The organism is Bacillus sp. SN1 (genome assembly GCF_002796895.1).
Lineage (GTDB): Bacteria > Bacillota > Bacilli > Bacillales > Bacillaceae > Bacillus > Bacillus inaquosorum.
This window is the reverse complement of sequence record NZ_PHIE01000005.1, coordinates 1-57,671: the sequence shown is the minus strand read 5'-3', so window position 1 is coordinate 57,671 and position 57,671 is coordinate 1. Positions and strand designations below refer to the sequence as shown.

The 57,671-nt window shown below is 44.1% G+C and carries 53 protein-coding genes, 2 tRNA genes, 1 rRNA gene and 2 riboswitches (1 of these 58 running past the window's edge); of the genes, 12 read left to right on the top strand and 44 right to left on the bottom strand.

From position 1 onward, the window contains the following. The 22 genes from purD to mneS form a co-directional block, all read right to left on the bottom strand. Positions 1 to 1,193, bottom strand: the 5' portion of a protein-coding gene (purD, locus tag CVV77_RS16850) for a phosphoribosylamine--glycine ligase (protein ID WP_100275977.1). It extends 76 nt beyond the left edge of the window; only the first 1,193 of its 1,269 coding nucleotides appear in the window; it begins with the start codon at positions 1,191 to 1,193; its stop codon lies beyond the left edge, outside the window. A 15-nt stretch (positions 1,194 to 1,208) separates the two neighbouring features. Then, a complete protein-coding gene (gene purH / locus CVV77_RS16845; protein WP_100275976.1) occupies positions 1,209 to 2,747 on the bottom strand; it encodes a bifunctional phosphoribosylaminoimidazolecarboxamide formyltransferase/IMP cyclohydrolase in 1,539 nt (512 codons plus the stop codon). Next, a complete protein-coding gene (gene purN / locus CVV77_RS16840; protein WP_088111415.1) occupies positions 2,744 to 3,331 on the bottom strand; it encodes a phosphoribosylglycinamide formyltransferase in 588 nt (195 codons plus the stop codon). Before purN ends, purH begins: the two co-directional genes overlap by 4 nt. Continuing rightward, positions 3,328 to 4,368, bottom strand: a complete 1,041-nt coding sequence (gene purM / locus CVV77_RS16835; protein ID WP_088111416.1) for a phosphoribosylformylglycinamidine cyclo-ligase — start codon at positions 4,366 to 4,368, stop codon at positions 3,328 to 3,330. The genes purN and purM overlap by 4 nt, the downstream gene beginning before the upstream one ends. A gap of 100 nt (positions 4,369 to 4,468) precedes the next feature. Beyond that, positions 4,469 to 5,899: an amidophosphoribosyltransferase gene (gene purF, locus CVV77_RS16830; RefSeq protein WP_060398068.1), complete on the bottom strand. Its 1,431-nt coding sequence runs from the start codon at positions 5,897 to 5,899 to the stop codon at positions 4,469 to 4,471. Then, positions 5,875 to 8,103, bottom strand: a complete 2,229-nt coding sequence (gene purL / locus CVV77_RS16825) for a phosphoribosylformylglycinamidine synthase subunit PurL (RefSeq protein ID WP_100275975.1) — start codon at positions 8,101 to 8,103, stop codon at positions 5,875 to 5,877. Before purL ends, purF begins: the two co-directional genes overlap by 25 nt. Further along, positions 8,087 to 8,770 (bottom strand): phosphoribosylformylglycinamidine synthase subunit PurQ, encoded by a 684-nt coding sequence (purQ, locus tag CVV77_RS16820; protein WP_004397716.1) that lies wholly within the window; start codon positions 8,768 to 8,770, stop codon positions 8,087 to 8,089. Before purQ ends, purL begins: the two co-directional genes overlap by 17 nt. Then, complete coding sequence (gene purS, locus CVV77_RS16815; RefSeq protein WP_003155758.1) at positions 8,767 to 9,021, bottom strand: phosphoribosylformylglycinamidine synthase subunit PurS; 255 nt, start codon at positions 9,019 to 9,021, stop codon at positions 8,767 to 8,769. Before purS ends, purQ begins: the two co-directional genes overlap by 4 nt. Beyond that, complete coding sequence (gene purC, locus CVV77_RS16810; RefSeq protein WP_004397718.1) at positions 9,014 to 9,739, bottom strand: phosphoribosylaminoimidazolesuccinocarboxamide synthase; 726 nt, start codon at positions 9,737 to 9,739, stop codon at positions 9,014 to 9,016. Before purC ends, purS begins: the two co-directional genes overlap by 8 nt. Before the next feature lie 74 nt (positions 9,740 to 9,813). Then, positions 9,814 to 11,109, bottom strand: a complete 1,296-nt coding sequence (gene purB, locus CVV77_RS16805) for an adenylosuccinate lyase (RefSeq protein WP_019257664.1) — start codon at positions 11,107 to 11,109, stop codon at positions 9,814 to 9,816. Beyond that, positions 11,106 to 12,248, bottom strand: coding sequence for a 5-(carboxyamino)imidazole ribonucleotide synthase (purK, locus tag CVV77_RS16800; RefSeq protein ID WP_100275974.1), 1,143 nt, complete (start codon positions 12,246 to 12,248; stop codon positions 11,106 to 11,108). Before purK ends, purB begins: the two co-directional genes overlap by 4 nt. After that, complete coding sequence (gene purE, locus CVV77_RS16795) at positions 12,241 to 12,729, bottom strand: 5-(carboxyamino)imidazole ribonucleotide mutase (protein ID WP_100275973.1); 489 nt, start codon at positions 12,727 to 12,729, stop codon at positions 12,241 to 12,243. The genes purK and purE overlap by 8 nt, the downstream gene beginning before the upstream one ends. Positions 12,730 to 12,869: 140 nt before the next feature. Further along, positions 12,870 to 12,971: riboswitch (purine riboswitch) on the bottom strand. Between the two features lie 79 nt (positions 12,972 to 13,050). Next, positions 13,051 to 13,248, bottom strand: coding sequence for an NETI motif-containing protein (locus CVV77_RS16790; protein ID WP_003219403.1), 198 nt, complete (start codon positions 13,246 to 13,248; stop codon positions 13,051 to 13,053). Then, positions 13,248 to 13,802, bottom strand: a complete 555-nt coding sequence (locus CVV77_RS16785) for a DUF2179 domain-containing protein (protein ID WP_004397724.1) — start codon at positions 13,800 to 13,802, stop codon at positions 13,248 to 13,250. Before CVV77_RS16785 ends, CVV77_RS16790 begins: the two co-directional genes overlap by 1 nt. A gap of 214 nt (positions 13,803 to 14,016) precedes the next feature. Next, a complete protein-coding gene (locus tag CVV77_RS16780) occupies positions 14,017 to 14,184 on the bottom strand; it encodes a Fur-regulated basic protein FbpA (protein WP_004397726.1) in 168 nt (55 codons plus the stop codon). Between the two features lie 159 nt (positions 14,185 to 14,343). Beyond that, a complete protein-coding gene (locus CVV77_RS16775) occupies positions 14,344 to 15,147 on the bottom strand; it encodes a hypothetical protein (RefSeq protein ID WP_100275972.1) in 804 nt (267 codons plus the stop codon). Between the two features lie 209 nt (positions 15,148 to 15,356). After that, positions 15,357 to 16,679 (bottom strand): hypoxanthine/guanine permease PbuG, encoded by a 1,323-nt coding sequence (gene pbuG / locus CVV77_RS16770; RefSeq protein WP_004397730.1) that lies wholly within the window; start codon positions 16,677 to 16,679, stop codon positions 15,357 to 15,359. A gap of 135 nt (positions 16,680 to 16,814) precedes the next feature. Next, positions 16,815 to 16,916, bottom strand: a riboswitch (purine riboswitch). Positions 16,917 to 17,058: 142 nt separating this feature from the next. After that, on the bottom strand, positions 17,059 to 18,600 hold the full coding sequence (guaA, locus tag CVV77_RS16765) for a glutamine-hydrolyzing GMP synthase (RefSeq protein WP_003219388.1): 1,542 nt from the start codon (positions 18,598 to 18,600) through the stop codon (positions 17,059 to 17,061). A 160-nt stretch (positions 18,601 to 18,760) separates the two neighbouring features. After that, positions 18,761 to 20,974: a transglutaminase TgpA family protein gene (locus tag CVV77_RS16760; RefSeq protein WP_100275971.1), complete on the bottom strand. Its 2,214-nt coding sequence runs from the start codon at positions 20,972 to 20,974 to the stop codon at positions 18,761 to 18,763. 21 nt (positions 20,975 to 20,995) lie between these two features. After that, on the bottom strand, positions 20,996 to 22,192 hold the full coding sequence (locus CVV77_RS16755; protein ID WP_100275970.1) for a DUF58 domain-containing protein: 1,197 nt from the start codon (positions 22,190 to 22,192) through the stop codon (positions 20,996 to 20,998). Further along, complete coding sequence (locus CVV77_RS16750) at positions 22,192 to 23,154, bottom strand: AAA family ATPase (protein WP_019257658.1); 963 nt, start codon at positions 23,152 to 23,154, stop codon at positions 22,192 to 22,194. The genes CVV77_RS16755 and CVV77_RS16750 overlap by 1 nt, the downstream gene beginning before the upstream one ends. A gap of 150 nt (positions 23,155 to 23,304) precedes the next feature. Beyond that, positions 23,305 to 24,177, bottom strand: a complete 873-nt coding sequence (mneS, locus tag CVV77_RS16745) for a manganese transporter MneS (RefSeq protein WP_100275969.1) — start codon at positions 24,175 to 24,177, stop codon at positions 23,305 to 23,307. Positions 24,178 to 24,589: 412 nt separating this feature from the next. Between mneS and gabP the strand changes: the two genes are divergently transcribed. From gabP to CVV77_RS16715, 6 genes are all read left to right on the top strand, one after another. Further along, positions 24,590 to 25,999 carry a GABA permease gene (gene gabP / locus CVV77_RS16740; RefSeq protein WP_088111429.1) on the top strand — a complete coding sequence of 470 codons (1,410 nt, stop codon included), beginning with the start codon at positions 24,590 to 24,592 and terminating at the stop codon, positions 25,997 to 25,999. Positions 26,000 to 26,148: 149 nt separating this feature from the next. Continuing rightward, positions 26,149 to 27,690, top strand: a complete 1,542-nt coding sequence (gene cotA, locus CVV77_RS16735; protein ID WP_100275968.1) for an outer spore coat copper-dependent laccase CotA — start codon at positions 26,149 to 26,151, stop codon at positions 27,688 to 27,690. 99 nt (positions 27,691 to 27,789) lie between these two features. Next, on the top strand, positions 27,790 to 28,779 hold the full coding sequence (locus CVV77_RS16730) for a DUF4003 family protein (protein WP_100275967.1): 990 nt from the start codon (positions 27,790 to 27,792) through the stop codon (positions 28,777 to 28,779). Positions 28,780 to 28,792: 13 nt separating this feature from the next. Beyond that, complete coding sequence (locus tag CVV77_RS16725; protein ID WP_100275966.1) at positions 28,793 to 29,608, top strand: alpha/beta fold hydrolase; 816 nt, start codon at positions 28,793 to 28,795, stop codon at positions 29,606 to 29,608. A gap of 82 nt (positions 29,609 to 29,690) precedes the next feature. Then, complete coding sequence (locus CVV77_RS16720) at positions 29,691 to 29,900, top strand: cold-shock protein (protein WP_003234008.1); 210 nt, start codon at positions 29,691 to 29,693, stop codon at positions 29,898 to 29,900. Positions 29,901 to 30,088: 188 nt separating this feature from the next. Next, on the top strand, positions 30,089 to 30,247 hold the full coding sequence (locus tag CVV77_RS16715) for a hypothetical protein (protein WP_088111432.1): 159 nt from the start codon (positions 30,089 to 30,091) through the stop codon (positions 30,245 to 30,247). Between the two features lie 32 nt (positions 30,248 to 30,279). On the opposite strand, the gene CVV77_RS16710 is transcribed toward CVV77_RS16715, so the two are convergent. Next, entirely contained in the window at positions 30,280 to 31,326 is a 1,047-nt protein-coding gene (locus CVV77_RS16710) for a PD40 domain-containing protein (protein ID WP_100275965.1), read from the bottom strand. A gap of 65 nt (positions 31,327 to 31,391) precedes the next feature. Further along, positions 31,392 to 31,763, bottom strand: coding sequence for a cell wall metabolism protein WalM (gene walM / locus CVV77_RS16705; protein WP_004397746.1), 372 nt, complete (start codon positions 31,761 to 31,763; stop codon positions 31,392 to 31,394). 437 nt (positions 31,764 to 32,200) lie between these two features. Here walM and bdhA point away from each other — a divergent pair, with 437 nt between their 5' ends. Further along, positions 32,201 to 33,241: a (R,R)-butanediol dehydrogenase gene (gene bdhA, locus CVV77_RS16700; protein ID WP_004397748.1), complete on the top strand. Its 1,041-nt coding sequence runs from the start codon at positions 32,201 to 32,203 to the stop codon at positions 33,239 to 33,241. Between the two features lie 47 nt (positions 33,242 to 33,288). On the opposite strand, the gene iolT is transcribed toward bdhA, so the two are convergent. After that, positions 33,289 to 34,710, bottom strand: coding sequence for a myo-inositol transporter IolT (iolT, locus tag CVV77_RS16695; RefSeq protein WP_019257651.1), 1,422 nt, complete (start codon positions 34,708 to 34,710; stop codon positions 33,289 to 33,291). Positions 34,711 to 35,319: 609 nt separating this feature from the next. Here iolT and CVV77_RS16690 point away from each other — a divergent pair. Continuing rightward, the gene (locus CVV77_RS16690) at positions 35,320 to 36,315 is read left to right on the top strand and encodes a potassium channel family protein (protein ID WP_100276111.1); all 996 of its coding nucleotides are present in this window, start codon (positions 35,320 to 35,322) and stop codon (positions 36,313 to 36,315) included. Positions 36,316 to 36,375: 60 nt separating this feature from the next. Here CVV77_RS16690 and CVV77_RS16685 read toward each other — a convergent pair whose 3' ends face one another. The 3 genes from CVV77_RS16685 to gutB all read right to left on the bottom strand — a co-directional run bounded on the left by CVV77_RS16685 (position 36,376) and on the right by gutB (position 39,959). Continuing rightward, complete coding sequence (locus CVV77_RS16685; RefSeq protein WP_100275964.1) at positions 36,376 to 37,338, bottom strand: carbohydrate kinase family protein; 963 nt, start codon at positions 37,336 to 37,338, stop codon at positions 36,376 to 36,378. Between the two features lie 94 nt (positions 37,339 to 37,432). Next, positions 37,433 to 38,824 (bottom strand): MFS transporter, encoded by a 1,392-nt coding sequence (locus tag CVV77_RS16680; RefSeq protein WP_100275963.1) that lies wholly within the window; start codon positions 38,822 to 38,824, stop codon positions 37,433 to 37,435. A gap of 73 nt (positions 38,825 to 38,897) precedes the next feature. Continuing rightward, positions 38,898 to 39,959, bottom strand: a complete 1,062-nt coding sequence (gene gutB / locus CVV77_RS16675; protein WP_100275962.1) for a sorbitol dehydrogenase — start codon at positions 39,957 to 39,959, stop codon at positions 38,898 to 38,900. A gap of 203 nt (positions 39,960 to 40,162) precedes the next feature. Between gutB and CVV77_RS16670 the strand changes: the two genes are divergently transcribed. Then, on the top strand, positions 40,163 to 42,664 hold the full coding sequence (locus CVV77_RS16670; protein WP_100275961.1) for a tetratricopeptide repeat protein: 2,502 nt from the start codon (positions 40,163 to 40,165) through the stop codon (positions 42,662 to 42,664). A gap of 327 nt (positions 42,665 to 42,991) precedes the next feature. Here the strand turns inward: CVV77_RS16670 and CVV77_RS16665 are convergent, their stop codons facing one another. The 4 genes from CVV77_RS16665 to groES all read right to left on the bottom strand — a co-directional run bounded on the left by CVV77_RS16665 (position 42,992) and on the right by groES (position 47,891). Next, positions 42,992 to 44,050 (bottom strand): DNA sulfur modification protein DndB, encoded by a 1,059-nt coding sequence (locus tag CVV77_RS16665; RefSeq protein ID WP_100275960.1) that lies wholly within the window; start codon positions 44,048 to 44,050, stop codon positions 42,992 to 42,994. 1 nt (position 44,051) lies between these two features. Beyond that, positions 44,052 to 45,122 (bottom strand): DNA sulfur modification protein DndB, encoded by a 1,071-nt coding sequence (locus tag CVV77_RS16660; RefSeq protein WP_157796815.1) that lies wholly within the window; start codon positions 45,120 to 45,122, stop codon positions 44,052 to 44,054. An 803-nt stretch (positions 45,123 to 45,925) separates the two neighbouring features. Beyond that, complete coding sequence (gene groL / locus CVV77_RS16655) at positions 45,926 to 47,560, bottom strand: chaperonin GroEL (protein ID WP_004397771.1); 1,635 nt, start codon at positions 47,558 to 47,560, stop codon at positions 45,926 to 45,928. A gap of 46 nt (positions 47,561 to 47,606) precedes the next feature. Next, positions 47,607 to 47,891: a co-chaperone GroES gene (gene groES / locus CVV77_RS16650; protein ID WP_003155970.1), complete on the bottom strand. Its 285-nt coding sequence runs from the start codon at positions 47,889 to 47,891 to the stop codon at positions 47,607 to 47,609. 238 nt (positions 47,892 to 48,129) lie between these two features. Between groES and CVV77_RS16645 the strand changes: the two genes are divergently transcribed. Both CVV77_RS16645 and CVV77_RS16640 read left to right on the top strand, forming a co-directional pair. Then, on the top strand, positions 48,130 to 48,864 hold the full coding sequence (locus CVV77_RS16645; protein ID WP_019257642.1) for a CPBP family intramembrane glutamic endopeptidase: 735 nt from the start codon (positions 48,130 to 48,132) through the stop codon (positions 48,862 to 48,864). Then, the gene (locus CVV77_RS16640; protein WP_003225680.1) at positions 48,861 to 49,052 is read left to right on the top strand and encodes a YdiK family protein; all 192 of its coding nucleotides are present in this window, start codon (positions 48,861 to 48,863) and stop codon (positions 49,050 to 49,052) included. Before CVV77_RS16645 ends, CVV77_RS16640 begins: the two co-directional genes overlap by 4 nt. A 36-nt stretch (positions 49,053 to 49,088) precedes the next feature. On the opposite strand, the gene tatC is transcribed toward CVV77_RS16640, so the two are convergent. Genes tatC through moaC form a run of 4 tightly spaced genes read right to left on the bottom strand, consistent with a single transcriptional unit; the run spans position 49,089 to position 51,211 of the window. After that, on the bottom strand, positions 49,089 to 49,853 hold the full coding sequence (tatC, locus tag CVV77_RS16635) for a twin-arginine translocase subunit TatC (RefSeq protein ID WP_015252680.1): 765 nt from the start codon (positions 49,851 to 49,853) through the stop codon (positions 49,089 to 49,091). A 6-nt stretch (positions 49,854 to 49,859) separates the two neighbouring features. Further along, positions 49,860 to 50,033 (bottom strand): sec-independent protein translocase protein TatAY, encoded by a 174-nt coding sequence (gene tatAY, locus CVV77_RS16630; protein ID WP_003225684.1) that lies wholly within the window; start codon positions 50,031 to 50,033, stop codon positions 49,860 to 49,862. Between the two features lie 21 nt (positions 50,034 to 50,054). Beyond that, a complete protein-coding gene (locus tag CVV77_RS16625; protein WP_003225686.1) occupies positions 50,055 to 50,702 on the bottom strand; it encodes a redox-sensing transcriptional repressor Rex in 648 nt (215 codons plus the stop codon). After that, positions 50,699 to 51,211: a cyclic pyranopterin monophosphate synthase MoaC gene (moaC, locus tag CVV77_RS16620; RefSeq protein ID WP_042977932.1), complete on the bottom strand. Its 513-nt coding sequence runs from the start codon at positions 51,209 to 51,211 to the stop codon at positions 50,699 to 50,701. The genes CVV77_RS16625 and moaC overlap by 4 nt, the downstream gene beginning before the upstream one ends. A 125-nt stretch (positions 51,212 to 51,336) precedes the next feature. Between moaC and CVV77_RS16615 the strand changes: the two genes are divergently transcribed. Further along, the gene (locus CVV77_RS16615; RefSeq protein WP_084994829.1) at positions 51,337 to 53,265 is read left to right on the top strand and encodes an ABC-F family ATP-binding cassette domain-containing protein; all 1,929 of its coding nucleotides are present in this window, start codon (positions 51,337 to 51,339) and stop codon (positions 53,263 to 53,265) included. Positions 53,266 to 53,490: 225 nt separating this feature from the next. Here CVV77_RS16615 and tsaD read toward each other — a convergent pair whose 3' ends face one another. The 8 genes from tsaD to rrf all read right to left on the bottom strand — a co-directional run bounded on the left by tsaD (position 53,491) and on the right by rrf (position 57,660). Beyond that, the gene (gene tsaD, locus CVV77_RS16610; RefSeq protein WP_100275958.1) at positions 53,491 to 54,531 is read right to left on the bottom strand and encodes a tRNA (adenosine(37)-N6)-threonylcarbamoyltransferase complex transferase subunit TsaD; all 1,041 of its coding nucleotides are present in this window, start codon (positions 54,529 to 54,531) and stop codon (positions 53,491 to 53,493) included. Further along, positions 54,524 to 54,979, bottom strand: a complete 456-nt coding sequence (gene rimI / locus CVV77_RS16605) for a ribosomal protein S18-alanine N-acetyltransferase (RefSeq protein ID WP_060398049.1) — start codon at positions 54,977 to 54,979, stop codon at positions 54,524 to 54,526. The genes tsaD and rimI overlap by 8 nt, the downstream gene beginning before the upstream one ends. 9 nt (positions 54,980 to 54,988) lie before the next feature. Further along, entirely contained in the window at positions 54,989 to 55,678 is a 690-nt protein-coding gene (tsaB, locus tag CVV77_RS16600; RefSeq protein ID WP_100275957.1) for a tRNA (adenosine(37)-N6)-threonylcarbamoyltransferase complex dimerization subunit type 1 TsaB, read from the bottom strand. Further along, positions 55,659 to 56,135: a tRNA (adenosine(37)-N6)-threonylcarbamoyltransferase complex ATPase subunit type 1 TsaE gene (tsaE, locus tag CVV77_RS16595; RefSeq protein WP_019257637.1), complete on the bottom strand. Its 477-nt coding sequence runs from the start codon at positions 56,133 to 56,135 to the stop codon at positions 55,659 to 55,661. Before tsaE ends, tsaB begins: the two co-directional genes overlap by 20 nt. A 14-nt stretch (positions 56,136 to 56,149) precedes the next feature. Next, entirely contained in the window at positions 56,150 to 57,127 is a 978-nt protein-coding gene (gene thiL, locus CVV77_RS16590; protein WP_100275956.1) for a thiamine-phosphate kinase, read from the bottom strand. Between the two features lie 179 nt (positions 57,128 to 57,306). Continuing rightward, positions 57,307 to 57,383: transfer RNA gene (locus tag CVV77_RS16585), tRNA-Asp, on the bottom strand. A gap of 62 nt (positions 57,384 to 57,445) precedes the next feature. Continuing rightward, positions 57,446 to 57,522, bottom strand: a tRNA-Met gene (locus tag CVV77_RS16580). A gap of 22 nt (positions 57,523 to 57,544) precedes the next feature. Beyond that, positions 57,545 to 57,660, bottom strand: a 5S ribosomal RNA gene (rrf, locus tag CVV77_RS16575). Between the last annotated feature and the right edge of the window lie 11 nt (positions 57,661 to 57,671).

Sequence of the window (57,671 nt, the reverse complement as noted above, 5' to 3'; positions counted from 1 at the left end):
ACGGCTTTGTACACTCGGTCTCTCGCCGCTTCAAACGTGTCATCAAAAGCAGTCACATTGGCGACGCGGCCGCCGTTTGTGACGAACTCTCCACCTTCTGCTTTCGTTCCGGCATGGAAGACCACAACCTGCTCAGTTTCCGCTGCAAGGCTGCCGATCGGCGTGCCTTTTGCGTAGCTTTCCGGGTACCCTTCTGAAGCAAGCACAACACTCACTGCCGCAGTATCCTTCCATTTCAAGTCAACTTCCTTATTTTCTAAAAGATCAAGAAGCACTTGTACCAGATCAGATTCCATGCGCGGAAGTACGACCTGTGTTTCCGGATCGCCAAAGCGGGCATTAAATTCGATGACCTTCGAGCCGGTTTCAGTGAGCATCAATCCCGCGTACAAAACGCCAGTGAAGGAACGGCCTTCTTGTACCATTGCTTTTGCAGCGGGCTTGACGATTGTTTCTACGGCATGGCGGACGGTTTCTTCCGAAATTTGCGGAACTGGAGAGTAAGCGCCCATTCCGCCCGTATTCGGGCCTTTGTCTCCGTCAAACGCTCGTTTGTGATCCTGGGCAATCACCATTGGATACACCTTTTCTCCTTTGACGAATGCCATAAGAGAAAACTCTTCGCCGGAAAGAAATTCTTCAATGACAACAGAGGCGCTCGCATCACCGAACTTTTCATCCTCAAGAAAATCATGCAGACATGCAATCGCTTCTTCCTCTGTCATTGCAACGGTTACGCCTTTTCCAGCCGCAAGTCCATCCGCTTTTATGACAATCGGAGCGCCTTTTTCCTGCACATATGCCTTTGCCTCTTCAAAGGATGTAAACGTCTCGTATTCTGCGGTCGGAATATCGTATTTCTTCATTAAATCCTTAGCGAACTGTTTGCTTCCTTCGATGATCGCAGCGGCTTTTGACGGGCCGAATACACGCAAACTGGCTTTTTCGAATTCATCAACCAGACCTTCAATTAAAGGAACCTCAGGGCCGACAATGGTCAGGCCGACCTGATTTTCTTTTGCAAACGAGACAAGCCCGGCGTGGTCGCTCTCCTCAATGTTTACAAGTTGTGCGGAAGCTGCCATGCCGTCATTTCCCGGAGCGGCAAATACCGTATCAACGAGGCTGCTTTGCGCCACCTTCCATGCCAGCGTATGCTCTCTTCCGCCTTTACCGATAATGAATACATTCACGTCGTTTTCATCCCCTTAATGTTTGAAGTGTCTAATGCCGGTGAATACCATGGCAATGCCGTACTCATCCGCTTTTTTGATGGAATCCTCATCACGGATCGATCCGCCTGGCTGAATGATAGCCGTAACGCCTGCTTTTGCCGCTTCTTCGACAGTATCCGGCATTGGGAAATATGCATCCGAACCGAGCGCACTGCCTTTCGCTTTTTCTCCTGCTTGTTCAATGGCAATTTTCGCTGATCCGACGCGGTTCATTTGACCTGCTCCCACGCCGACTGTCATGTTGTCATTCGCGAGAACGATCGCATTGGATTTCACATGCTTCACGACTTTCCAAGCAAGCTTCAAGTCTTCCCACTCTTGCTCGTTCGGCTCTCTTTTTGTCGGGATGCTGATCTCTGCATCATCAAAGCCGTGCATATCTAAATCTTGAATCAGCAGCCCGCCTTGAACAGATGTCAGTTGTTTTTCTTTTTGAACGGCAGCTGTCACATCAAGCGTCAGCAGACGAAGGTTTTTCTTCGCAGTCAGGATGTCAAGCGCTTCTTGGCTGAATGAAGGCGCAATGATGATTTCTAAGAAAATGTTGTGAAGCGCCTCTGCAGTTGCTTTGTCCACTTCACGGTTCAGCGCGATAATGCCGCCGAAGATAGATGTTTTATCTGCTTCAAACGCTCTGTCAAACGCTTCTGCGATCGTTTTTCCTGTTCCTACGCCGCAAGGATTCATATGCTTTACGGCAACCGCAGCCGGTTCAGTGAATTCACGAACGATTTGAACTGCTGCATCCGCGTCTTTAATGTTGTTGTAAGAAAGCTCTTTTCCGTGGAGCTGTTCTGCTTGCGCAATAGATCCTTTAACAGGAAGCGCGCTTTGGTAGAATGTTGCTTCCTGATGCGGGTTCTCTCCGTAGCGAAGCGATTGTTTTTTCTCAAATGTTACAGTGAATTGTTCCGGTTCTTTTTCACCGACAACATCTGTCAGATAGTCAGCGATCAGTGCATCATATGCCGCAGTATGACGGAATACTTTTGCCGCCAGCTCGCGTTTTTTCTGAAGTGATACGCCGCCTTCTTCTTTGATTTGATTCAGCACTGGGCTGTAATCCGCCGGATCAACGATAACCGTCACATCCTGATGGTTTTTTGATGCTGCACGCAGCATGCCCGGGCCGCCGATGTCGATATTTTCAATCGCATCTTCATATGTGACATCTTCTTTAGAAATCGTTTCTTTAAATGGATAAAGGTTGACGACAACGAGGTCAATCGGCTGAATCCCGTGTTCATTGATCTGCGCCATATGCTCTTCATTGCCGCGAACTGCCAGAAGACCGCCATGAATATTCGGATGAAGTGTTTTTAGCCGTCCGTCCATAATTTCAGGAAAGCCTGTCACTTCTGAAATTCCGATGACATTCACACCGTTTTCTTGAAGAAGCTTTTTCGTTCCGCCTGTTGAAATGACTTCAACGCCAAGCTCTGTCAATTCTTTTACAAAAGGAACGAGATTTGTTTTATCTGAAACACTGATTAATGCACGTTTAATGGTCATGCCTTTTCACCTCTGTTATTTAATCCTAATAGCTGTTTAATCACACTCGGATACCATTTATGCTCAAGCTTGTGAATCCGCTGTTCGATTGTTTCCAATGTATCATGTTCGTCAATTTCGATTGCCTTTTGAGCGATGATCGGTCCTGTATCCATTCCTTCATCGACATAATGCACGGTGATCCCGGCAACCTTCACACCCGCGCGGTATGCCTGCCCGACTGCGTCAATCCCAGGAAACGCGGGAAGAAGCGACGGGTGAATGTTGATGATTTTTCCTCCGTATGCCTGAAGCAGCGTGTCACCGATCAGCCTCATATAGCCGGCAAGAACAATCAATTCAACGTCATGAAGGCGAAGCTGTTCAATAATGGCCCGTTCAAATGCGGCCTTGTTTTCATAAGACTTCGGCTCAAATGCAAAGGATGGAATATGGAACATTTCCGCCCGTTCGATGACTTTCGCCTCCGGTTTGTCGCAAACGAGGAGCGATACGGACGCATCCCAGTTCTCCTCTTTCAAACGCGTGACGATGGCTTCGAAGTTTGAACCGTTTCCGGATGCAAATACCGCAAACTTTTTCATGAAAGTGCCGCACCGCCGAATGTGACGCCTTCTCCTTGTTTCACACGCCCGATCAAATAGGCTTTTTCGCCTTGGCTTTCAAGCGTTCCGATCACATCTGTCAGATGCTCTTCTTTGACTGCCAAAACAAAGCCGATCCCCATATTAAAGACGTTGAACATGTCTTCTTCCTTCAGCTTGCCATACTCTTGCAGGAAAGAGAAAATTGGCGGGATCGGCCATGAGCCGTTATCGATTTCCGCACTTAAACCTTCTGGAAGCATGCGCGGGATATTTTCGATGAATCCTCCGCCTGTCACGTGCGCCATGCCGTCGACTTTTCCGCTTTTCACCGCCGCAAGCACAGGCTTCACATAAATTCTTGTCGGTTCAAGCAACTCCTCGCCAAGGGGGCGGTCAAACGGTTCGTATGTTTTATCAAGATCCAGCTCCGCATCATCCAAAAGCACTTTTCTGACAAGGGAAAATCCGTTGCTGTGAAGGCCGCTGGAGCTGAGGCCGATCAAAAGATGGCCCTCCCCGATGTTTTCACCAGTCACGATTTCGTCCTTTTCCGCCACTCCGACTGAGAAACCGGCAATATCGTATTCATCAGCTGTATATAGCCCCGGCATTTCAGCCGTTTCGCCGCCAACTAGGGCCGAACCCGACTGCTCACAGCCGTCTGCCACACCTTGTACGATCTGCTCAATTTTCACAGGGTCCGCTTTGCCGACCGCTAAATAATCGAGGAAAAACAGCGGTTCTGCACCTTGTGCCAGCACATCATTGACACACATTGCAACAGCGTCCACGCCAATCGTGTCATGCTTATCCATGGAAAAAGCGAGCTTTAATTTTGTGCCGACACCGTCCGTTCCCGAAATTAAAACAGGTTTTTGATAAGAAAGCTCAGACAGGTCAAACATGCCGCCAAAACCGCCAAGGCTGCCCATAACGCCAAGCCGTTTTGTACGCTCCACATGTTTTTTCATTCGTTTTACAGCTTCATATCCGGCTTCGATGTCAACTCCTGCGTTTTTATATGCTTCAGACATCCTATTCACTCCTTTAAGGCGCTTTTCAAAATATCTCCCCGAACGAGGGCAGAATGAGAAAGGCAGCCGAACTGCGCTGCCTTTATGTCATTTTCAAGTTTTATTTGGTTAATACCGCTTCTTTTACATGAGGAAGCACTGTATCCTGGTAAATTTCAGTCGGATATTTCCCTGTAAAGCAAGCGAGACACTGTCCGCAATTAGAGTCATCGTATGTTCTGCCAATGCCTTTCAGCAGCCCTTCCACACTCAAAAATGAGAGGGTGTCGGCTCCGATTTCCTGACGGATTTCTTCAACAGAATGGGAAGACGCGATCAGTTCTTCATGTGTGGACGTATCAATGCCGTAAAAGCACGGATGAGCGATTGGCGGTGAACTGATTTTGACATGCACCTCTGTCGCACCCGCTTCTCTGAGCATCGTGACAATCCGGCGGCTTGTTGTTCCTCGCACGATAGAGTCATCCACCATGACGACGCGTTTGCCTTCCACAACCCCGCGCACCGCAGATAGCTTCATTCTAACGCCTTGCTCACGCAGAGCCTGAGACGGCTGAATAAACGTTCTGCCTACATAGCGGTTTTTGATTAAGCCAAGCTCGTACGGGATGCCTGTTGCTTCTGCATAGCCGATTGCCGCAGAAATACTGGAATCCGGAACCCCTGTTACGACGTCAGCTTCAACTGCGGATTCCTGAGCCAGCATTTTTCCGAGGTTTTTACGCGCACTGTGCACGTTAATGCCGTCAATGTTGCTGTCAGGCCTTGAGAAATAAATGTACTCCATGCTGCAAATGGAACGGTTGATATTCATGGAAAAACGCTCTGATTTCATGCCTTCATCATTGATGATCAGCATTTCGCCCGGTTCTACCTCACGAAGATACGTTGCGCCGACCACATCAAATGCGCATGTTTCTGATGCGACAACATAAGCGTCGCCCATCATTCCGATTGAAAGCGGTCTAAGCCCGTTCGGGTCAAGCGCGACAATCATTTCGGTTTCGGTCATGATCAGAAACGCGTAGGCGCCTTTCAGCATGGAAAGCGAGTTTTTAATTTGATCCTTCAGCGTGAAGTGGCCGCTTCTTTTGATCAGGTGAGCCAAAACCTCTGTGTCCGAAGAGGTCTGAAAAATGCTCCCTTGATTTTCAAGCTGCTGCTTCAGCTGAGTGGCATTGACAAGATTTCCGTTATGGGCAAGCGCCAGGCTGCCGTTGTTTTGGGACCGGAAGAGGAGCGGCTGAACATTTTCATATCCGCCGCCTCCAGCCGTCGCGTACCGAACGTGCCCGATTGCGCCTTTCCCCTTTACTTTGCTGAGCTCGCCATTTTGAAACACTTCAGTGATCAGGCCTTGGCCTTTGTGCGCCGTCAGTTTTTCACCGTCAGTTGCGACAATTCCCGCGCCCTCCTGTCCTCTGTGCTGGAGGCTGTGGAGGCCGTAATATGTGATTTGCGGGGCTTCTTCATGTCCCCAAATCCCAAAAACGCCGCATTCTTCATTTAAGCCTTTGATTTCAGCAAGCATGGGATAGCTCCTTTCCATGCGCGCTCAAGCTCTTTCGTTTGCGCATGAATCAATTGTTGTCCGTCTTGGTTTTGAATCGCCAGAAGTCCGTCAGCTGTTACCTCACCGATATGAACCGCCTCTTTCACCGCTGCTTCAAACGCTGCTTGATGTTCTTTTTTCACAGAAACAACAAAGCGAGATTGAGATTCAGAGAATAATAACGCTGCCTCTCCTTCAACAGTCACGTTTGCGCCAAGGTTTTCCGTCGTCATGACACTTTCTGCAATCGCTACGCCTAAGCCGCCTTCAGACACATCATGCGCAGATTGAACGAAGCCTTTTTTAATCGCGTCAAGCAGTGCTCTTTGGCGTGACAGCTCTACATCAAGATCGATTTGCGGCGCTTTGCCGTAAATGCTGCCTTCTGTCATTTTTTGCAGCTCACTACCAGCAAACTCAGGTTTTGTTTCACCGATCACGTAAACGAGATCTCCCGCTTGTTTGAAATGCTGTGTTGTAATGTGTGCTGTATCTTCAATTAAGCCGACCATGCCGATAACAGGTGTCGGGTAGATCGCTGTGCCGTTTGATTCGTTATAAAGCGATACGTTTCCGCCGATAACCGGTGTGCTGAGAACATTGCACGCCTCACTGATGCCGTCAGCCGCTTTTTCGATCTGCCAGAAGATTTCCGGTTTCTCCGGGTTTCCGAAGTTAAGGTTATCTGTGACGGCAAGCGGTTCTGCACCTGAGCAAATGATGTTGCGTGCTGCTTCAGCGACAGCGATTTTTCCGCCGACTTCAGGATCAAGGTAGAGATAACGGGCGTTACAATCTGTCGTCATCGCCAGCGCCTTTTTCGTTCCGCGGATTCTGAGAACACCTGCGTCAGACCCAGGAGCGACAACTGTATTCGTCCGCACCATGTAGTCATACTGATCGTAAACCCATTCTTTACTTGCGATCGTCGGCTGCTCGAGGAGGGCCTTCAGCGTTTCATTGGCATCATCAATTTGAGGAGCCGGAACGTCTGTCTCTAAAAACTCGCGGTAGTAAGCAGGCTCTTGAGAAGGCTTGTGGTAAACCGGTGCTTCTTCTGCCAAGGCATCAACAGGCAGCTCGCACACTACCTCTCCTTTATGTGTCAAGCGAAGCATTTTATCATCTGTCACACGTCCGACAGAAACCGCTTCAAGATCGTACTTGTCAAAAATATCGATGATTTCCTGCTCACGTCCGCGTTCGATAACCAAAAGCATCCGTTCCTGTGATTCAGAAAGCATCATTTCATAAGCGGTCATGCCTGTTTCACGCTGAGGAATCAGGTCAAGATTCATCTCAATACCAGAACCGGCTTTACTTGCCATTTCGGCACTTGAGCTTGTTAAACCGGCAGCTCCCATATCCTGAATGCCGACTAACGCATCACATTGGATGACTTCCAGACATGCTTCAAGCAAAAGCTTCTCCATAAACGGGTCGCCCACTTGAACAGCAGAGCGTTTTTCTTCAGACGAATCAGACATTTCTTCAGAAGCAAACGTAGCGCCGTGGATTCCGTCACGCCCTGTTTTCGCTCCTACGTACATCACTGTGTTGCCGACACCCTTCGCCTGGCCTTTTTTGATGTCTTCATGATTAATTAATCCGACGCACATTGCGTTGACGAGCGGATTTCCTTCATAGCTGCTGTCAAACTGCACTTCTCCGCCGACTGTCGGGATCCCGATACAGTTGCCGTATCCGGCGATTCCCGCTACTACTTCTTCAAACAAGTACTTCACGCGCGGTGAAGTCAGTTCACCAAATCGAAGAGAGTTCAATACAGCGATTGGACGGGCACCCATTGAGAATACGTCACGGATAATGCCGCCTACGCCAGTCGCAGCGCCTTGGTAAGGTTCGAGAGCTGATGGGTGGTTATGTGATTCAATTTTGAACACAACCGCTTGGTTATCACCGATATCAACGATTCCGGCGCCTTCCCCCGGACCTTGCAGCACGCGCTCTCCGCTTGTCGGGAATTTACGCAGAATCGGCTTTGAGTTTTTGTAGCTGCAATGCTCTGACCACATGACAGAAAAAATCCCGATTTCTGTGTAGTTCGGCAATCTTCCAAGAATGGATTCAATCAATGCAAACTCATCATCACTGACACCCATTTGCTGATACAGTTTCTCTTCTTTTATTTGTTCTTTACTTGGTTCAAGCAGTAGTGACATGAGTTTCCCTCCAATTTTTCACGATAGACTGAAACAATTTAAGACCGTCGGCGCTTCCAAGCAGTTCATCGACCGCGCGCTCAGGGTGAGGCATCATGCCTAATACGTTGCCTTTCTCATTCACGACACCGGCAATGTCACTGACACTTCCGTTAATATTGGAGCCGTATGTGAAAGCAATTTGATTGTTTTCTTTCAATGAAGCAAGCGTTTCATCATCACAGTAGAAATTTCCTTCACCATGGGCAACCGGGATGGTAATCGATTGTCCCTTTTCATAGGAAGATGTGAATAATGTTTTGTCGTTCTGCACAATTAATTCAACCGGACGGCAAATGAACTTCAAATCTTTGTTGCGTCTCATTGCGCCTGGCAGAAGGCCAAGCTCCTGTAAAATCTGGAATCCGTTGCAGACGCCAAGAACAGGTTTTCCTTCAGCCGCCGCCTGTTTGACAGCTGGCATAATATTCGCAAATCGGGCGATAGCGCCGCATCTCAAGTAATCGCCGTAAGAAAATCCTCCCGGGATTAACACGCCGTCGAAGCCGTCAAGGCTTGTTTCCTCATGCCAGACGTATTCCACTTCATGGCCGAGCTCATCCTTTACAGCATGATACATATCGATATCACAGTTGGAGCCGGGTAACACAATCACCGCAAATTTCACTGTGCGACTACCTCCTCAACCTCGTATCTGTAATCTTCAATCACTGTATTCGCAAGAAGTTTTTCGCACATTTCTTTTACGAGCGCGTCAAGATCACGGTCTGATTTTTCAATGGTAAGCTCCATGTATTTCCCGATGCGCACATCTTGAACCTCGTTGTAAGTCATACTGTGCAAGGCATGCTGGACAGCGCTCCCTTGTGGATCTAGTACACTTTCTTTTAAGCTGACATAAACTTTTACTTTATACATGATGAATGCCTCCCAGTCTTTTGAAAATCTCTTCGTATGCGTCGGTTAAGCTTCCCAGATTGCGTCTGAATAAATCTTTGTCCAGCTTTTCGTTCGTGTCTTTATCCCACAAGCGGCATGTGTCAGGTGAAATTTCATCCGCCAAAAGCACTTGCCCGTCTGCATCTAGACCGAATTCAAGCTTGAAATCTATTAATCTGACATGACAATCGTCAAAAATGGTTTGAAGCTCTTCGTTTACTGTTTTTGTAATGGACTTAATGGTTTCTACCTGTTCAGGAGTCGCCGCTTTTAAGAGCCAAATATGATCTTCTGTGATGAGCGGATCACCCAGCGCGTCATCCTTGTAGTAAAACTCGATAATCGGCTGTTCAAGCTCTGTGCCTTCTGGAATGCCGAGACGTTTGGACATGCTTCCTGCCACAACATTTCTGACGACGACTTCAAGCGGCACAATCGTTACCTTTTTAATGAGCTGCTCTGTTTCCGAAATGCGCTCAATAAAGTGATTGTTAATGCCTTTAGCATGAAGGTGTTTGAAAATTAAGCTTGAAATCTCGTTATTTAAGCGCCCTTTCCCGCTGATTTCTGCTTTTTTCTCGCCGTTAAAGGCAGTGGCGGAGTCTTTATACACGACATACAGCGTGTTTTCGTCATCGGTTTTGTAGATCTTTTTTGCTTTTCCTTCGTATAAAAGTTCTTTTTTCACAATATTCACGGAAGGCCTCCTAACCCGAATGTTGGGAATTTTCAAACTGCAGCGGCATAGAAGAAGCCGCCTAACAGCTTCTTCTATGCTAAACCTAAACGTTCAAAGATCAGATCAACATTTTTCAGATGGTAGTTGTAATCAAAGCAGTCAGCAATTTTTTCCGGAGAAAGACGGGAAGTGATTTTCTCTTCCGCTTCCACAAGCTCACGGAACGGCACTTGTTTTTCCCACGCTTCCATTGCCTTCGGCTGCACTGTATCATAGGCTTCTTCACGAGTCAGGCCTGTGTCAATCAAAGCAAGCAGCACGCGCTGAGAGTAGATAAGGCCGAGTGTGCGGTCCATGTTGCGTTTCATGTTTTCCGGGAAGACCGTTAAGTTCTTCACGATGTTAGAGAAGCGGTTCAGCATGTAGTTCAGCGCGATTGTCGCATCCGGAAGAATAATCCGTTCTGCTGAAGAATGAGAAATATCGCGCTCATGCCATAATGGAACATTTTCGTAAGCCGTCATCATGTAGCCGCGAATGACGCGCGCCATGCCTGTCATGTTTTCAGAGCCGATCGGATTGCGTTTGTGCGGCATTGCAGATGAACCCTTTTGCCCTTTCGCGAAAAATTCCTCAACTTCGCGTGTTTCACTCTTTTGCAGTCCGCGAATTTCCACTGCGAATTTCTCGATGCTTGTCGCGATCAAAGCAAGTGTCGCCATATAGTCAGCATGGCGGTCACGCTGAAGGGTTTGAGTCGAAATCGGTGCTGCTTTCAATCCGAGTTTCTCACAGACATATTGCTCAACAAATGGATCAATGTTCGCATATGTGCCGACAGCGCCGGAAATCTTCCCAACCTCGATGCCTTCTTTCGCTTGTTTGAAACGCTCAAGATTACGTTTCATTTCTTCATGCCAAAGCGCAAGTTTTAAGCCGAATGTTGTAGGCTCAGCATGTACGCCGTGTGTGCGCCCCATCATGACTGTGTATTTATGTTCTTTCGCTTTTTCTTTTATAATGTCAACAAATCTCTCAAGGTCCTTGAGCAGAATATCGTTTGCCTGTTTTAATAAGTAAGAAAGAGCAGTATCAACAACGTCAGTTGACGTTAAGCCGTAGTGCACCCATTTTCTTTCCTCGCCCAGTGATTCGGAAACGGCGCGTGTAAAAGCGACAACGTCATGGCGCGTGTCCTGTTCGATTTCTAAAATGCGGTTAATGTCAAATGACGCGTTCTCGCGCATGAGCTTTACGTCTTCTTTCGGGATGACGCCAAGTTCCGCCCATGCTTCACAGGCAAGAATCTCCACCTCTAGCCACGCTTGAAATCTGTTTTCATCCGTCCAAATCGCGGACATTTCAGGTCTTGAATAACGTTCGATCATTCTGCTTGTCCTCCGTCTCTATTCATCCATTTATTTGTGATCTCCTGAATCCAATGGTCTTCAGGCTGCTTCATAAATGTAATATGCCCCATTTTGCGGCCTTTTTTGATTTCGTGTTTTCCGTATATATATAGCTTTGCTTCTTTTAAAAGCTCCGGCTCCTCCTCCACAAGCTTCACTTCATCGCCGAGAAGATTCACCATCATGCCTCGCTTCAGCAAATCTGTTTTCCCAAGCGGAAGGCCGCATACCGCTCTGATATGCTGTTCAAACTGGCTCGTTTCGCAAAGGTCCAGCGTATAATGCCCTGAATTATGCGGCCTTGGCGCCAGTTCATTGACCAAAAGCTCTCCGTCTTCTGTCAGGAACATTTCAACAGCAAGCGGTCCGACAAGGTTAAGCTCTTCTGCAAGCTTAACGGCCAGCTCGGCAGCCTGCTTCTGAATTCCTTCCTCCACCCGTGCAGGCACGATGCTTTGAAAAAGAATATTGTTGTGGTGAATGTTTTCAGCTGCCGGAAATGTTGAAATTTCGCCGTTTACCGATCTGACGACGATAACCGACAGTTCCATTTCAAAAGAAACCCAGCTTTCAAGAATGCAAGTTCCGTGCTCTAAAAGAGCGGCAGCCTGCTCAATTTGCGCCTCTTTCTTGATGACAAATTGTCCTTTGCCGTCGTATCCGCCGCGGCATGTTTTGAGCACTGCGGGAAGCCCAAGCTCCTGTACAGCCTGTTTCAGTTCATCCTTTGTTTTGACGGTGCTGTACGGCGCTACTTCACAGCCCGCGGCTTGAATTGCTTTTTTCTCCGTTTCACGGTTTTGGGTAATGAGCAGCAGCTCACTTCCTTGCGGGAGATACGCATGATCTTTTAGCCAATGCAGCGCATCATAGTCGATGTTTTCAAACTCATACGTGATGATGTCACTGATTTCAGCCAATTTTCGAATCGCTTCACGGTCATTGTAATGAGCGGTAATTTCGATATCCGCAACCTGCCCACACGGTGAATCTTTCACCGGATCAACGACCGCGACTTTATACCCCATTTGTTTGGCGGACACAGCCATCATTTTTCCAAGCTGGCCGCCGCCGATAATGCCGATTACAGCTCCCGGGTTGATGATTTGTTTAGACAAGCTGATCACTGCTTTCTAACACCGTCTGTTTTGTATTTTCTCTTCTCTCATCCAGCTTACGGGCAAGATTTTCGTCAAAAGCTGACAAAATTTGCGCCGCTAACAGGCCTGCGTTCACAGCGCCCGCTTTGCCGATGGCTGTTGTCGCAACAGGCACGCCTCCAGGCATTTGGACGATGGAGAGAAGTGAATCCATTCCGTTTAGCGCCTTGGACTGAACCGGAACTCCGATGACCGGCAGTGTTGTTTTCGCCGCCGTCATCCCCGGCAGATGCGCTGCTCCTCCGGCACCGGCGATAATCACCTTGATGCCTCTCTCTCTGGCAGCTTCAGCGTATTCAAACATCAAATCAGGCGTCCGGTGAGCGGAAACGACCTTTTTTTCGTACGGAACATTGAGTTCGTCAAGAATATCGCATGCGTTTTTCATTGTCTCCCAATCGGAAGTGCTTCCCATGATGATTCCTACTAGCGGCTGCATTCTGTTCCCACCTTCTAATGCTTTAGTTTTCAGAAAATAAAAAATACCCGCTCTGCATTGCACTTATGAGGAAGCAATACAAACCGGGCATGGTACATGTATCGTCAGTCGTTCGCTTCTGCGATATATCCATGTCAGTTTTATCGATCACTTTCCTGCATAGTCCGGCAATTTACGGTTGCCGGGTAGAAACTTATGGGCCATATTCCCAAGATTATATGAGGTCGTGTTTTGATTTCATGTTTATCTTAACAACGGACATGGATAATGTCAACGATATTATCGAACGATACAAAAATTCATTCTACTAATGTTCGTGTTTTAGATCAATTTCCCTTCAAATACGATTTTTTTCCCGCACGGAACGATCTGAATTGACCCATTTTCCTTTTTTTCCATAAAAATAGGCTCTTCCATTCGCCGTACTGGCAGATATCCTTCTTCTTTCATTTGCTGAAGCACCGCATCAATGGTTTGCTGCTCTGTCACTTCAAACTTTTTCTTCTTTGGCTTTGCCATTATTCTTTAATTCTCCTCTTCTTCACCGCTTTGACCCAGAAGCCGCCATGAATTGTTTTGGGTTCATATGCAATAATAAATGCTTTTGAATCAAGTGTTTTAATCGTATCATACAGCTGGAGTTCATATCTTCTCGGTGTCAGAATCTGAAGGGCTGTGCGGTCGCCCTCAAGCCCGCCTGCCACCCAGTTCGTTACGCCGTAGCCTTTTTCACGAAGCTGCTTCGGAAGATCAAGATCAAGCTCCTTCGTAATCACGTTGACCATAATATAGCCAAGCGCCAATTTTTCTTCTATTTTCATGCCGGCAATCACGCCAAGACCGTAACCGAGCGCATACGCGATTACATTTTGAATCTGGTCTAAGTTATCGAGCACCAGGCTCAGTCCTGTCACATAAACCAGTATTTCAATCGTACTGATGCCGGCCGCTAAATACCGCTGGCCTTTCAGCGTTAAAATCATTCTTATCGTAAAAAATGACACATAGACAATATTAATAATGAGAATTATGAGAACCATGGCTATCCCATTTGATAAGATGGTTTGCATCATTTTATTTCATCCCCCTACTCTTCAGCTTGCATAAAGCATTCATATTCTACTAGAGAAACGAGTCGTTTACAATCCGTTGCGGCCGTAAGCCTAAGGAAAATATTTCGACACACTTTATCAGGTTGAACAGTAGTAGTTTACCCTCTTTCTCACCTTTTCAAAATCAAAACAAAAAAGCCCGCTTTTCAGCAGACTCACCTCTTCTCATATATTGTCAGATCTCTTTTTTCATTTTCAGAAGGGACTTGTATTCTTTTTCAAGCTCACTCAGCGTATAATCAGCCAGCTGTTCCCCTCTTCCCTGATAAAATTCCGAGAGCAGTAATTTGGTTTTTAAAAATTGTTTCTTCCGATTAATCGCTCGGCGAAGTAAATCGGCCATGTCCATCATCCTCCTTAAACATAAAGGTTTGTGCGCTGGACGTTTACAGCATTTTCCCTATCATACATGGATTAATCCTACAAATCAACTGTGTTTTTTAGATATATTTGTAAAAAGTGTGACATAAAAAAACCGGCTATAAACAGCCGGTTTTTTTCATTAAAGCGGAATCAGCGACGCCGTGAGATACTCAGAAATCAACGGCCAAGTCACCGCCGTAAACAGCAGCGCTACCGCAACCACTGCAAATACACAATAGATATAGTCAATCGGTGCATCGTGTGCCGCCTGATACAGACGCTGCACATACAGCGCCATCATAAAAAAGATCGAAAACAAGATAAGCACTGTAAACAGAACTGTCAGCATCGGGATATTCACGATCGCAAAGATCAGCCAAAGGATTGAAACAGCAATCACCGGTACAAGCAATGAACCTAAACCGGCAGCCGCTTCTCTGAACGTCACCTTCTGCTTCATCATATAGCGGGAGACGGCCCATACCGCTAAGACCATTACCGCGAAAAAGAGGAGCAAATACACAAGAACGACTAAAAATCCGTCAAAGAAAGCGTGATGGCGTTCTCCAAATCCGAGCGGCCGATTCCAGCTTGCCTTTAACTGAAACCAGTTCCCGATTGAAAAGATCACACTGAATATAAGCATTGAAATCAGCCCATACTTATAATGAGAAAAACCATCCGCCACGACGGTTTTCGCCGGTGATTTTAAAATCGAGAACGCAAAACCGCAATATCTGTTGATGGCTGCCCATACAGACGCAAGCTTGTCTTTAGCAGTTGATTCACCGCGTTCCTGGTGCGGTTTCTGCTTTTGTTTTTGCTTCTGCTTGCTTTGCCGGCTCGCCTTTCTGGACATTCTTGATAGCGGTTCTTCATCTGCATCTATTCTTTCACTCTGGTTAACTTCTTCTTCAAACGTTTCTTTTCTTTCTTCCGTCATGTCAGCAACTCCTATCAAAAAAATACGGCGGAATACCATTCAGTAAGAAAATAAAACACTTATATAAGGTACCGAAGCCTTCCTGAACAGTCAAGTCATTTCCATTTAAGTAAAGCATGGCGGCACATCTACATGACGGTATATCGTATGAAATGGTTTTACCTTTTGCAACAAAAAAACCAGCTGCACCGGCAGCTGGTTTTCATTCCTTATTTTAAGAAGATAAAGTACAGGATAAATACGGCAAACAGTCCATACATGATCGGATGAACCTCTTTGGCTTTTCCTTTGCACACCATCGTAATTGGGTAGAAAATAAATCCGATGGCAATCCCAGTCGCAATGCTGTACGTTAACGGCATCATGATCATGGTAAGGAAAGCAGGAACGGCCACTTCGAACTTATCCCAAGCGATTTTGCCAAGCGGCGCCACCATCAATGCACCGACAATAATCAGCGCCGGAGCTGTTACATTTGATGTAACGACTGACAGAAGCGGTGAGAAAAACGTAGCCAGTAAAAAGAGAATACCTGTTACAATAGCCGCAAATCCTGAACGGGCACCCGCAGCGACACCTGAGCTTGATTCCACGTAAGAAGTTGTTGTAGACGTACCAAGCACGGCACCGATTACAATGGAAGATGAATCAGCTAAAAGCGCACGGCCCGCACGCGGCAATTTGTTTTCCTTCATTAAACCAGCTTGTGTTGCCACAGCAACAAGTGTACCAGCTGTATCAAAAAACCCGACAAACAAGAATGTTAAAATAACGATCAGCATTTGTACGGAGAAAATATCCGGGAGATGAATCCATGCTTGTCCGAAAGTCGGCGCAAGGCTCGGCACACTGCCGATGATTTGAGTCGGAACCGGAACCAAACCGAAAATCATGCCGGCAACCGCTGTTAACAGCATCCCGATAAACACGCCTGCGTTAACGCGAAGCACCATTAAAATAACAGTTACAATCACACCGAAAATTGTTAATAGTACAGGACCGCTGTGAATGTTACCGATGGTGACGAGTGTAGAAGGATTCGCTGTAATGATTCCTGAACCTTGTAATCCAACAAATGTAATAAACAGGCCGATACCCGCGCCGACTGCCAATTTCAGCTCAGGCGGAATGGCGTTGATGATTTTTTCACGAAAACCTGTTAAAGAAAGAGCAACGAAAATAAGACCTGAAATAAAAACACCAGACAAAGCTGCCTGCCATGAAATGCCCATACCGAGGACGACAGAAAACGCAAAAAACGCGTTCAGCCCCATACCGGGCGCGATGGCAATCGGATATCTCGCTATCAATCCCATTAAGATACAGCCTGCTGCTGACGCCAGCGCTGTCGCTGTAAAGACCGCACCTTGGTCAATTCTCAGCGCCTCCGGAAAATCTTTCACGCTCTCCAAAGCAAGCGTAATCGGATTGACGAACAAAATATATGCCATAGACAAAAAAGTCGTTAATCCGCCAATGATTTCATTGCGATAGCTGGTGCCCAGCTCATCAAACTGAAAAAACTTTTTCAAGCTATTTGACTCCCTTCACTCTTTGCTATTTATCCTGCCCTGAAAACGCCAAATAAAAAACGCCCCAATACATTTTGGGACGCTTGACTACAGACGGATTTCAGTTTGAATAAATAAACGTGTTTTATTTATATCAAACGAAAGAAATGTTTACGTAGTCAAGCCATTTACGGTAGCTTGGTAGAGACTTGCGAGCCATATCCCCGCGATTATACGAATTCATCTTATTTGATTTCTGTGTCTATTGTACCAAGTTCAATTTGAAAAAACAATACAAAAAACGAACGATAGTCGCACAAAATCCGATTTTGTTCGTAATAAACAAATAAAACCATCTTCCCGGCAAAATCGCCAAAAAGATGGTTTCGTTAATTGATTCTTATTCCCACTCAATCGTCGCAGGCGGCTTACTTGTAATATCATACACCACGCGGTTAATATGCTTCACTTCATTCACGATACGTGTAGAAATGACTTCAAGCACATCCCACGGGATACGCGCCCAGTCAGATGTCATGCCGTCAATTGAAGTAACGGCGCGGATTCCGATTGTGTAATCATATGTTCTCGCGTCACCCATAACACCAACGCTGCGGATGTCAGGAAGAACAGTGAAGTATTGCCAGATATCACGCTCTAACCCGTGATTTGCAACTTCTTCACGCAAAATCGCATCTGATTCACGAACGATTTCCAGTTTTTCTTCTGTTACTTCGCCGAGAACGCGGATTCCGAGTCCCGGTCCTGGGAAAGGCTGGCGCCATACGATTTCATCAGGAATGCCGAGCTCTGTGCCAAGCGCGCGCACTTCGTCTTTGAAGAGCGTGTTTAACGGCTCGATCAGTTCAAACTGCATGTCTTCAGGAAGCCCGCCGACATTGTGGTGAGATTTGATCGTTTGCGCCGTTGCAGTACCGCTCTCGATGATATCTGTGTAAAGCGTTCCTTGTGCAAGGTAGTCGATGCCTTTGAGCTTGTCCGCTTCATCATCGAACACGTAAATGAATTCATTACCGATGATTTTGCGTTTTTGCTCAGGATCAGAAACGCCTTTTAGTTTATTTAAGAACCTGTCTTTTGCGTCTACTTTAATCACGTTCATGTTAAAGCCTTCGCTGAATGTTTTCATAACACCTTCGGCCTCGCCTTTACGGAGAAGACCATGGTCTACAAAGATACAAGTCAGCTGGTCGCCGATCGCTTTATGAATCAAAACAGCAACAACAGAGGAATCAACGCCGCCGCTTAGCGCGCAAAGAACCTGCTTGTCTCCGACCGTTTCACGGATTTTTTGCATTTCAATTTCAATAAAGTTCTCCATTGACCATTTGCCTTCACAATCACAAACGCCGAATACAAAGTTTTTCAGAAGATCATTGCCGTATTCAGAGTGGCGCACTTCCGGGTGGAACTGAACGCCGTACCATTTTTTGTCCGCTTTGCTCATCGCTGAGTTCGGGCAGTGATGGCTTGTCGCGTCAACAGTGAAGCCTTCAGGAACTTCTACAACCAAATCACCGTGGCTCATCCAAACCACTTGTTCGTTCGGAAGATCTTTGAACAAATCAGGTGTGCCTTCGATGTGGATGTTTGCTTTTCCGTATTCACGCTGGCTTGCCGCTTCAACTTTACCGCCAAGGTAATGAGTCATAAGCTGCATGCCGTAGCAAATTCCTAAAACAGGAATATCAAGCTCGAAGATTTTCTCGTCACAGCGGAAAGAGTTTTCATCATACACACTGTTTGGACCGCCGGATAAAATAATTCCTTTTGGATTCATTTCTTTAATTTCTTCAGCCGTCAATGTATGGGGATGCAGCTCGCTGTATACCCCGAATTCACGGATACGGCGTGTAATCAGCTGGTTATACTGACTGCCGAAATCAAGGACAAGAATCATTTCATTCACTAACTTTGTCATGGTTGTCACCTAATCTCCTCTAAGTTTTTTGACACAGAAAAAAACGAGGACAGATATGAAGCCGCTCCGCCCTCTTTGGCAAGGCCGTTTGCCGGAGTCCGGCAACTCGCTCCCAGACTCCGATAATATTCACTAATTCTAACAACACGTTGATAAGCGGTCAAGACCATCTTCTTTTAATTAAATTTTCCCATAACTCTCTGGATTCATTCCAAAGCTTCGCCGAATCTTCATTTCTGTATAGCGCCCGTTCATAGCTTGATGTCAGCTTTGACATGTCTTCTGAGCCATGTTTTCCATCAATTCGTTTCGCATAATCACGCAGCGTTTCACTGCCTTGTTTCGGCAGTCCTCTTCTCTTCATCTGTTTCAGGAGAGCGCCGTATGCTTCAAAAAACACGTGCGGATCGCTGCGCCGCTTCAATTTTCTCACAACGAAAACAGGCATCCATAACGAACGGAAAACATACAGCAATACCGCTGTCAATAGGAGGACTGCAAGAAGTGCAAGCGCTACATACCATCCTGCACCGGCATTTGCATGTGAAGCGGACGGCTTTTCAGAACCAGCTGGCTCCCGTTTTTCCTTTTGTTTTCCCTCTTTTTTCGGCTGTTTTTTCTCTTCTTTCTGCTCCTCTTTTGTTTTCTCCGGCGAGCTGCTGCTCTCGCTGCCGGAATCCTTTGTGTCAGAAGAAGTAAACTCAGCCGGATTTGTAAACCCTTTAGTCGGCTCAAATGTGACCCAGCCCTGTTCCGGGAAATACACCTCTACCCAGGAATGGGCGTTGTTATTTGTCACTTCGTAGATGCTGCCGTTTTTGTTTCCCGCTTCTTTATATTCGCCGGACGTATACCCCTTTACCCAGCGGGCCGGAATGCCAGCCGAACGCAGGAGCACCACCATAGCGGAAGAAAAGTTGTCACAGTAGCCCATCTTTGTTTCAAACAGAAATTGATCGACATAATCCTCATCATTCTTAGGGATGGTCACGTTTTCTGTTTCATATGTGAACTCATTTGATCCTAAGTATTCCTCAACTGCTTTCACCATATCAAACATATTATCGTGATCCTGAGTCAGCTTGATCGCAAGGGTTCTCACCCGCTCAGGCAGTGAATCCGGCAGCTGCATATAGCGGTCGCTGAATGTGTATTCCTCACTGTTGTTTCTCACTTTTACCTTTCTCAGCTCATCCAGCTTGTAGACCGGAGAATTGTACGTTACTGTATAGCTTCCCATATTTCTGATCTCACCGGCTTGTTCACTGATCGGAGAAATTTGTTCCGTGTTCCCGTTCATTTCAAGTGAGACAGCCTGCTTTGGCTGAATGGTTACCGCACCGATCGGATACATCACATGGTTATACCCGTAGTGATCATCGACTTTTACTCGGACGGTGCTGCGCTCTGTCGAAACCTTGTGGTCAAACCACAGATTTTCAATTTTTCCTCCGCTTAGCTGATATGACATGCCCGTGTCTGTTTCAATCCAGCCTTTTCCTGTATACGTATCCTTCGTTTCCACGCGGAAATACGTTCGCTCTTTTCCTTGCCATGTAAAAACAGGGGTATCATCCTGCTGAAACGGGCCGCCGAGTGATTCATCATGGTTCCCGTATCCGATTTTGCTTTCTCCAGCCGACACACGGTCTTGATTGGTGATTTTTTTGAGGAAAGGCACCGGATCAGGCCAAGCCGGATCTGATTTCGGAGCGGAAAGTCCGAATCCCACCGCAGCCAAAATCAATACAGATAAAGGAAGAAACCATTTCAAGACAGACGTTTTTGACAGCGTGATTCTTTCCATCAGCTTGATGCGTTCTAAGTATAAAAGGCCCAGCATAAAGAAGCCGATCAGCACGATACGGATGACGGCAAAAGTGGCGTCATATGGTGAAAAGGTATCAAGAATCGTAATATACACTACTGTCATCATAAAGAAAAACAAGATTCTTCTCTGGTAAATCACCCAATAATGAAGGAGATAGACCAGCAGCCACAGCAGCACAAAAAACAGCAGGGTCCGAAACGAAGGAATCATGTCATTCCATTGCCCTGATTGAATCAGCGTGATATTCAAATAGAAATCCTTAAAAAAAGAGCTGACCCAGCTCAAGTCAAATATAGATCCTTGATAAAACAGGATGTGTATCGAAATCAACGTAAATACGACACAAAAAGGAACGGTGACAAACCACCTCATCCTGAAAAAGGTCAGCAGAAACGTCAAGCCGATAAACACAATAAAAAAGCCCGTATGTTTCGTATCTGTAAAACTGTCAAGCGGCCTGAGCCACTCCCACAGCAATAAAAACGCCAGAAAATAAAATAACAGCAAGCTCAAACGGCTTCCCTTCTGATCATCGTGCGGCATGTGCACCCGTCACCTCTCTTTCTAAACAACACGCGAAACTTGTCCGCCCCTCATGACCTGAACTCTGATTTGACGTTTCATCATGCGTTCGATCATGACGTTTTCAGCTTGAGAAAGCTCAGCAGCTTTCTCTTTTGCCAGTATCACTGTCACCCGGCCGCCCTCGATTTCTGCTATGTTCAGCAAATCTTCCGTGAACTGTCCCGTGACGATCACTTTGTCAGCCTGGCGAACAGACGGCTTCCCCAGCTCCTCCCGTACATATCGGCTTACCGGGTCAGCCGCATCACAATGAGCGACGGCTAAATGACGAAGCATGTGCTTAAAATGCTGCTCCCCCTCCTGAATAGGAAAAATGTTTTTTTCCTTTCCGACTGAGGCTAAGCCTGCCCCCGCGCCGTTTTTTAAAACAGAATGAAGAATCGAAGCTGTCACAGAAACGACCTCTTCGAATGCTTCCGAGGAAAATCGGTCCATCAGAAGAAACAGGTTTTTACTTCGAGACGGTTCAAATTCCTTCGTCATCAGCTGGTTTCGCCGTGCAGAAGTCTTCCAATCTAATGCAGCAAACCGGTCTCCCGGCTGATAATTCCGCACACTTGCTGCGACTGCGGAATGGTGCTGATGAATCGGAGAAGAACCGCTTACCCCGTCTTCCTGATGCTTCTCATTCACCTGATAAGGAAGACGCTTAAAGGATGGATAAACAAACAAGGTGTCTTCCAGCTCATAAAAAGCTGTTTTTTCAATCAAGCCGAGGACATCCCCGGTTCGCACCCTGACAGCATGAAAATGATGCTCCCCGCGCGGTACCCGATCTAATTCATACGACATTGTCATACTCCGTTTAAACCAAGGAAAAACGAGCCGTTTGGCCGCGGCTTCGTCTCGGTTCAATGACTCGATTCCTTCTGGCAGGCAATCTTCAATCACCATATACATCAGGGGAAACGGCAGCTTTCTTCTCAGCGTAACCGACACGCCCAGCTTGTCCCCCGCATGCAATTGTGTTTTGGCCATTTGCCGTGAAGCCTGAAAAGAGCGGAGTGGGTACAGCGCCAGCAGCCCGGCGTACACGACAAAAGGGAGAAATGCGTAAAACAAAAACCAGCTGACAAAGCCGCCCTGAAACATTGCGTAGGAAAAAACAGCACCCGTCAATAACGTTAATACAATCAGCTTCCATCCATATACCAGCCATTGCAATTTCTTCTTCATCAGCGGATCGACGACCTTTGAACCGGTACCTTCACAGCTGACATGATCTCCCGTACAATCGCTTCTGCCTGGATCCCTTCAAATTTCACCTCGGGCTGCAGCAGCATCCGGTGCGGAAGCGTAAAAGGAGCCAAATATTGAATATCATCCGGAATGACATAGTCGCGATGATGCAGCAGTGCGTATGCTTGGGCCGCTTTCATGAGAGCGATTGATCCGCGCGGACTGACGCCTAATTGAACAGAGCCATGCTGTCTCGTTTTCTGCACAATTTCAACAATATATTCTTTTATGCTGTCATCGGCGCGGACATTTTGAACTTCCCGCTGCAAACGGATAAAATCTTCTTTTGTAATAACCGGTTCAAGTGTCTCAATCGGATGGCTTTTTTCCTGAAGAGATAAGACGTCCAGCTCCTCATTAAAGGACGGATAACCCATGCGGAGTTTGAATAAAAAACGGTCAAGCTGGGCTTCCGGCAAAGGATAGGTCCCTTCATATTCGACCGGGTTTTGCGTTGCCATCACAAAAAACGGAGCGGCAAGCGGCATCGTATGGCCATCTACCGTTACGCTTCCCTCTTCCATCGCTTCAAGCAAAGCAGACTGTGTCTTCGGAGAGGTACGGTTGATTTCATCGGCAAGCACAATATTTCCCATAATCGGGCCCGGACGGTATTCAAATTCCATCGTTTTCGCATTATAGATGGATACGCCTGTTACATCAGATGGCAGCAAATCCGGAGTAAATTGGATTCTTTTGAAATCGGCGCCGATTGACTTTGCCAGTGCGCGGACCATCATCGTTTTTCCGACTCCGGGCACATCCTCAAGCAGCACATGCCCTTTGGCAAGAATGGCTGCTAAACTGAGTATGGCGATGTCTCGTTTTCCAACCATTACTCTATTAATATGTTCAACTGCTTTTCCCAGCAAAGGGTGCAGGTCTTCTTGATATGCCATTCTTTTCCTCCTAGTCATCTACAAAATTCATCATATCGTAACCTAACTTTACCACAAAAAACAATCTGTATAAAAAAACGATTCTAGCAAATTGTTTCCAATAAAGCAGGCCAAAACACACAAAAAAGCTTCCTGTGACAGGAAGCTCAATTATTTGCGTTCTAAAGGCTCCATATGAACATGCGAATAATCAATTGCATGCTCCTCCTTCATTCTCCGCTCAATTTCATTGGCAATATCGTGGCTTTCCGTAATATTTAAATCTGCCGATACCTCAACTACCACATCTACGTAAACAGTACTGCCCAAGTATCTCGCTTTAATGTCTTTTAACCGGCTCACTCCGGAGACCTTTTCGATCGTCTGTTTATAAGCCGAAATGTCCTTTACGTCGAAGCCATCTGTCAATGAGTGAGATGATTCTTTAAAAATATCCCATGCCGTTTTGCAAATGAGAAGACCGATCACAAACGCCGTCACAGTATCAATCCAAGAAAGGTGGAATTGCGCTGCTATAATTCCGATAAACGTGCCGATACTGACAAACGCATCTGATTTATTATCAGCAGCCGCGGCAAGGAGCGCCTGGCTCTTCACCTTTTTGGCCAACCTTTTATTGTACTGGTAGACCACAAGCATCAGGGCTGCCCCGCCCGCTGCCGTCCAAGCCGCAATCATATCCGGTGTCTCTTGTTTAGCAGAAAAAATAGATTCTCCGGCGCTGAATAGCACTTGCAGTCCGACAACCATCATAATAAACGATGCGATAAGTGATGCAATTGTTTCCGCACGGAAGTGGCCGTATGGATGATCTTCATCAGGAGGCTTTTGAGAGATACGCAGGCCGATCAGCACAGCAACAGAAGCAATAATGTCAGTTGTGTTATTTAACCCGTCTGCCGTAAGTGCTTCCGAGTGAAAAAGATACCCGATAATCAGCTTCATCGCGGACAGGACAAGATACGCAGCAATGCTGACCAGCGCCCCGGATTCTCCCTTTTTCAGTTCATCATATCTCTCCATACAAAACCTCCTCTCCGCTCGTTTTTTCCTATTATTATGATACAAAGCTGAACCGCAGTGGGTCTACAGAAACATGATTCACCAGCCACAGAAAAATAGTGACGATAGAACACTTTTTCTCTAAACCAATTTATTTTCTCATCTGAAACCCCCTTCAATTTCAATGATGCCAACGCTTCTGGCAACCTTCCATATTTTTAAAATTATACCAAACTGCAAAAATGAATAATTAACGGAACATTTTTTCTTTTATTCCAAGCATATCTGCTGAAAACATCGCCAACAAAACACTACAAATTTGAAATAAGCTGTTATATTTTCTTACACGAATTTTCGACAAACTGTATATTTATGATAGAGTTTCAATTATCATAATATTCAGTAATGACTTCATTTTTAAAGGAGGTAATTTATGAACCAGTCTCAATCAGGATTAAAAAAAGAATTAAAGACCCGCCATATGACAATGATTTCGATCGCCGGCGTGATCGGAGCCGGCCTATTTGTAGGCAGCGGTTCAGTGATTCACTCTACTGGGCCCGGTGCCATTATTTCTTACGCACTAGCCGGATTATTGGTGATTTTTATTATGAGAATGCTCGGTGAGATGTCTGCCGTAAACCCGACGAGCGGATCGTTTTCTCAATACGCTCACGATGCCATCGGACCGTGGGCAGGATTTACAATCGGATGGCTGTATTGGTTTTTCTGGGTGATTGTGATCGCGATCGAAGCAATCGCCGGCGCAGGCATTATTCAATACTGGTTCCAAGATATTCCGCTATGGCTGACAAGTTTGATCTTGACGATCTTGCTCACGCTGACAAATATCTACTCCGTTAAGTCATTCGGTGAGTTCGAATATTGGTTCTCCCTCATTAAAGTTGTTACCATCATCGCTTTTCTAATCGTTGGTTTTGCCTTTATTTTTGGCTTTGCGCCAGGCAGTGAACCAGTCGGTTTATCCAATATTACAGGCAAAGGCGGATTTTTCCCGGAAGGCATCAGCTCCGTATTGCTCGGCATTGTTGTTGTCATCTTTTCCTTTATGGGAACAGAAATTGTTGCCATTGCAGCGGGAGAAACATCCAATCCGATCGAATCCGTGACAAAAGCGACCCGATCCGTTGTATGGCGCATCATCGTCTTTTACGTTGGCTCTATCGCCATTGTTGTGGCGCTTTTGCCTTGGAATTCAGCGAATATATTAGAAAGCCCTTTCGTCGCTGTCCTTGAGCATATTGGAGTGCCAGCAGCCGCGCAGATTATGAACTTTATCGTCCTCACAGCCGTACTCTCTTGCCTGAATTCAGGTTTGTACACCACATCCAGAATGCTGTATTCACTCGCAGAAAGAAACGAAGCGCCGCGCCGTTTTATGAAATTGAGCAAAAAAGGCGTTCCCGTACAAGCCATCGTTGCCGGAACATTTTTCTCTTATATCGCGGTCGTAATGAACTACTTCTCACCGGATACCGTCTTTTTATTCTTAGTCAACTCATCAGGCGCCATTGCTTTGCTCGTCTATCTCGTCATCGCTGTTTCCCAGCTGAGAATGCGAAAAAAACTCGAAAAAACAAACCCGGAAGCATTGAAGATCAAAATGTGGCTCTTTCCTTTCCTAACCTACTTAACCATCATCGCCATCTGCGGAATTTTAGTATCTATGGCGTTTATTGATTCCATGAGAGACGAGCTGCTGCTGACAGGCGTCATCACGGGAATCGTTCTGATTTCTTATCTTGCGTTCAGAAAACGCAAGGTGAGCGAGAAGGCGGCAGCCAAGCCAGTCACACAGCAGCAGCCCGACATTCTGCCTTAATGCTGATCAAATCCTAAACGGTCTGCCGTTTAGGATTTTGTTATTTTCTTCTTCGATCAGGAGCGTCCACAAATTTTCTTGTAACCATCACGTCCTTATTGTCATTAACTATAGTACCAATTTGGAAAATTTAGATAAGGACGATGAAAATGACACTTGAAAAATTTGCGGATGCTCTCCCAATCCCAGATACACTAAAGCCGGTGCAGCAAACAAAAGAAAAGACTTACTACGAAGTCACCATGGAGGAATGCACTCATCAGCTTCACCGCGATCTCCCCCCGACCCGCCTGTGGGGCTACAACGGCTTATTTCCCGGGCCTACCATTGAGGTTAAAAGAAACGAAAACGTTTATGTGAAATGGATGAACAACCTTCCGTCAGAGCATTTTCTTCCGATCGACCACACCATTCATCATAGTGACAGCCAGCATGAAGAGCCCGAGGTAAAGACTGTCGTTCATTTACATGGAGGCGTCACGCCTGATGATAGTGACGGGTATCCGGAGGCCTGGTTTTCCAAAGACTTTGAACAAACAGGCCCTTATTTTAAACGAGAGGTTTATCATTATCCGAATCAGCAACGCGGTGCTATTTTGTGGTATCACGATCACGCCATGGCGCTGACCAGGCTGAATGTCTATGCCGGACTTGTCGGCGCTTATATTATTCACGATCCAAAGGAAAAACGCTTAAAGCTGCCTTCCGGCGAATACGACGTCCCGCTTCTTATCACGGACCGCACGATCAATGAGGACGGTTCTTTGTTTTATCCAAGCGGGCCTGAAAACCCTTCCCCGTCACTGCCTAACCCGTCAATCGTTCCGGCTTTTTGCGGAGAAACTATACTCGTTAACGGGAAGGCATGGCCATACTTGGAGGTCGAACCGAGGAAATACCGCTTCCGCGTCATCAACGCCTCTAATACGAGAACCTATAACCTGTCACTCGATAATGGCGGAGAATTTATTCAGATCGGTTCAGACGGAGGGCTCCTGCCTCGTTCTGTTAAACTGAACTCTTTTAGTCTTGCACCTGCTGAGCGTTATGATATCATCATTGACTTCACAGCCTATGAAGGACAATCGATCATTTTGGCAAACAGCGAAGGCTGCGGCGGTGACGTCAATCCCGAAACAGATGCGAATGTCATGCAATTCAGAGTCACAAAGCCATTGGTACAAAAAGACGAAAGCAGAAAGCCGAAGTACCTCGCCTCATACCCTTCAGTGCAGAATGAAAGAATACAAAACATCAGAACACTGAAACTGGCAGGCACTCAGGACGAATACGGCAGACCCGTCCTTCTTCTCAATAACAAACGCTGGCACGATCCTGTTACAGAAGCACCAAAAGCCGGCACAACTGAAATATGGTCCATCATCAACCCGACACGCGGAACACATCCAATCCACCTGCATCTGGTCTCCTTCCGTGTATTAGACCGGCGTCCGTTTGATATCGCACGTTATCAAGAAAGAGGGGAATTGTCCTATACCGGCCCGGCTGTTCCGCCGCCTCCAAGTGAAAAGGGGTGGAAAGACACCATTCAAGCTCACGCCGGTGAAGTCCTGAGAATCGCCGTGACATTCGGGCCGTACAGCGGACGATACGTATGGCATTGCCATATTCTCGAGCATGAAGACTATGACATGATGAGACCGATGGATATAACAGATCCCCGTAAATAACCCGACAAACTTGCCTCTTGCAGGCAAGTTTTTTTCTTTATGAAACTTTTGGCCCCATTTATCGTATAACGTAGAAACAGCAAAAAGGAGCTGCTTTTTATGCTGACAAACGACCTAAATGAAAAAACAAAGCGATACATTTCCATTTATGCCGAATTAAAATCAAAATTAAAATGGAAAGTTTCACACGATCAGATATTAATGCTCATTTCTTCTGCATATATTGTGAATAAAAGACAGTTTGATTTTCAGCGCTTTTATGATTTGAGCAGCTATATCAAATCAAACATCGGCAGCTTCTCAACACTCAATTCACACCACCGCTTTACTGTTGCTTCCATTCTGGACATTCATTTTCAGCAGGAAGCCAAACAAGCATTCCTTACTTTTATTGACAGATATAATGAGATGGTGAGGCTTGGATACAAACGGGACATTTTCACTTACCTTTCCGCCCTTATCATACTCACCGGCAAGTCCGAAGCGATCAATCAAAAAGAACAGATGACCATGGGGCTCTCTGTTTATCAGCAGATGAAAAAACATCACTATTTCCTCACGTCAACTCAAAATGTCCCGCTTGCCGTATTGCTGGCCGGGAACGGGAAAGGATTACAGGCGCTGAATAAAGCAGAAGCGTGCTATCAGCAGCTGGCAGCTGGCGGATTTCGCAAAGGCCAGCACTTACACCAAACCAGCCACATCCTTGCCCTGCATTCCGAAAAAGACGCTGAAACGCTTGTTTTGCAATGCAGAAAGCTGTTCCAAACCATCACTGAATCTCACAAAAAACCAAAGGATGTCCATTACCCTGATCTTGCCCTGCTCACATTTCTGGAAGAGCCTGATATCAAAACTGTTCTGGCCATCACAGACGAACTGAACCAAGACAAACGATTCAAATGGAAAAAGGAATTGAACTTCAAAATTGCTGTCAGCCTATATCTCAGTGAGCATATGGAGAAAAATCTACTGATGGAATCAGGACTGTACACAGCCATCGAAACCGCCATTCAGGCACAGCAAGCAGCCGCGACAGCTGTCATCGTCAGTTCAACAGCAGCCAGTCATTCTCAAGACGGAAACTAGAGGAGGAGTAAAAATGCCCTACATCACATTAGAAGATCAGACACGACTGTACTATGAAACGCACGGGAGCGGTACACCGATCCTGTTTATACACGGAGTGCTGATGAGCGGACAATTTTTCCACAAACAGTTCTCAGCACTCTCTGCCAATTATCAGTGTATTCGTCTCGATCTTAGAGGACACGGCGAATCCGACAAAGTCCTGCACGGACATACCATTTCCCAATATGCCCGTGACGTAAGGGAATTTCTAAAAGCAATGGAGCTCGACCGTGCCGTGCTTGCCGGCTGGTCAATGGGTGCTTTTGTCGTATGGGATTATCTCAATCAATTTGGGAATGATAACATACAAGCCGCTGTCATTATTGATCAATCAGCTTCCGACTACCAATGGGAGGGCTGGGAGCACGGTCCGTTTGATTTTGACGGTCTAAAAACGGCGATGCACGCCATTCAGACTGAACCGCTGCCATTCTACGAAAGCTTCATCCATAATATGTTCGCAGAACCGCCTGCTGAGACAGAAACAGAATGGATGCTGGTAGAAATCCTCAAACAGCCGGCTGCGATTTCAAGCACGATTTTATTTAACCAAACGGCTGCTGATTACCGCGGCACCCTTCAAAACATCAATGTGCCGACATTGCTGTGCTTCGGGGAAGACCGCAAATTTTTCTCTACTGCTGCTGGAGAACACTTGCATGACCTCATTCCAAATTCGATGCTCGTAACCTTTTCAAAAAGCAGCCATTGCCCGTTTTTAGAAGAACCGGACGCTTTTAACAGCACACTCCTCTCCTTCTTAGATGGACTGATTGGAAAGTCATAAAGAAAAAGGAATTAGGAGATTAGGGAAAAGTATGAGACAATAAGAAATGTGCAGTAAAATACATGAGGGAAGAAGTGACTTTATGTCTTACTATAACAAACGTAATCAAGAACCGCTGCCTAAAGAAGATGTGAGTACATGGGAATGCACAAAAGAAGACTGTAACGGCTGGACCCGAAAAAACTTCGCCAGCAGTGACACGCCATTGTGCCCTTTGTGCGGAAGTAAAATGGTCGACGGCATCCGTTCATTAGTGAATCTCCAAAACAACAGCCAAACGAAAACAAGCTAGCTCTTCCCTATAATAAATGCAGTCTCCTGCAAGCAAACAATCCCCGAACGGAGACGCAGATTCTATATCCAGAATGAAGGCCTATCATTGCAAGAGGCCGTAGCTTAGAAAGAAGCCCAAAACTGTAAATGTTTAGGGCTTTTCATTTTATCATTATGGTATAATATGGATACCTAAGGGGTGATAACGTGATCACAAACCAGCAGCAAAAAGACCTGAAAAAAAGGGCTACGTTCAAAAAGCTGAACCTTGCAATCAACTCTTATGTTGAACTTCTGTTTTTGTCGATACCTCTTATCCATCTCTTTAAATGGCTCGGATCATTAGCCCTGCACCTCGTCCATTAAAAAACCACTCAGCCCATGCCGAGTGGTTTTTATTAGTTGATGACAGAAAAGCTGTTGATGATGCCGTTTGGATTTTCCCACACTTTTTTGAACGTCTTATTTTCAAGGTTATAGGAATAAATCGTCCGCACCTTGGCTTCACGCCCTGTTTCATCCTTTAGCTTTTTAGCCCCCTCGGCTTCGGCAAGAAAATAAATGTTCTTTCCATCCTTAGAGAACTGCGGCTGTGCGTCCATTAACAGCTTAAATGATTTTTGATTTGAAATGATGTTTTCATATTTTTTCGTGTCCGCATTCAGCATCTGAATAGATGCGGTTTGCTCCGTGCCTTTTTGTGTATATGATGTAAACAATATACGTTTATCATCATCAGAAACAGCAATATCGCTGATAAACTGGTCAAGGCTCTTCAGCTCATCAAATTTGTTTTGATGGCCTGCAGCAAAATGAATCGTTGTCGGTTCAGGATCGATCCCCTTTTCGTTCGCTTCATCTGTTTTCTTGTAATCTTCTTCTACAGAATAATGAAGCAATGCAAATGAATCTGTTTTTTTGTTATAAAAGAAGCTGCTGACGCTGTCATCCTGATCATTCGCGGCAGGATAAAGGTTTTTATACTTCTTTGTTTTCAGATCAAAGGATGCGATCCGGAAATTGCTTTCGTCCGCTTTTCCTAAACGGAAATAGATGGTTGAACGATCCTTTGATAAAAACAGGCTGTCGGCACTCTCCGCACCTTTATAAAGCATCGTCTTTTTATTAGACTTTAGATCGAGCTTAAAAAGCCTCATTTCATTTTGATCATTATTGCCCGTATAATAGAGCACCTGCTGCTTTTGATCCAAGGCAAATGCCGGATAGCTGGTCAGCTTCTCCTCATGGATCACCTTATCATTTTCATAATACTTCGTCAGCAGATCGGTATTCGTAATCGAAACAAGCAGCTTATCACCGCTTTCCGTATTTACTGAAACATCAGCAGCGCTCTCATGGCCTTTATCCTTTACAATATAAAACGCAAAAACCGCCGCTACGGCTGCTATCACGATAGTTAACAATAATATGATTCTTTTTTTCATCTTTTATCTCCACCAATAGAAAAAGCAAGAATATGACTTCTTGCTTTACAGATTATATATGTAGATTAATAGCTGTAATGTCCCGCTACTTTTCCTTTGCTTAATGGGTATCCAAGCGCTTTAAACGCTTTAGGGCTTACATCCAGGACTGCATTAGGCATTCTGCCAACATCATTTTTGTAAACCGTAATCACCTTTTTAGGTTTCGCTTTTGCATAAGCTCTGATTTTTGTCCCGTTTCTAGGAACATCAAATCCGATCTTGGTCGCACAATCCCAATGTCCAAGTTTTTTACCTGAAGAGCCTTTTTTCCCGACTCCATTATACCAAGTAATATTTCCGTTCACATGTTTCGCACTGGCATCTGATGAAAAACTCAAAGCTCCCAAAGTACTTCCTACTAAGATAAAAGCGGCTAAAATGACTTTCTTCAACATTTCGTCCCCCTGTTTGTTAACATCTAGGAAAATTATACACGATGAACCAGGATTTTTTTATTTCAATATCCTTACAGTAATGTTACAAAGTCTGAAAAGTTGCCTCTGCTAAAATAAACCATGGAAGATTATCCTATTATAATTGAAGTGTTAGCGTTATAATTGTTGATAGAGTAGTTGTCGCATTCAATATGAACGAACCATTACCGTATTGTTCAAACCAAATTCATAGCTATGTAAACGATTCATACTCTCATATAAAGAAAAAAGAGTGTGCGAGACTCTTTTTTCTTCAAAATTTCTTTTTTCAAAAAAACGTAGATTATATTATATAAAAATTTCATTTCTTTTTTGGTTTTAAAAATGGCGATTTTGTGAACAGTTCATATTGATCAATGCGGAATTACTCATATCAAAAGATATAGGAGTGGTAATCCATGAAGGCAGCAAGATGGCATAACCAAAAGGATATCCGTATTGAAAATATCGAAGAGCCAAAAACAGAGCCGGGAAAAGTAAAGATCAAAGTCAAATGGTGCGGCATCTGCGGCAGTGATTTACATGAGTATCTGGGCGGCCCGATCTTTATTCCGGTTGACAAACCGCATCCATTAACGAATGAAACAGCACCTGTCACAATGGGCCATGAATTCTCCGGTGAAGTTGTTGAAGTTGGAGAAGGCGTTGAAAACTATAAAGCAGGAGACCGCGTCGTAGTCGAACCGATTTTTGCGACACACGGCCACCAAGGTGCCTACAACCTTGATGAACAAATGGGATTCCTCGGCTTAGCCGGCGGAGGCGGCGGTTTCTCTGAATACGTCTCTGTAGATGAAGAGCTGTTGTTCAAGCTTCCTGATGAATTATCATATGAACAAGGTGCGCTCGTTGAGCCTTCTGCGGTCGCTTTATATGCTGTCCGCTCAAGCAAAATCAAAGCTGGCGACAAAGCGGCTGTATTCGGCTGCGGCCCGATCGGACTTCTTGTGATTGAAGCGCTGAAGGCTGCTGGTGCGACTGATATTTACGCTGTTGAGCTTTCACCTGAACGCCAGCAAAAAGCTGAGGAGCTTGGAGCCATCATCGTTGATCCGTCCAAAACAGACGATGTAGTCGCTGAGATTGCAGAGCGTACCGGCGGCGGTGTTGACGTATCATTCGAAGTCACAGGCGTTCCAGTTGTATTACGGCAAGCGATCCAATCCACTACAATTGCCGGTGAAACAGTCATCGTCAGCATTTGGGAAAAAGGCGCTGAAATCCACCCGAACGATATCGTAATCAAAGAACGTACAGTAAAAGGAATTATCGGATACCGCGACATCTTCCCGGCTGTATTGTCATTAATGAAAGAAGGCTATTTCTCAGCTGACAAACTCGTAACGAAAAAAATCGTGTTAGACGATTTGATCGAGGAAGGCTTCGGGTCTCTTATAAAAGAGAAAAACCAAGTCAAAATCCTTGTCAGACCTAACTAATTTGAAACTAAAAAGAATCCGCGCCCGTATGCGGATTCTTTTTTATCTTATCCAATCACTTCAGCGCCAGACTCTTTCTTCGCCTCGCCGCGATCATAAGCGCGGAAGCTATCCTCCAGCTGCTCAAGCGAAAGCCCTTTCGTCTCCGGTAAAAACTTCTTCACAAACAGGACAGAGCAAATTCCTAATCCAACGAAGATAAAGAACGTTGTGGACAGGCCAATGGCGGCCAGCAATATCGGGAAAGTGAAACTGACTGCAAAATTCACCATCCACAGACAGAATACTGTGACGCCCATTCCCAGACCGCGAAGGCGAAGCGGGAAAATCTCAGAAAGCATCAGCCACGTCACTGGTGAAATTGCCCCCTGCTGGAAAGCAAGGAATGTAACCGTTAATGACAGGACCACATATGGAAGAGCCGGTGATCCTTCGAGCACAAGTGAGAATATCCCGATCAGCAATAATGCCGTTGTCGTACCGATCAAGCCTGTCATCAGCATCGGCCGGCGGCCTACTCTCCCTAACAGCCAGATTCCAACGAATGTTGCCAATACCGAGATCACGCCATTCGCGATATTTCCGATTAAAGCGGCCTCCGTTTGAAAACCAGAATCTCTTAAAATTTCAGTCCCATAATACATAATCGAGTTTACACCTGTAATTTGCTGTACAATCGCAATCCCGATTCCAATGAACACAATCCGGCGCACCCATGGGACTGAAAGATCTTTAAACGTCGCTTTTTCAAGCTTATCTTCTTTTTTGAAAGCGAATTCAATTTCTTGCAGCTCAGATGCAGCCCGCTTTTCATCCCTGATTTTTTTCAATACCCGCAAAGCATCTTCTTTTCTCCCTTTAGAAACGAGCCAGCGAGGACTCTCAGGCATTCTGATCATTCCGAAAAACAGGAATACGGCTGGAAGCGACGCAATGACCAGCATAAATCTCCACACATGGGAGTTGTCTCCCATTGTTGTTCCTAGGATTGCATTAAAAACAAAGGCCAAAAGCTGTCCTGATACAATCATTAATTCATTCTGCGTCACCATCCGCCCCCTGCTTTCCACAGGAGACATCTCCGCTAAATAAGCAGGAACCGTAACTGATGCACCACCGACTGCAATGCCAAGCACAAAACGGGAAATAATCATGACCGTTACATTTGGAGCAAACGTACACCCGATCGTTGAAATGAAAAATATAACAGCGAGGAACAAAATATTTTTGCGGCGGCCGTTAAAATCAGACATCCTGCCGCCAAACACAGCACCGAGCGCGGCTCCAAAAAGAAGTGAACTGGTGACAAGCCCCTCTGTGAAGGCATTGAGGTTAAGCTGGTCTGGCTCTCCCATATACGGCAAAGCCCCATTGAGCACGCCGGTATCATAACCGAAGAGGAGACCGCCGAAAGTCGAGACTAAAATAATTGTACGTAAAAATGACATTTGATTGCCTTGTTTATTCATACTGTTTCCCCCAGTCTTTTTCAAAATCGGTCAATGCGTATTTCAAAAACTTATTCTAGGGCTGCTGCCTTCCTCACATGTCGTAAGCAGGCTGCAGAAAAAAGTTCATCCTGTTTTTCTCCAATGGCCTCATAACCTTCCCTTCTTCTTAGCATGTCAGTTCTCTTGGAAGCGATTTCATTTTCCACTAAAAGAACAGTGGGTATTTCTTTGCACATATACTTCATAACTTGTTATTTTATAGTCACTTCATAGTTCTATTGTAGTGATATAATAGTGACATTTTTGTTACATCTGATATTATCATAATTATAAAAACGCTTTCAGTCAATATAAATTTCTGAAAATTTTTTACTCAATAAAAGCAAAATGACCAATTCAAGGGGAAAATGAACTTTTTTCTTCATAATAATGTGGAAATCAAGTCAAAATTCCTGTGAGTTTCTGTTCATCTGCTCATATCGACAAAATGAGTAAGTGTTGAGTAACTTCTCCTATCTTTTCTGCAATGACTTTCTTATCAAACATCCGAACAATTGTTTCAGAATTGAGATAAAAGGAAATAGAAAAGGAAAATAAATGATGACTGGCTTAGGGGAGGCAACAAAATTGAATGAGGTATATGTCATTGCAGGCCTTATATTGTTGACAGCGGGAATGATTGATTTTTTATGGACTACATTATGGTTAGAGAGCGGTGCAGGCCCCATCACAAGATGTCTGTCTGCATGGCTGTGGAAAGGCTGCCGCAAAATCAGCGGAGACCATGCAAAGGTTCTCAGCACGGCAGGTCCTCTGCTGTTATGCCTAACGTTAGTGATATGGATCAGTTTATTTTGGAGCGGGTGGGTTTTGATTTTCTCGAGTGACCCTCATTCACTCGTCGGAACTCAATCGAAAGAACCGGCATCCTGGTCAGATCGAATTTATTTTACCGGTTATGTCATGTTTACATTAGGAAATGGCGACCTCGCACCGAACGGGGACCTCTGGAGGCTTGTCACTGTCCTTGAAACAGCTCAAGGCCTTCTTACCATCACCTTTTCTGTCACGTATTTAATTTCCGTCTTGAGTGCGGTTAATCAAAAGCGCTCCTTTGCCCAAAGTGTATTAAGTCTAGGGCATGACGGAACAGAAATCGTCCAGAACGCATGGAACGGCAAAGATTTTCACGACATTGATTTCCTTCTTATCACATTCTCATCAGAGCTGGGCAAGCTGACCGCTCAGCATAATGCCTTCCCTATCCTTCATTTTTACCATAGCACGCAGCGTGAGGAATCATCCATTATAGCTGTCACCGTATTGGATGAAGCATTAACCATTTTGAAATACGGCATTCCTGATCAATATCAGCCGAACCAGCTTCACATCAAAGAAACGCGGTCAAGTATCAAAAACTACTTGGATACCGTCCATACAGCCTATATCCATCCGGCTGAACAAGCACCGCCGGAACCAGATATCACAAAGCTTCAAGAATCAGGCATTCCAACTTTATCAAAGCAAACATTCCAAACTCCCATCAATTCTTTAAAGGAACGGCGTCAATTGCTGCTGGGAATTGTCCAAGCCGGTGCCCGAAAATGGCCTGAACGAGAATAGACAAACAAAAAAGGATGCTTCCTAAAAGTCCAAAGACTTTCAAGAAACATCCCCGATGTTTTATAGAGAAACTTCAATTTCTTTCATGCTAGGCAGTGCATCAATCGCTCCAATTTTAGTGCACACAAGAGCTCCCACCTTATTGGCAAATGACACAATCTCACGCAGCTTCGCAAAATCAGCAACTACAGATTGAATCTGATCTGTGTTTGCCAATTGATATAAAGCCGCACCGACAAAAGCATCTCCCGCTCCTGTTGAGTCAATTGATGTAACCGGAATGCTTGGAATGATTTCATGATCTTTTCCATTCGAAAGAAGCGTTCCGCTTTTCCCAAGTGTCACAGCGACAATTTTAGCTCCGATCTCATGAAGGATCGCAACGCCCTCTTCATGATCCTTCGCACCACTGATAATCTCAAGCTCCTCGTCACTAACTTTCACAAAATCACTTAAAGCAATCGCTTTTTTTGCGACACTTACAAACTCTGAAACCCTTCCCTTCCATAAATCCTCACGATAGTTAGGGTCAAACGAAATAAACTGTCCATTGTCTTTCGCAATCGACATAAGCCGTAAATAGGCTGAGCAAAACGGATCTGATAACAATGCCGTTGCAGAGCCGAAATGAAGGATTTTCGCTTCGTTTAGTTTTTCCTGGTCAATATCCTCCAGTGTAAACAAAGCGTCCGCGCCTCTATTAAAAACAAAATCGCGCTCCCCATTTTGTTTTAATGAAACAAAAGCAAGCGTTGTAGGCGCTTTCTCATCCATGACCAACATAGAGGTATCGACGTTTACAGCGTCTAAGGTTTGCTTTAGAAAATACCCAAAAGGGTCCTGGCCTACTTTTCCGCTGAAAGCGGCGTCTCCGCCCAGCTTGGCAATGGCTGCTGACACATTCGCCGGTGCACCGCCGGCACTTTTTAAGAAATGGCGTCCTTCCATTAAATCAACATCAACATCGGTACAAAAGAAGTCGATCAACAATTCTCCAATACAAACAACAGAATGACTACGCATATTATCACACTCATTTATAAAGTCTAGATTACAGTCTCAGTATATTACTTTCTGCCATAAATACAACATTGAATATTAAAAATTTTACATATATTTATTTTGCAGACCTTTTCTCCAGCTCAGAGATGATTTGCTTATATCTTTTTTCAGTTAAAGGATAGAAGGCAATGAGAATAATAGAAAGCAAAATGAATAATCCCGGAATTAAAGCATTCATATTTTTAATCGCATTCAATGACGTGACTGTCTGGTCTGCATTCGCGACATACCCGGCAATCCCTAAATAAATGGCCGAAAATGACCCGGCTAACGCAACACCCAGCTTATTAATAAAGCTCATGCTGGAAATGACCACACCATCCGCGCGAACTCCGGTTTTCCATTCTGCATAATCGACACAATCCGCAACCATTCCCCAAGCAAGCGTATTTAAAGGCGTTGTAAAAAATCCGGAAACAAAAAGCCAAATAAAAATGAGTGTAATAGAAGAATACGGCGTGAAATGCAGGCCGGCATAAGAAATAAGCGATAGACCTGCCGTGATGATCATGACTTGTTTTCTGCCCCACTTCTCAGAAAAGAAAGGGATAAACAAATTGCTGATCAGCGCTGCTCCGAAAAATAAAACCGTTCCCAAAAATACAAATTCTTTATGGTTTACGTTATACGTAAAATAGTACACCATTGTGCTGAGCTTAATATTAAACCCGATCGCAAAAGCCAAAAATGATGAAATTAACATAAGCAAAGGTTTGTTTCGGAATAAAACGGATAACGTCTTTTTGATCCCTTGTTTTTTTCTCTTTTTAGGCTGAATCCGCTCCCGCACCGTAAAGAAACTGAATAGGTTCAAAACGATGCTGACCGCCGCATAGATGAGCGCCGTCATTTGAAACCCAAACGCCTGATTTTCCCCTCCTATAGCAGTTGCAAGCGGTGTCGCACAGGAAATAGATAAAAGAATTCCGATATACACCAAAATCATCCGGGTTGTTGTCAGAACCGTTCGTTCCTCCACAGAATTCGTCATCCGCCCCGTTAAGCTGTTCACCGGAATCGTTTGCATACTAAAGGACATCCCAAGCAGAATATAGGTGATGTACGCATATACCATATTCCCCGTCTGACCGAAATGAGGCGTCGTGAAACATAAAAAGGTAAAAAGCGCAAAAGGGAATGCCACCCACAACAGATATGGCCTTGCCTTTCCCCACCTTGTGTTCGTTTTGTCTAAAATCAATCCCATAATCGGGTCAAAAATAGCATCCAGCACCCGCACAACAAGAAACAAAGTGGCGATCACCGCAGGCTGAATACCGCCGACGTCTGTATAATAGAATAATAAGTATGCGTTTACAAACTGAAAGACAATATTATACGACATATCACCGAAACCATATCCGATTCGTTCAAACCAGGACAGTCCGTTGCTTGATTTTGACTGATGCTTCGCCTTCAATGCCGTTGCTTTTTCTGTTTCAATCATCATTTCCCACCCCAAGAATCCGTTTTCATTTCCAGTAAACAAGAGGGAGAATACAAAGATCCTCCCTGTTCACTCAGCGATTTGGATACACCATCACTTTTAAACATTCATTCTTAAATTGAAGCGCCCGCTCCATCGCCTCTTGCGTCTGCTCCAGCGAATATTGGTCGGTTATAAGATGCTTCGTGTCCACAATGCCGGAAGCGAGAAATTCGATTCCCTTTGGATACGTATTGGCATAACGGAAGATCCCGTAAATATCAATCTCATTGTCCGCAATAAACGGCACATTAAGCGGTATTTCGTTCTGTGAAGGCAAACCGACAATCGCCAGTTTCCCGCCCCGGCGCACAGAAGCCAGTGCAGATTGCAATGCCGCTGGATTCCCCGCTGTTTCCCAAGCAACATCAACGCCTCTATCATTTGTGATCGTTTTAATCTCTTCAAGCGCGTCCTGTTCACGGATATTAATGACATGAGTCGCTCCCATTTTTTTCGCAGCCTCTAACCGTAACGGCTCTAAGTCAGTGACGATAATTCTGCCTGCCCCAAATGCTTTAGCTGCCGCAACAGCCATTAACCCCACAGGGCCCATTCCCATAATCGCAATCGTTGATCCCGGCTGAAGCTTTGTTCTCGCCGCTGCATGAATGCCGACAGAAAACGGTTCAATCAAAGCCGCATCTTCATAGGAAAGGGAGTCTGGGATCAAAAAAACGAAGTCCTGACGCATTTTGATATATTGAACAAACGCGCCATCTACCGGCGGCGTAGCCAAAAACTGTACATCCGGACAAAGGTTATAGCGTCCTTCCTTGCACGCCTCACAGCGTCCGCACGTGACACCCGGTTCAACAGCGACGCGGTCTCCCACCTTAAATTGATTGACAGACGATCCGACAGCGGCAATTTCTCCCGCGCATTCATGGCCAAGGATAAATGGTTTTTCCACTACATAGTTGCCTATTCTGCCATTTGTATAGTAATGCAGATCTGATCCGCAAATCCCGACAGCCATCACCTTAATCAACACTTCATCATGATTGATGTCAGGCACAGGCAATGTTTCAATTTTGATCTCTCTTGTGTTGTGCATAACAGCCGCTTTCATGTTTTGAGGTACTGTGTGAGTCATTTGGCAAATTCCTTTCTTCAGAAAATAAAATGTAAGTGCATACATTTTTGTTTTCTCTGTTACTGCCCTCATTTTATCTGCTTTTCAGCACGTTCAACAGCCTTTCCTGCTGTATAAAAGGACAGCCGCACTGTACTTTACTATTTTCTCATATACAAAAAACGCTGGATTGATAAAATAGTACTAATAGGAGGTGCAGGCTTATGGCTGAACTTGAAAACCGAAAACAATTTGCACAACTGCTGGCACCTGGCGTCAAATCACTAAAACTTCATCCTGATTATAAAGTCAGAAGGAAAAAGAATGAAAAGACAGGACATTCTTATATAGATAAAATCGCACTCCAGCTGGGGGTCTCCTCTAACACGATCAAAAGCTGGATCGGACAGATGGGTGCAAACTATATTCCCGGAAGAATTGACGACGGAAAACTGTTCGGAATGATCTGGATCATTCTCGAAAAGACCGACTTGGATATCGAGTGGCTGACCGGCCTGCTGGAAACCACCACCATCCCAGTCATCAAACCCGCATTGCCTGTCTGGGCGGCGTCTTGTCTCAAAAAAGCGAAAACGCTGCGAAAAGACGGATTATTCGGGGCTCCAAGTGAAAATGAAATTGAGAATGTAGTAAAACGGCTGTTTCATGATAAACCAAGCCAAGAAACGAATGCGCTTACAGAACAGCCTAGCACACATAACTTACCGTCACGCTGGTCCGGACACTTTATCGGACGCAGCTTTGATATGGAAGCAATACGACAATGGATGCTTTCTCCGTCACCAGTCTGTTTAATCACAGGCTGGGCCGGCATGGGTAAAACCACAATCGCTCTTGAAGCTGCCTATTCCTGTGTCGGCAATTCTTCAGATTGGCCGGCATTCAACAGTATCATCTGGGTCAGCGCCGATTGGAAAGGTTTAAGCTTTAGTGATTTTTTAAATACGATCGCCTATCAGCTCGGGCGTGCTGAACAAATTGATAAATCAATCAATGAAAAACGGTTCGTCGTCCGCAACGCGTTAGCCAATTACACTAGAGAAAAACCGGTACTGCTGATTGTTGACAGCATTGATACCGCAGAACGTGACATTCACGAATTTATCACCAGCCTTCCGCAAGGCGTAAAAGTTCTCCTTACAGCACGGGAAAACGTAAAGCAAACCTATCGGGAAGGCTTCGGAGAAATGGCAGCCATCCAGCTGAGCGGCCTTGAACAAACAGATGCCCTTGAATTTTTTCAGCAAGAAGTGCACCGCTGCTTACAAACATGCAACATTCAAAATAAACGGGAAAAGCTGGAGCAGCTGTTACACCTATCATCTGACTTGAAGAACGAATTCATTTCAGCAACGGCCGGAAACCCGAAAGCCATGGCACTCAGCATCGCCTATATGTCAGACGATGACATCCCCGCTCAGCAGCTGATTCATGAGCTTGGAAAAGCAGGCTACTCACTGCTGGAATTGTTTGAATTCCTCTTTGGCCGCACCTGGGACAGATGCAATGAAGATACACGAAAGCTTTGGCAGACGCTTTGCTTTTTCAGCAAGCCGCCAGATGAGAAAAGCCTGGCGGCAGCGGCCGGATTAGACGCCCGCCGTTTTCATTACGCTATGGAACAAATGCGGTCTTTTGCTCTGATTCAGCCGGAACGAAGCGAAGGACGGACACAGTACTTAGCGCATCAAACGGTTGTCACTTACGGAGAACAGCACTTATCTGAACATCACGAATATGAAAAAGAAGCCCGCAGCCGCTGGGCGCATTATTATATTGATTATGCCGAAACCCATTTAAAACGGGAACAGCCCAACTCTATCTATTGGAGCTACCTGCTGGGACGGAATTTAGATCAAATGAAAAAAGAATGGCCAAACATCTTAAAGGTCATCCAATGGGCAAGTGAAACCGAACAAAAAGAAATCCTAATCGAACTCATCACCCGCATCAGCCATTTTCTAAGCAGAATCAACCTGCCCCTGCGAATCGAATACGGATGCAAAGCCGCCGACGCCGCCCACCAATTAGGCAAGCACACACGAGAAGCGTTCTTCCGAATCGACACAGCAGGCTGGGCACTGATGGAAGTCAATGATTTAGATGGGGCGCTTCAGCAAATTGAGGCCGGACTGAAGATTCTGGAACAATCAGACGCTGAAAATCACGATGCCCACGATTTAAACGTATGGGGTCACGCACTGCAAGCAAGGCTGTTTTTAAAAGCCGGGCAACAGGAAAAAGCAGAAGTAATTTTAAACGAAATCGAAGATCAACCGATTTCTCCAACGATTCAACACAGGGTTCTACTGGTACGCGGAGACCTAAGCTTTGCGAGAGGCCTTGATGAAGAAGCCATTCAATTATACGAAGCGGCAAATAAGATCAGCTCCACGTACGGCGGCGAAAAAACGATAGAAGCCTATTTCAATTTGGGTGTTGCTTATGTGAAGTGTGATCAGTTTGAGAAAGCAGAAGAAGCCTTTGAGCAAATGCTCTATGACAAACACAACGCGAATCAGGTTGAGTTGATCTATTATTATTATGGGATGGCACAGTTGTTGTACCGTAAAGGAGAGAAAACGAAAGCGATGGAATTCAATCAAAAAGCGATTCGTTTGATTGATTCTTGGGAGCCTGCTATTGGGATTCGGGGTGAGGTGGAACAATTTCATAAGGTGATTGTGAGAAATGTCACGATATAAAATTGGACTCAATGCGTTTTCTTTTTCACAAAAAGAGTTTAATAATCTTTTTACTTCCTATATAAAAGAAAGACATGAGAAATCTTTTTTGACAAACTGATTTTTAATACATTTCAGACTACCTCTATTACCTTCAAGTTATAAAAGATGTTAATTACGCATGCAAACTAATCCGGGTTATAAACGCTTTTTCTTTAGATGGGAGATATAAAACTATTTAATAACTTAATGGAGTAACATAAGGTTATATTACCTTTTTGTTACTCCACTTTATCCACAATTCCTTTTTCTTTAATGAAGATTTAACAAATACTCTTCCTATAAAAATTAAGAATTTATTTCATTTTTTATTACATCAAACAATTGATTTGATTGATATTCCTCAATCGTTGAATATTCATAAGGAGTATTTTTTCTTGTCACTATTAAAAATTTCTTCCACAATGAATTCGTGATATTCCAACTAATTTGGGATAGTGCTTCAATATCTTCTTCCCAATTAGTTATCCATTCAATTTTTGTTTCATTTATAATTATTGCATCATTTATATAATATCCAAGAGCATGTTGTGTTGCATAATGCCCAAGTATATTTTCTAAAACGTTTCCTGGATTAGGTGGTAAATTCCTAAAGAGTTCTGTAAACAACTTGTCTAAAAAAACAATTATATCATCATATTGTTGTGTTAAGTTAGCAGTGTCTTTCTGGTTTGGATTCTTTTTCCCAAAAAGTATTATGCTGATTAATTCCTTAAGTCGAGAGCTAGTTGAAAAATAATCATTTCCTGGTCTAGCTAACCTACTTTTATTAAATTCAATTTTAGCAGTTTGAAGTGCATCACAAACCTCATATAGCTCTGTAACTAGTACATTTAAAACATCTCTAGTATCAAATTTAGTTATTAGAGACATTGAAACTTTTTTAACATTAGAATTAATATCAGCAAACAAATTCTTTTCGTCTTCAATTTGTAGCCCAAAGTATATCTGAACTGTAAGAAATGAATTTAATATTTTCTCCCTTTTATTTTTATCATCTGTGTTTTCTAAAAGCCGCTCCATTGCTTTTATACGATGTTGGCCGTCAATTACAATAAGTTTTTTTTCAAGTGGCAATTCTAACTCGAAATCCTTACTATAATAATTAATTGGGTTACCTCTGAACGAAAAAACCATAGCCGGAAAGAAAATACCCATTTCATTATCTTGGTTCTCAAGGTATTTAACAATTTTCGGAATTCTTCCATATGATATATCCCTATTTATATTTTTATCAATTTTATAAAGCTCTAAAATATCTCTTATTTTCATTTGAGATGAGAGCATCCCTTTTTCTTTATTTCCATTTATAATATCTATAGTTCCAAATATAGTAACTGTTGACATATTATTTCCCCCTCGAATTACAGTAAAGGGTTAACAAAAACTTAGACATTTCAACTGTTGATTTCCCTCTTGCACCAAATTTGTATTTTTTTGTTTGGGAATTGTAATTTGTAGCTAACCGATCAAAATCTTTATTTTTGTGTGACCAGTTAATTTTCCCTACAACATTTTCAAACAAATCTTCCATGGTTATATCCGGATATTCCTTAAGTGCTAAATTGACAAACTTAGCAATTCCTAGAATTACATTAGGGTAAAAAATCACATATTTATCCCTATCTAAGGCATCAATTGGGGCATACTTTCTTAGTAGTGTAAGAAATTTTTCTGTTTTGAATTTATATTGTGAAAAATTATTTTCATTTATTGTTTTACGTGAATCTCTACTAAATCCCCCATCATTCAAAGCTATTGCTACTAGGTATAGCGTAGCTGCTGTTAGTAGTTTTGATCGTGTTGCCTTTAATCTAATCTCAAAAAGATCCTCAGGTATAGTTGGATGATTATAGACAATTTCTTTAACTAGCTGTCCATAAAGATCATTTTCTTTATACATAATTAACAGGGTGTTATTTACTGGAGATGATTTTGAGTTTATATCTGTGAATAATTGACGTTCTTTATCGATAGATAAATCAACAAAAACTTGGATAGTTAGAGGAAAATCTTTTACTTTATCCAAGCTAGTCAAATCATTTTGTGATTGAAGCTGTCTTTTCAAAATTTCAAACGCCTTTATACGGTGCTGACCATCTAAAATCACCAATTTTTCGTCAGATTGCAACCTATATTGTAGTTGGTCCTCATCATAAATTCCTTGCCCTCTAGCTGAAAATATAAGAGGGGGAAAATAAATATCATTTCCTTCTAATCCATATTGAATATATTTTTTTATACTTGAAATTTTATTTTCATCTGCTTCTCTTTGAACATCTTGATCTATCTCTAAAAACTTCAAAACCTCATTTACAGTACATTGAATAGATATTACTTGGTGGTTAAATTGTTTTCCTATAACACCTTTTAAAGTTATAAAATTACTACTCCTTCTTGAAATTCCCGTTAAATCCACCCTGAAAATCCCCTTTCTTTCTAGGTTCTGTAATAATTATACACAATGATTGTCCAAAAATGTTTGATTTTACATAAAAAAGTAAACCTTCGCTTTATTTTGTTATTCAAGCTTTTTAATTAATCTTTCTCATAGTTTTGTTTGTATAATTAACATTGTTATAGTTTATATAACTTCTTCTTCAAATGTATTACTATATTTAAAATCCTTGTCTAACAGCTGCTTATGTTCCTTAAATTATAAAATCAAAAAAGAACCTGCTTATTCATTTCCAAAATTCGACCTGGCCAAGTACAAAAAAGTCCCTTCCAACACAATTTTCTTTAATTCGAGTGATTCGATAAACAATCTTTTTTAATATATCTTTCATTTTAACCGTACAATGCGCAACTGCTTCGAATCAATATCCAAATGTTCATTACCGAAAGTTTAAAACGTCCTAAAAACCAAACGCAATAGATTCAAATATATTGAGTTTTAAATCATTAAAAAAGAGAAGTGGTAGAGGTTTCGGGAGAATTGTTACAGTTTTTATGATTCCACTTTTGTAATATGGAAAAATAATATCTTGACTGATGAAGGTTCTTAATGAATTTATTTTATAATATAGAAGGAAATGAACATCATATTGTTTATTTACTTGTAACAAAAGAGAAAAAAAGAGGCTTCCCAAAAGTTCAAAGAACTCATGGAAAACCTCTACCCTTATTCAAGAAAATGTTACCCTTTTGTTACTATTCGGTTATTTTTAGAGTAGATAAGAGTCTAGAAACCCCATTTTTACTGGGTTTTAGGGGCTATGATTACATCATACCGCCCATACCGCCCATGCCGCCCATATCAGGCATTCCTGCGCCGCCAGCGTTTTCTTCTGGCTTGTCAGCGACAACGGCTTCTGTTGTTAAGAACATTGCAGCTACAGACGCAGCGTTTTGAAGAGCTGAGCGTGTAACTTTCGTTGGGTCAACGATACCTTTTTCGATCATGTTTACCCATTCGCCAGTTGCAGCGTTGAAGCCTACGCCGATTTCTTCGTTTTTGAGGCGTTCAACGATGACAGATCCTTCAAGACCAGCGTTGTGTGCGATTTGACGGATTGGCTCTTCAAGCGCGCGAAGCACGATGTTGATACCTGTTTGAGCATCGCCTTCAGCTTCAACTGCAGCGACTTTGTTATATACGTTTACAAGCGCTGTACCACCGCCGGATACGATGCCTTCTTCAACAGCTGCGCGAGTTGAGTTCAGGGCGTCTTCGATGCGAAGTTTACGCTCTTTCAGCTCAGTTTCAGTCGCAGCGCCGACTTTGATGACAGCTACGCCGCCAGCAAGTTTCGCAAGACGCTCTTGTAATTTTTCTCTGTCGAATTCAGAAGTTGTTTCTTCTACTTGAGCGCGGATTTGAGTCACGCGGGCAGAAATTTTGTCTGTTTCGCCAGCGCCTTCAACGATTGTTGTGTTTTCTTTTGTAACGACAACTTTAGAAGCGCGTCCAAGCTGAGCGATTTGAGTAGATTTCAGGTCAAGGCCAAGATCTTCTGTGATGACTTCTCCGCCAGTAAGGACAGCGATGTCTTCAAGCATTGCTTTACGGCGGTCACCGAAGCCAGGAGCTTTAACAGCTACTGCGTTGAATGTGCCGCGAAGTTTGTTCACAACAAGGGTTGCAAGTGCTTCGCCTTCAACATCCTCAGCGATCAGAAGCAATGGTTTGCCTTGCTGAACAACCTGCTCAAGCACAGGAAGGATTTCTTGAATGTTTGTGATTTTTTTGTCTGTGATTAAGATGTAAGGATTGTCAAGAACCGCTTCCATCTTATCAGAGTCAGTTACCATGTAAGGAGACGCATAGCCGCGGTCGAATTGCATACCTTCCACAACTTCAAGCTCAGTTGTGAAGCCTTTAGACTCTTCGATTGTGATAACGCCATCGTTTCCTACGCGCTCCATTGCTTCAGCGATAAGGCTTCCGACTTCCTCATCAGCAGCAGAGATCGCAGCAACCTGAGCGATAGACTCTTTGCCTTCGATCGGCTTAGAAATTTCTTTTAAGTTTTCGATCGCAACCGCTACAGCTTTTTCCATACCTTTACGCACGCCTACAGGGTTAGCGCCTGCTGTTACGTTTTTAAGGCCTTCACGGATCATTGCTTGCGCAAGAACTGTCGCAGTTGTTGTACCGTCACCGGCAACGTCGTTTGTTTTGCTGGCTACTTCAGCAACAAGCTTCGCACCCATGTTTTCAAACGCGTCTTCGAGTTCGATTTCTTTAGCGATTGTTACACCGTCATTTGTGATTAACGGAGAACCGAATTTTTTCTCTAGAACCACGTTGCGTCCTTTTGGTCCTAAAGTTACTTTTACAGCATCAGCAAGTGCATCGACACCGCGAAGCATTGCGCGGCGAGCTTCTTCACTAAACTTAATTTCTTTTGCCATGTTTACAAGACCTCCTCAAATGTTTTAAGTATTGTTTATTTAAGAATTAGCCGATAACAGCTAAAATGTCGCTTTCACGTAAGATTAAGTATTCAGTACCTTCGTATTTCACTTCAGTACCTGCGTATTTTGAGAAGATAATGCGGTCGCCCTCTTTTACTTCTAAAGCAACGCGCTCTCCGCTTTCTAACACGCGACCTGAACCAGCTGCCACGATTTTGCCTTCTTGCGGTTTTTCTTTTGCAGAATCCGGCAACACAATTCCGCTGGCAGTTTTTTCTTCAGATTCTACGAGTTCAATGACAACGCGATCACCTAATGGCTTTAACAATGTAATAACCTCCTCAATAGTATGAATATGTAATTTTAGCACTCGACACTAAAGAGTGCTAACACAATTCTTATAATAAAGAATCTCCCTTCCAATTTCAAGTGATAAGATAAAAATTTTTTCACGCTTACATGATTCTTTTCAGCTCCCTTTTCCCTTAGCTTTTTCACCGCCGTTCCGATTATGTTACAATAGCTGTAGATGAACGAAACCCATTTAACAAAGGAGTACATACCATTTGAGAAAACAGTATTGGTTTATTATTTTGACATATATCATCATGCAGTTTTCCGCATTAATCGGGATTCCCTTGTTATTTAAATTCGGTTATGCCGGAGGACAGCCTACAAATGAGAATATGCTGCACGCACAAGGATTATGGTCCGTTATCAGCTTTATCGCCTGTCTCGTTGTCGTTCTGCTTATTCTGAGAACTGTTCCGAAAACAACGCTGCGAAACGGCCGGAAAGACTCCGTCGGACTTTCTATCCTTTGGGCGATAGCCGGTTTTTTCATTGCCCTCTTCTCTCAAGGAATAGCAGGCTCTATTGAATATTATGTATTTGGCATCGGAAGAGAATCAGAAAATACACAAGCTATTCTGGATGTCATTCAGGCAGTCCCGCTCATGATTATGGTTTCTTCTGTCGTCGGGCCTATATTAGAAGAAATCATCTTCAGAAAAATCATTTTCGGCACACTGTACGAAAAAACGAATTTCTTCTTTGCCGGACTGATCAGCTCGGTTATTTTCGGTATTGTTCACGCTGATTTAAAGCATCTTCTTCTTTATACAGCAATGGGCTTTACCTTTGCCTTCTTGTATGCGAGAACAAAACGGATATGGGTGCCGATATTCGCCCATGTCATGATGAATACATTTGTCGTCATCATGCAGCTTGAGCCTGTTCAGAAGTACCTTGAACAGCAGAGCACACAAATGCAATTGATTATTGGAGGATTATTTTTATGAGAAACCCGGTAGTTTGGGGAATGATCTATTTTGCCGTAGGGTGCATCTTTACTTATCTTGCCGCAAGCTCGCCAGGCAGCATGTGGTCATTTTACTCCATCCTGCTGATGGTGTTCGCCGCTTACAACATCAGCATTTCTTTTAAGATGTTCGCCTTTTCTTTTAAAATCAAAAAGAACCAGAAATAAAGAAAATCCATTTCTCAATGAGAAATGGATTTTTTATTATTGCCCGGAAGACACGTCCTGATCGGCAGCACTGCTTTTCTGCGCTTTCCGATAAGCGGCCTTCGATATAAGAATACTGATTTCATATAAAATCAAAAGCGGGACAGTGACCATCATATGAGACAAAAGCTCAGGCGGAGTAATCAGGGCAGCTATCACCAGCAGCGTAAAATACGCATACTTTCTGATTTTCGCTAAGAACATCGGTGTCACAATTCCAAGCCTGGTCAAAAACATGAGGATGACTGGCATTTGGAACAACAGTCCAAACGGAATCGTCAGCTGCAGAAGAAAATGAAAATATTCATTAATTCCGATCACCTGATTGACATTCAAGTCCTGAGAGATTCGCTTCATAAAATCAACAACAAAAGGAAATAAAATATAATATGAAAAAGATAAGCCCGCTAAAAACAGCAAAATAGAGATCGGAATGTAGCTGAGCGTTACTTTGCGCTCTTTCTCATAGAGGCCTGGGCTCACAAAAGCCCAAAGCTGATAAAGAATAACCGGCGAGGTCAGGACAATGCCGATGATAAACGCAAACTGCATAAACACATAAAGCGGGTCTGTCAGATTAAACGCGTTAAGCGTAAGCTGCTTCGCTTCATCTGTTTCTTGCAGATATACAATAATCGGCTTCGCTAAAAAAAATCCCGCGATAAAGAAAACGACAAACGCCAGCGCTACAATCAGCAACCGTTTTCGAAGCTCAGCAATATGCTCCAGCAGCGACATTTGATTCACTTTCATTCGTGTCATCCTAACTTACTGATCTTCTTTCTTTTTTTCCTCGTCATCACTCGTTAATCCTTTAGTAGCGTTTTTGAATTCACGAAGTGTGTCTCCCGCAGCTTTCCCCAACTCAGGCAGCTTTTTGGGACCGAAGATAATCAGAGCAACGATTGCGATAACAGCAAGGCTTCCAGGACCGATCGGCATATTTGGGCTCCTCCTTTCCCTCTATTCGATTTCCTCTAAAACTGAATAATGCTTCAAGAAATAAACCAGTGACTGAAGCTCTACAGCTAAATCTATATGATGAATTCGAATGTGTTCCGGCACATTCAAACGGGCCGGCGTAAAATTAAGAATTCCCTTTATTCCTAACGCGACCAATCTGTCTGTAATGGATTGAGCGGCAACTGCTGGCACTGTAAGAATGGCAACTGATTCATTTTTTACGTGTTGTTCAAGGTCATCAAGGTTATAGACAGGCACGCCGCCTACCTCAGTTCCTATTTTACTCTCATTTATATCAAAAGCCATAGAAATTTTTGTGTTATTATTTTTTGTGAAATTATAGTGAAGAAATGCTGTTCCCAAGTTCCCGACACCAATCAAGATAACGTCTGTCATCTCATCCTGATCAAGCGTTTTTCGGAAAAATGACAGCAAATAATCCACATTATATCCATATCCTTTTTTGCCAAGAGCTCCAAAATAGGAAAAATCCCTGCGAATCGTGGCAGAATCAACCTTTACGGCATCACTGAGTTCAGCGGATGATACACGCTGTTTTCCTGATGCATGCAGATTCTTTAAAAAGCGATAGTAAAGCGGCAGCCGTTTTGCCGTCGCCTGCGGAATTTTTGATTGATCCTTATTCATTTTTGGTCCTCCAAATTATACTCGGATAGTTCTCTTTTAAAGTCACCGTTTTTCCCGCCCGTCTTCTCCATCAAGAAAGTAGGGCCGATGACCATTCCCTTATCAAGGGCCTTGCACATATCGTAAACGGTAAGAGCGCACACCGATGCAGAAGTGAGCGCTTCCATTTCCACACCTGTACTCCCTTTCGTTTTGACCTGTGCTTTTATATGAAGTATAACTTCTGCTTCTTTTATTTTCCAGTCAAACGATATATCTACCCCGCTCAGTGAAAGCGGATGGCACATCGGAATGATATTGGACGTTTGCTTTGCGGCCATAATGCCTGCCACCTGCGCAACAGCCAGTACATCTCCTTTGCCGATATCATGACTTTGTATTTTCTCGTACACTTCATTCTTCATATGTACGCTTGAAACAGCTGCCGCAGTACGGACAGTCGAAGATTTTTCGCTGATGTCCACCATCTGGGCTCTGCCCTGTTCATTAAAATGAGAAAATCCATTCATATTAAAACTCTCCTTAAACAGATCATACACTATTTTCTTCTCTATGTCTTATTCGGCCAATGTATTGTTTGCTGACTTCTGATTCATAAGCTACACTTAACTTATTATAGCAGAGGTGAAATAATATGATGATCTTACAAGTTAATCAGCTGTCCAAATCGTTTGGCGCTGATACTATTTTAAACAATATAAAGCTGGAAGTCAGAAATCGTGATCGCATTGCCATTGTAGGAAGAAATGGCGCGGGAAAATCCACGCTGCTTAAAATTATCGCAGGCCAGCTTTCGTATGAAAAGGGCGAAATCATTAAACCAAAAGATATTACAATGGGATATCTTGCCCAGCATACGGGCTTGGATTCTAAGCTTACCATAAAAGAAGAGCTGCTGACTGTTTTTGACCACTTAAAAGCAATGGAAAAGGAAATGCGGGCTATCGAAGAAAAAATGGCTGCAGCTGATCCCGGTGAATTGGAAAGCATCATGAAAACCTATGACCGGCTTCAGCAGGAATTCAGAGATAAAGGCGGCTATCAATATGAAGCAGATGTCAGATCTGTGCTGCATGGACTCGGCTTCAGCCATTTTGACGATTCAACACAGGTGCAAAGCCTCAGCGGAGGTCAGAAAACAAGGCTGGCCCTTGGTAAGCTTCTGTTAACACAGCCTGATTTGCTCATTCTCGATGAGCCGACAAACCATCTCGATATTGATACGCTAACCTGGCTTGAACATTATTTGCAGGGCTATTCAGGCGCCATTCTGATCGTTTCGCATGACCGCTACTTTTTGGACAAAGTGGTAAACCAAGTATACGAGGTATCAAGAGCTGAAAGCAAAAAGTATCACGGCAACTACAGCGCTTATCTCGACCAAAAAGCCGCGCAGTATGAGAAAGATATTAAAATGTATGAAAAGCAGCAGGATGAAATCGCAAAGCTTCAGGACTTCGTAGACCGAAATCTGGCGAGAGCTTCTACCACAAAAAGAGCACAAAGCCGCCGAAAGCAGCTGGAGCGAATGGAAGTCATGTCAAAACCGCTCGGCGATGAAAAATCCGCAAACTTTCATTTTGATATTACAAAACAGAGCGGAAACGAAGTCCTGCGTGTTCAGGATCTCACAATCAGCTATGAAAACCAGCCGCCGCTTTTAACAGAAGTGTCGTTCATGCTCACAAGAGGAGAAAGCGCCGCGCTTGTCGGCCCTAACGGAATCGGTAAATCGACATTGCTGAAAACATTAATGGACACCCTAAAGCCAGATCATGGAACAATCTCATACGGCTCGAACGTCAGTGTCGGCTACTATGATCAGGAGCAGGCTGAACTGACTTCCTCTAAACGCGTCCTTGATGAGCTGTGGGATGAGTACCCTGGTCTTCCAGAGAAAGAAATCCGAACTTGTCTCGGCAATTTCTTATTCTCCGGAGATGATGTGCTGAAACCCGTCCATTCACTGAGCGGAGGCGAAAAAGCAAGATTGGCTCTTGCTAAGCTGATGCTGCAAAAAGCCAATTTTCTCATCCTTGATGAACCGACGAACCACCTGGACTTAGACAGCAAAGAAGTTCTCGAAAACGCGCTGATTGATTATCCAGGCACACTGTTATTTGTCTCACATGACAGATATTTTATTAACAGAATCGCCACAAGAGTATTGGAACTCTCTCCAAACCATATAGAGGAGTATCTGGGAGATTACGATTATTATACCGAGAAAAAAACAGAGCAGCTTGAACTGGAGAAAATGAATCAGCAAGAGGAAACCGAAAAAACTCCTGCTGCGGTAAAGTCCGACTCAAAACGTTCATATGAAGAAGAAAAAGAATGGAAAAAGAAAGAGCGCCAACGGCTCCGTCGGATTGAAGAAATTGAAACCGCTGTTCAAGCCATTGAAGAAAACATAAGTCACAATGATGAATTGCTTTGTGATCCTGAAGTCTATCAAGACCATGAAAAGGTACAAGCGATCCATGCAGACAACGAGAAGCTCAATCAGGAGCTGGAAACTCTTTTGTCCGAGTGGGAAGAACTATCCACAGAAGAATCTTAAAAAAGTCAAGCACCTCTTTTTAGAGGTGCTTTTTATCCACAGAAAATAACCTTACAAGTAAACGAAGTAAGCGCTTTACACACATTATCCACAAAATATTCTGAATTTATCCACTTTATTAACAGTGTCTTCAGCCCTTTATCCATCGATATCTTCATAATTACTAACAGATATGTGGATAAATTGAGAATTATCTGTTAATAACAGATAAAAAGCCTCACTCCATTATGTCGTGAGACTTTGATAAGAAGTCAATTCAAGGCCAGGCTGGCCATTCATATCATATGCACCGCGAATGCCCTTCTCAAAAGCAATTGTACCAGCAGCAGCAATCATTGCAGCATTATCCGTACATAACGCTAACGGAGGAATGACGAGCTTAATCCCTTCATGCTGGGCAAATTCCTTTTCTAATGCGGCTCTGAGGCCTCTGTTTGCAGCTACCCCTCCGGCTAAAAGGACCTGTTTGACACCATATTCCTTTGCCGCACGGGCCGTTTTTGTCACCAAGACATCTATCACGCTATTTTGGAAACTGGCAGACAAATCTTCCGGAGCAATCTCTTGTCCTTTTTGAGACGCATTATGAAGCGTATTGATCACCGCAGACTTCAACCCGCTGAAGCTGAAATTGTAAGAGCCTTCTTCGAGCCATGCGCGAGGAAGCGGAATATTGTCATTCCCTTTTTCAGCAAGCTTGTCAATTTGCGGTCCTCCCGGATACGGCAGTCCCATCGTTCGCGCCACTTTGTCGTAAGCTTCTCCTGCTGCATCATCGAGAGTTTCCCCAATAACTTCAAATGATCCGTGTTCCTTCATATAAACCAATTCCGTATGGCCCCCTGAAACGACCAATGCCAGTGCCGGGAACACAATCTCTTCTACAAGACGGTTCGCGTATATATGACCGGCTATATGATGGACGCCAACTAACGGAATGTTATGCGCAAAGCTCAATGCTTTAGCAGCGTTCACTCCGATAAGAAGCGCTCCCACCAGTCCCGGACCTTCAGTTACTGCAATCGCATCAATATCACTATACGTCATGCCGGCTTTACGAAAAGCTTCTTCTATGACCAAAGTGATTTGCTCAACATGATGTCTTGAAGCAATTTCCGGAACAACGCCTCCGAAGCGCTTATGGCTTTCAATTTGTGAGGCCACTACGTTCGATATGATTTCTTTTCCGTTTTTTACGATAGCTGCCGCTGTCTCATCACAGCTTGTTTCAATTCCCAATACGTAAATCTCTTTTTGCTCACTCATTTATCGTCACCCACATAATTAACGCATCTTCCCCGTTATCAGTATAATAGTTCTTTCTTATTCCGCCGGGCTGCATCCCGAACTTCTTATATAAGCCTTGAGCAGGATGATTAGAAACCCTCACTTCAAGCGAAAGCCGTCTTGCGTCTTTTTCTTTGCACAGTTCAATCGCTGAGCGAAAAAGCGTTTCTCCTAAAGACTGGCCGCGATACTCCGGTTTTATCGCTATATTTGTAATTTGGGCGTCGTCCATCACGATCCAAATCCCGCAATACCCAGCAACATGGCCGTCCTTTTCAACCACAAGATAATGAGCATACGGATTTTCCATCAGCTCATGATAAAACGAATCCTTCGTCCAAGGAGACGTAAAAGAGGATGTTTCGATTTCGTATACATGATCAATATCATCAAGCTGCATGTTTCTGACCGCTGCTTTTGTTTTCATCCTATCACCCTACTTTTGACTTTCAATCCATTTCGCTTCAGCTTCTGCCAGCCGCAAGTAATCAGGGACAAGCCCGTGAACATCAGCTGCTTCTTTTTCCGTCCCTAAAAAAGCCAATTCTGATGGACGCGGGTTATGCTGAGCAGCAGCTCCAATGATCCCTTTTGTCCCAAGCACATCCTCTATCAACTGCTTGTGAATAGAAGTATCATGACCTAAAAACAAAACAGGGCGATCCTTTTCTTTTAGCATCTCCAGCCACTCGGCTAACATCACATTTTGATCAGCAACAACTTGCTCCAAAAGCCCGTTTTTGTATTCATACAGACCTGTATACACCTGTCCCCGTCTTGCATCAAAGATAGGACTGATCAGACCGTCAAAATGCCGTCCATTTGCCGCAAGCGCCTCAAGGCTTGATACAGCAGCAATCGGAATATGTAAAGACCAGGCAAGTGTTTTGGCAAGCGTCACACCTATTCTTACTCCTGTGTATGAACCAGGGCCTTTGGCAACGACAATTTTAGAAAGATCCTGCGGTGTCATATCACAATCATTCAGCAATGAATGAACAGCAGGCATCGCTCTTACAGAGTGGTTCTTTTTCAAATATGTAATGTGTTCTGCTATGACGGTGTCTTCTCGAAGCAGCGCAATGCCCAACGTATAATTTGATGTGTCAATCGCTAATATTGTCATGTCTACTTATCTCCTCACAAAGCATTTCATACCGATTCCCGACAGCAGTAAAGGTCATTTCCCGCTCATCATCACCAGCTCTTTTAATGACAATTTGCAGTCGCTCCTGGGGCAGCTGTTCTTCAATTAAATGGGCCCATTCAACAAGACAGACACCTTGTCCGTGAAAATATTCATCAAGCCCCAAATCTTCACTTTCGTCTTCCATTCTATACACATCCATATGATATAGAGGAAGTGTACCATCGTTATATTCTTTTATAATTGTAAAAGTCGGACTGTTTACAACACGTGTAATTCCAAGTCCTTCCGCAAAACCTTTCGTAAAAGTCGTTTTTCCGGCTCCTAAATCGCCCTCTAATGTCAGGACGTCTCCCGGTTTAGCAAACGATGCTGTCAGCTTAGCAATCGCCTTTGTTTCTTCAGGATTTACAGTTCTCCACTTTAATTGCTTCACACGAGTCACCCGTCTTATTTAAAATGATTATATCCTTTTTTCTCTAAGGTTATTGTTGTTTTATCTGTTTTTAGGATCACATTGGATTCTGTTTTTTCTCTGACATGGCCAATCTTTGCAATGGGCAGTTGACATGTTTCGCACTCCTGCTTCAACACTTCCCATTCCTCCTTTGAAACCGTCCCTGTGAGCTCAAAATCCTCACCGCCAAACAAAGCCCATTCTTTCCAGTTAGGATGAAGCTTAGGCAAATCTGAATGGACTGGAAGCATGCTTTCATCAATTTCAATTGAAACACAGCTGGCTTCTGCAAGTTCATTCAGTTCACTAGCTAATCCGTCACTGATATCATTCAAAGCTGCCCGCTTAAAACTCGAGCATAATCTGCCGACGCTTACTCTTGGCTGAGGCCGTTTATGCCTGTTGATAAAGTAAGCCGTGTCTATAGTTGAGTTTTGAGGATTAGTCTCATCTAATAATAAAGAAAGTCCTGCTGCAGATGAACCGATTTCACCGGTTACAAACACAATATCATTCGGTCTTGCCAAGCTGCGCAAACAGGCCCGTCCCTTTTCAACTTCACCGATTACAGTGACTGTGACGACTAATTTGTCAGAGGTAGAGACTGTATCACCGCCAATCAGATCCATATGATATAGTTTCGCCAGTTCATTCATTCCTTCATACATCGCCTTGATTTCAGATTTCGTCCATTTTGAAGGTACCGCAAGTGATACCAAATAAAATTTCGGAATGCCTCCCATCGCGGCAATATCACTTATATTAACGGCTAACGCCTTATACCCAATATCTTCAGGTGAGGAATAGTGTAATTTAAAATGCACATCTTCTACCATAGTATCGACACAAACAATTTCCTGAACACCGTGTTTCGCAGTGTAGAGCGCTGCATCATCACCAATTCCTACATCAACGGAAGAATGGTGAATGGTCCGCGGAGTAATGCTATGTATCAAATCAAATTCATCCATGAACCAAAACCTCCTCTCAACCTGCTTATGCCTATATGTGCTCTTCCTAGTGTATCGAATTTTGCTGGAATATCCAAGATGTTGCCCATATAAAGAAAGCTTGGCTATGACACCAAGCAGAAGATACAGTAAAAGAAAACAAAAAAAAAACGAAAACATGATCGTTTCGTTTACAATAATGGCGGTCCGGACGGGACTCGAACCCGCGACCTCCTGCGTGACAGGCAGGCATTCTAACCAACTGAACTACCGGACCATATTTGTATAAAATGACTTTGGCTGCACCCTTCGGGCACTCCTTATTTCATTTATATATTTTGGTTGCGGGGGCAGGATTTGAACCTGCGACCTTCGGGTTATGAGCCCGACGAGCTACCGAACTGCTCCACCCCGCGATGATAATAATTTATGATAAAAGCTTGGCGGCGTCCTACTCTCACAGGGGGAACCCCCCGACTACCATCGGCGCTGAAGAGCTTAACTTCCGTGTTCGGTATGGGAACGGGTGTGACCTCTTCGCTATCGCCACCAAACAAATTGAGAG

Excerpts from the sequence above, each read along its gene's own strand:
- purH (WP_100275976.1), bottom strand. The coding sequence starts at position 2,747 with ATGACCATTAAACGTGCATTAATCAGTGTTTCAGATAAAACAAATCTC.
- CVV77_RS16625 (WP_003225686.1), bottom strand. The coding sequence starts at position 50,702 with ATGAATAAGGATCAATCAAAAATTCCGCAGGCGACGGCAAAACGGCTG.
- purE (WP_100275973.1), bottom strand. The coding sequence starts at position 12,729 with ATGCAGCCGCTAGTAGGAATCATCATGGGAAGCACTTCCGATTGGGAG.
- purL (WP_100275975.1), bottom strand. The coding sequence starts at position 8,103 with ATGTCACTACTGCTTGAACCAAGTAAAGAACAAATAAAAGAAGAGAAA.
- CVV77_RS16780 (WP_004397726.1), bottom strand. The coding sequence starts at position 14,184 with ATGGCCGATTTACTTCGCCGAGCGATTAATCGGAAGAAACAATTTTTA.
- purF (WP_060398068.1), bottom strand. The coding sequence starts at position 5,899 with ATGCTTGCTGAAATCAAAGGCTTAAATGAAGAATGCGGCGTTTTTGGG.
- CVV77_RS16785 (WP_004397724.1), bottom strand. The coding sequence starts at position 13,802 with ATGATGCAAACCATCTTATCAAATGGGATAGCCATGGTTCTCATAATT.
- CVV77_RS16670 (WP_100275961.1), top strand. The coding sequence starts at position 40,163 with ATGGCTGAACTTGAAAACCGAAAACAATTTGCACAACTGCTGGCACCT.
- CVV77_RS16730 (WP_100275967.1), top strand. The coding sequence starts at position 27,790 with ATGCTGACAAACGACCTAAATGAAAAAACAAAGCGATACATTTCCATT.
- tatAY (WP_003225684.1), bottom strand. The coding sequence starts at position 50,033 with ATGCCGATCGGTCCTGGAAGCCTTGCTGTTATCGCAATCGTTGCTCTG.
- CVV77_RS16640 (WP_003225680.1), top strand. The coding sequence starts at position 48,861 with ATGAGAAACCCGGTAGTTTGGGGAATGATCTATTTTGCCGTAGGGTGC.
- tsaB (WP_100275957.1), bottom strand. The coding sequence starts at position 55,678 with ATGACAATATTAGCGATTGACACATCAAATTATACGTTGGGCATTGCG.
- CVV77_RS16615 (WP_084994829.1), top strand. The coding sequence starts at position 51,337 with ATGATGATCTTACAAGTTAATCAGCTGTCCAAATCGTTTGGCGCTGAT.
- CVV77_RS16775 (WP_100275972.1), bottom strand. The coding sequence starts at position 15,147 with ATGACGGAAGAAAGAAAAGAAACGTTTGAAGAAGAAGTTAACCAGAGT.
- tsaD (WP_100275958.1), bottom strand. The coding sequence starts at position 54,531 with ATGAGTGAGCAAAAAGAGATTTACGTATTGGGAATTGAAACAAGCTGT.
- CVV77_RS16725 (WP_100275966.1), top strand. The coding sequence starts at position 28,793 with ATGCCCTACATCACATTAGAAGATCAGACACGACTGTACTATGAAACG.
- CVV77_RS16710 (WP_100275965.1), bottom strand. The coding sequence starts at position 31,326 with ATGAAAAAAAGAATCATATTATTGTTAACTATCGTGATAGCAGCCGTA.
- mneS (WP_100275969.1), bottom strand. The coding sequence starts at position 24,177 with ATGGAGAGATATGATGAACTGAAAAAGGGAGAATCCGGGGCGCTGGTC.
- gutB (WP_100275962.1), bottom strand. The coding sequence starts at position 39,959 with ATGACTCACACAGTACCTCAAAACATGAAAGCGGCTGTTATGCACAAC.
- groL (WP_004397771.1), bottom strand. The coding sequence starts at position 47,560 with ATGGCAAAAGAAATTAAGTTTAGTGAAGAAGCTCGCCGCGCAATGCTT.
- CVV77_RS16760 (WP_100275971.1), bottom strand. The coding sequence starts at position 20,974 with ATGCCGCACGATGATCAGAAGGGAAGCCGTTTGAGCTTGCTGTTATTT.
- tatC (WP_015252680.1), bottom strand. The coding sequence starts at position 49,853 with ATGACACGAATGAAAGTGAATCAAATGTCGCTGCTGGAGCATATTGCT.
- purN (WP_088111415.1), bottom strand. The coding sequence starts at position 3,331 with ATGAAAAAGTTTGCGGTATTTGCATCCGGAAACGGTTCAAACTTCGAA.
- purM (WP_088111416.1), bottom strand. The coding sequence starts at position 4,368 with ATGTCTGAAGCATATAAAAACGCAGGAGTTGACATCGAAGCCGGATAT.
- cotA (WP_100275968.1), top strand. The coding sequence starts at position 26,149 with ATGACACTTGAAAAATTTGCGGATGCTCTCCCAATCCCAGATACACTA.
- purS (WP_003155758.1), bottom strand. The coding sequence starts at position 9,021 with ATGTATAAAGTAAAAGTTTATGTCAGCTTAAAAGAAAGTGTACTAGAT.
- moaC (WP_042977932.1), bottom strand. The coding sequence starts at position 51,211 with ATGAATGGATTTTCTCATTTTAATGAACAGGGCAGAGCCCAGATGGTG.
- gabP (WP_088111429.1), top strand. The coding sequence starts at position 24,590 with ATGAACCAGTCTCAATCAGGATTAAAAAAAGAATTAAAGACCCGCCAT.
- walM (WP_004397746.1), bottom strand. The coding sequence starts at position 31,763 with ATGTTGAAGAAAGTCATTTTAGCCGCTTTTATCTTAGTAGGAAGTACT.
- purB (WP_019257664.1), bottom strand. The coding sequence starts at position 11,109 with ATGATCGAACGTTATTCAAGACCTGAAATGTCCGCGATTTGGACGGAT.
- CVV77_RS16665 (WP_100275960.1), bottom strand. The coding sequence starts at position 44,050 with ATGTCAACAGTTACTATATTTGGAACTATAGATATTATAAATGGAAAT.
- rimI (WP_060398049.1), bottom strand. The coding sequence starts at position 54,979 with ATGAAAACAAAAGCAGCGGTCAGAAACATGCAGCTTGATGATATTGAT.
- CVV77_RS16720 (WP_003234008.1), top strand. The coding sequence starts at position 29,691 with ATGTCTTACTATAACAAACGTAATCAAGAACCGCTGCCTAAAGAAGAT.
- CVV77_RS16750 (WP_019257658.1), bottom strand. The coding sequence starts at position 23,154 with ATGGCATATCAAGAAGACCTGCACCCTTTGCTGGGAAAAGCAGTTGAA.
- guaA (WP_003219388.1), bottom strand. The coding sequence starts at position 18,600 with ATGACAAAGTTAGTGAATGAAATGATTCTTGTCCTTGATTTCGGCAGT.
- CVV77_RS16680 (WP_100275963.1), bottom strand. The coding sequence starts at position 38,824 with ATGATTGAAACAGAAAAAGCAACGGCATTGAAGGCGAAGCATCAGTCA.
- CVV77_RS16755 (WP_100275970.1), bottom strand. The coding sequence starts at position 22,192 with ATGAAGAAGAAATTGCAATGGCTGGTATATGGATGGAAGCTGATTGTA.
- bdhA (WP_004397748.1), top strand. The coding sequence starts at position 32,201 with ATGAAGGCAGCAAGATGGCATAACCAAAAGGATATCCGTATTGAAAAT.
- CVV77_RS16790 (WP_003219403.1), bottom strand. The coding sequence starts at position 13,248 with ATGGCAAAGCCAAAGAAGAAAAAGTTTGAAGTGACAGAGCAGCAAACC.
- thiL (WP_100275956.1), bottom strand. The coding sequence starts at position 57,127 with ATGGATGAATTTGATTTGATACATAGCATTACTCCGCGGACCATTCAC.
- iolT (WP_019257651.1), bottom strand. The coding sequence starts at position 34,710 with ATGAATAAACAAGGCAATCAAATGTCATTTTTACGTACAATTATTTTA.
- CVV77_RS16685 (WP_100275964.1), bottom strand. The coding sequence starts at position 37,338 with ATGCGTAGTCATTCTGTTGTTTGTATTGGAGAATTGTTGATCGACTTC.